General features: G+C 75.5%; 49 protein-coding genes, 1 tRNA gene, 1 pseudogene and 1 riboswitch. Of the genes and pseudogenes, 27 read left to right on the top strand and 24 right to left on the bottom strand.

Features of this window, described 5'->3' with window-relative positions:
* From ACFWDO_RS05380 to ACFWDO_RS05345, 8 genes are all read left to right on the top strand, one after another.
* Positions 1–358, top strand: a 358-nt coding sequence (locus tag ACFWDO_RS05380; RefSeq protein WP_380346831.1) for a hypothetical protein, incomplete at its 5' end; no start/stop codon positions are given.
* Positions 355–801 (top strand): ribosome silencing factor, encoded by a 447-nt coding sequence (gene rsfS, locus ACFWDO_RS05375; RefSeq protein WP_380314877.1) that lies wholly within the window; start codon positions 355–357, stop codon positions 799–801. The genes ACFWDO_RS05380 and rsfS, both read left to right, overlap by 4 nt.
* A complete protein-coding gene (locus ACFWDO_RS05370) occupies positions 798–1,487 on the top strand; it encodes a histidine phosphatase family protein (RefSeq protein ID WP_380314874.1) in 690 nt (229 codons plus the stop codon). The genes rsfS and ACFWDO_RS05370 overlap by 4 nt, the downstream gene beginning before the upstream one ends.
* 90 nt (positions 1,488–1,577) lie before the next feature.
* A tRNA-Ala gene (locus tag ACFWDO_RS05365) sits at positions 1,578–1,650 on the top strand.
* Between the two features lie 164 nt (positions 1,651–1,814).
* Positions 1,815–1,927, top strand: a riboswitch (TPP riboswitch).
* Complete coding sequence (locus tag ACFWDO_RS05360) at positions 1,921–2,574, top strand: ECF transporter S component (protein ID WP_380314872.1); 654 nt, start codon at positions 1,921–1,923, stop codon at positions 2,572–2,574. (Overlaps the previous riboswitch by 7 nt.)
* Positions 2,567–4,081, top strand: a complete 1,515-nt coding sequence (locus ACFWDO_RS05355) for an ABC transporter ATP-binding protein (protein ID WP_380314869.1) — start codon at positions 2,567–2,569, stop codon at positions 4,079–4,081. The genes ACFWDO_RS05360 and ACFWDO_RS05355 overlap by 8 nt, the downstream gene beginning before the upstream one ends.
* Positions 4,078–4,803, top strand: coding sequence for an energy-coupling factor transporter transmembrane component T family protein (locus ACFWDO_RS05350; protein WP_380314866.1), 726 nt, complete (start codon positions 4,078–4,080; stop codon positions 4,801–4,803). The genes ACFWDO_RS05355 and ACFWDO_RS05350 overlap by 4 nt, the downstream gene beginning before the upstream one ends.
* Before the next feature lie 65 nt (positions 4,804–4,868).
* Positions 4,869–5,489, top strand: a complete 621-nt coding sequence (locus ACFWDO_RS05345; RefSeq protein WP_380314863.1) for a class I SAM-dependent methyltransferase — start codon at positions 4,869–4,871, stop codon at positions 5,487–5,489.
* Here the strand turns inward: ACFWDO_RS05345 and ACFWDO_RS05340 are convergent.
* Positions 5,470–8,913, bottom strand: coding sequence for a hypothetical protein (locus ACFWDO_RS05340; RefSeq protein ID WP_380314860.1), 3,444 nt, complete (start codon positions 8,911–8,913; stop codon positions 5,470–5,472). The genes ACFWDO_RS05345 and ACFWDO_RS05340 overlap by 20 nt on opposite strands.
* Complete coding sequence (locus tag ACFWDO_RS05335; protein WP_380314857.1) at positions 8,910–10,283, bottom strand: SWIM zinc finger family protein; 1,374 nt, start codon at positions 10,281–10,283, stop codon at positions 8,910–8,912. Before ACFWDO_RS05335 ends, ACFWDO_RS05340 begins: the two co-directional genes overlap by 4 nt.
* 96 nt (positions 10,284–10,379) lie before the next feature.
* On the opposite strand from ACFWDO_RS05335, the gene ACFWDO_RS05330 reads away from it, so the two are divergent.
* Genes ACFWDO_RS05330 through ACFWDO_RS05315 form a run of 4 tightly spaced genes read left to right on the top strand, consistent with a single transcriptional unit; the run spans position 10,380 to position 15,600 of the window.
* A complete protein-coding gene (locus tag ACFWDO_RS05330; protein ID WP_380314854.1) occupies positions 10,380–11,600 on the top strand; it encodes an MFS transporter in 1,221 nt (406 codons plus the stop codon).
* Positions 11,601–11,648: 48 nt separating this feature from the next.
* Positions 11,649–12,905, top strand: coding sequence for an aspartate aminotransferase family protein (locus ACFWDO_RS05325; protein WP_380314851.1), 1,257 nt, complete (start codon positions 11,649–11,651; stop codon positions 12,903–12,905).
* 50 nt (positions 12,906–12,955) lie between these two features.
* Entirely contained in the window at positions 12,956–14,215 is a 1,260-nt protein-coding gene (gene doeA, locus ACFWDO_RS05320) for an ectoine hydrolase (RefSeq protein ID WP_380314848.1), read from the top strand.
* On the top strand, positions 14,212–15,600 hold the full coding sequence (locus tag ACFWDO_RS05315; protein WP_380314845.1) for an aldehyde dehydrogenase family protein: 1,389 nt from the start codon (positions 14,212–14,214) through the stop codon (positions 15,598–15,600). Before doeA ends, ACFWDO_RS05315 begins: the two co-directional genes overlap by 4 nt.
* On the opposite strand, the gene ACFWDO_RS05310 is transcribed toward ACFWDO_RS05315, so the two are convergent.
* On the bottom strand, positions 15,560–16,573 hold the full coding sequence (locus ACFWDO_RS05310) for a LacI family DNA-binding transcriptional regulator (RefSeq protein ID WP_380314842.1): 1,014 nt from the start codon (positions 16,571–16,573) through the stop codon (positions 15,560–15,562). The genes ACFWDO_RS05315 and ACFWDO_RS05310 overlap by 41 nt on opposite strands.
* Positions 16,574–16,819: 246 nt before the next feature.
* On the opposite strand from ACFWDO_RS05310, the gene ACFWDO_RS05305 reads away from it, so the two are divergent.
* The 5 genes from ACFWDO_RS05305 to ACFWDO_RS05285 all read left to right on the top strand — a co-directional run bounded on the left by ACFWDO_RS05305 (position 16,820) and on the right by ACFWDO_RS05285 (position 25,878).
* Positions 16,820–18,130: an ABC transporter substrate-binding protein gene (locus ACFWDO_RS05305; RefSeq protein WP_380314839.1), complete on the top strand. Its 1,311-nt coding sequence runs from the start codon at positions 16,820–16,822 to the stop codon at positions 18,128–18,130.
* 2 nt (positions 18,131–18,132) lie between these two features.
* A complete protein-coding gene (locus ACFWDO_RS05300) occupies positions 18,133–19,089 on the top strand; it encodes a carbohydrate ABC transporter permease (protein WP_380314836.1) in 957 nt (318 codons plus the stop codon).
* Positions 19,086–19,967 (top strand): carbohydrate ABC transporter permease, encoded by an 882-nt coding sequence (locus ACFWDO_RS05295; protein WP_380314833.1) that lies wholly within the window; start codon positions 19,086–19,088, stop codon positions 19,965–19,967. The genes ACFWDO_RS05300 and ACFWDO_RS05295 overlap by 4 nt, the downstream gene beginning before the upstream one ends.
* Positions 19,964–21,799, top strand: a complete 1,836-nt coding sequence (locus tag ACFWDO_RS05290; RefSeq protein WP_380314830.1) for a glycoside hydrolase family 35 protein — start codon at positions 19,964–19,966, stop codon at positions 21,797–21,799. The genes ACFWDO_RS05295 and ACFWDO_RS05290 overlap by 4 nt, the downstream gene beginning before the upstream one ends.
* Positions 21,800–21,885: 86 nt before the next feature.
* On the top strand, positions 21,886–25,878 hold the full coding sequence (locus ACFWDO_RS05285; RefSeq protein ID WP_380314827.1) for an endo-alpha-N-acetylgalactosaminidase family protein: 3,993 nt from the start codon (positions 21,886–21,888) through the stop codon (positions 25,876–25,878).
* A gap of 48 nt (positions 25,879–25,926) precedes the next feature.
* On the opposite strand, the gene ACFWDO_RS05280 is transcribed toward ACFWDO_RS05285, so the two are convergent.
* The 3 genes from ACFWDO_RS05280 to ACFWDO_RS05270 form a co-directional block, all read right to left on the bottom strand.
* On the bottom strand, positions 25,927–26,256 hold the full coding sequence (locus ACFWDO_RS05280) for a cupin (protein ID WP_380314824.1): 330 nt from the start codon (positions 26,254–26,256) through the stop codon (positions 25,927–25,929).
* 81 nt (positions 26,257–26,337) lie between these two features.
* Positions 26,338–26,886: a hypothetical protein gene (locus tag ACFWDO_RS05275; protein WP_380314821.1), complete on the bottom strand. Its 549-nt coding sequence runs from the start codon at positions 26,884–26,886 to the stop codon at positions 26,338–26,340.
* 74 nt (positions 26,887–26,960) lie between these two features.
* A complete protein-coding gene (locus ACFWDO_RS05270) occupies positions 26,961–27,755 on the bottom strand; it encodes an HAD hydrolase family protein (RefSeq protein ID WP_380346828.1) in 795 nt (264 codons plus the stop codon).
* 113 nt (positions 27,756–27,868) lie between these two features.
* Between ACFWDO_RS05270 and ACFWDO_RS05265 the strand changes: the two genes are divergently transcribed.
* Entirely contained in the window at positions 27,869–28,510 is a 642-nt protein-coding gene (locus ACFWDO_RS05265) for a maleylpyruvate isomerase family mycothiol-dependent enzyme (protein WP_380314815.1), read from the top strand.
* Here the strand turns inward: ACFWDO_RS05265 and ACFWDO_RS05260 are convergent.
* The 3 genes from ACFWDO_RS05260 to ACFWDO_RS05250 form a co-directional block, all read right to left on the bottom strand.
* Positions 28,503–30,122, bottom strand: a complete 1,620-nt coding sequence (locus ACFWDO_RS05260; protein WP_380314812.1) for a UxaA family hydrolase — start codon at positions 30,120–30,122, stop codon at positions 28,503–28,505. The two genes, ACFWDO_RS05265 and ACFWDO_RS05260, sit on opposite strands and share 8 nt — an antisense overlap.
* Complete coding sequence (locus ACFWDO_RS05255; RefSeq protein ID WP_380314809.1) at positions 30,119–31,159, bottom strand: LacI family DNA-binding transcriptional regulator; 1,041 nt, start codon at positions 31,157–31,159, stop codon at positions 30,119–30,121. The genes ACFWDO_RS05260 and ACFWDO_RS05255 overlap by 4 nt, the downstream gene beginning before the upstream one ends.
* A gap of 83 nt (positions 31,160–31,242) precedes the next feature.
* Positions 31,243–31,953 carry a rhamnogalacturonan acetylesterase gene (locus tag ACFWDO_RS05250; RefSeq protein WP_380314806.1) on the bottom strand — a complete coding sequence of 237 codons (711 nt, stop codon included), beginning with the start codon at positions 31,951–31,953 and terminating at the stop codon, positions 31,243–31,245.
* 176 nt (positions 31,954–32,129) lie between these two features.
* On the opposite strand from ACFWDO_RS05250, the gene ACFWDO_RS05245 reads away from it, so the two are divergent.
* Genes ACFWDO_RS05245 through pntB form a run of 3 tightly spaced genes read left to right on the top strand, consistent with a single transcriptional unit; the run spans position 32,130 to position 35,555 of the window.
* On the top strand, positions 32,130–32,564 hold the full coding sequence (locus ACFWDO_RS05245) for a pyridoxamine 5'-phosphate oxidase family protein (RefSeq protein WP_380314803.1): 435 nt from the start codon (positions 32,130–32,132) through the stop codon (positions 32,562–32,564).
* 10 nt (positions 32,565–32,574) lie between these two features.
* Positions 32,575–34,140, top strand: coding sequence for a Re/Si-specific NAD(P)(+) transhydrogenase subunit alpha (locus ACFWDO_RS05240; RefSeq protein WP_380314800.1), 1,566 nt, complete (start codon positions 32,575–32,577; stop codon positions 34,138–34,140).
* Positions 34,137–35,555: a Re/Si-specific NAD(P)(+) transhydrogenase subunit beta gene (pntB, locus tag ACFWDO_RS05235; protein WP_380314797.1), complete on the top strand. Its 1,419-nt coding sequence runs from the start codon at positions 34,137–34,139 to the stop codon at positions 35,553–35,555. The genes ACFWDO_RS05240 and pntB overlap by 4 nt, the downstream gene beginning before the upstream one ends.
* Before the next feature lie 33 nt (positions 35,556–35,588).
* On the opposite strand, the pseudogene mqo reads toward pntB, so the two are convergent.
* The 5 genes and pseudogenes from mqo to eis all read right to left on the bottom strand — a co-directional run.
* A pseudogene (gene mqo, locus ACFWDO_RS05230) lies at positions 35,589–37,151 on the bottom strand (malate dehydrogenase (quinone)); the annotation flags it as partial.
* Positions 37,152–37,256: 105 nt separating this feature from the next.
* Complete coding sequence (locus tag ACFWDO_RS05225; RefSeq protein ID WP_380314794.1) at positions 37,257–37,967, bottom strand: maleylpyruvate isomerase family mycothiol-dependent enzyme; 711 nt, start codon at positions 37,965–37,967, stop codon at positions 37,257–37,259.
* A complete protein-coding gene (locus ACFWDO_RS05220) occupies positions 37,964–38,647 on the bottom strand; it encodes a pyridoxal 5'-phosphate synthase (RefSeq protein ID WP_380314791.1) in 684 nt (227 codons plus the stop codon). The genes ACFWDO_RS05225 and ACFWDO_RS05220 overlap by 4 nt, the downstream gene beginning before the upstream one ends.
* Positions 38,644–39,216 carry a TetR/AcrR family transcriptional regulator gene (locus tag ACFWDO_RS05215; RefSeq protein ID WP_380314788.1) on the bottom strand — a complete coding sequence of 191 codons (573 nt, stop codon included), beginning with the start codon at positions 39,214–39,216 and terminating at the stop codon, positions 38,644–38,646. The genes ACFWDO_RS05220 and ACFWDO_RS05215 overlap by 4 nt, the downstream gene beginning before the upstream one ends.
* A 95-nt stretch (positions 39,217–39,311) precedes the next feature.
* A complete protein-coding gene (gene eis / locus ACFWDO_RS05210) occupies positions 39,312–40,550 on the bottom strand; it encodes an enhanced intracellular survival protein Eis (protein WP_380314784.1) in 1,239 nt (412 codons plus the stop codon).
* A gap of 61 nt (positions 40,551–40,611) precedes the next feature.
* On the opposite strand from eis, the gene ACFWDO_RS05205 reads away from it, so the two are divergent.
* Positions 40,612–42,012, top strand: coding sequence for an MFS transporter (locus ACFWDO_RS05205; protein WP_380314781.1), 1,401 nt, complete (start codon positions 40,612–40,614; stop codon positions 42,010–42,012).
* On the opposite strand, the gene ACFWDO_RS05200 is transcribed toward ACFWDO_RS05205, so the two are convergent.
* Positions 41,996–42,475, bottom strand: a complete 480-nt coding sequence (locus ACFWDO_RS05200; RefSeq protein WP_380314778.1) for a GNAT family N-acetyltransferase — start codon at positions 42,473–42,475, stop codon at positions 41,996–41,998. The two genes, ACFWDO_RS05205 and ACFWDO_RS05200, sit on opposite strands and share 17 nt — an antisense overlap.
* Before the next feature lie 35 nt (positions 42,476–42,510).
* Here ACFWDO_RS05200 and ACFWDO_RS05195 point away from each other — a divergent pair, with 35 nt between their 5' ends.
* Entirely contained in the window at positions 42,511–43,557 is a 1,047-nt protein-coding gene (locus ACFWDO_RS05195) for a DUF2804 domain-containing protein (protein ID WP_380314775.1), read from the top strand.
* 118 nt (positions 43,558–43,675) lie between these two features.
* Here ACFWDO_RS05195 and ACFWDO_RS05190 read toward each other — a convergent pair whose 3' ends face one another.
* Positions 43,676–45,511, bottom strand: a complete 1,836-nt coding sequence (locus ACFWDO_RS05190) for a DUF222 domain-containing protein (protein ID WP_380314772.1) — start codon at positions 45,509–45,511, stop codon at positions 43,676–43,678.
* 73 nt (positions 45,512–45,584) lie between these two features.
* Positions 45,585–46,190, bottom strand: a complete 606-nt coding sequence (locus tag ACFWDO_RS05185; RefSeq protein ID WP_380314769.1) for an HD domain-containing protein — start codon at positions 46,188–46,190, stop codon at positions 45,585–45,587.
* A gap of 94 nt (positions 46,191–46,284) precedes the next feature.
* Here ACFWDO_RS05185 and ACFWDO_RS05180 point away from each other — a divergent pair, with 94 nt between their 5' ends.
* Both ACFWDO_RS05180 and ACFWDO_RS05175 read left to right on the top strand, forming a co-directional pair.
* Positions 46,285–47,280: an NAD-dependent epimerase/dehydratase family protein gene (locus ACFWDO_RS05180; protein WP_380314766.1), complete on the top strand. Its 996-nt coding sequence runs from the start codon at positions 46,285–46,287 to the stop codon at positions 47,278–47,280.
* 206 nt (positions 47,281–47,486) lie between these two features.
* A complete protein-coding gene (locus ACFWDO_RS05175; protein WP_380314763.1) occupies positions 47,487–48,254 on the top strand; it encodes an SDR family NAD(P)-dependent oxidoreductase in 768 nt (255 codons plus the stop codon).
* A gap of 93 nt (positions 48,255–48,347) precedes the next feature.
* Here ACFWDO_RS05175 and ACFWDO_RS05170 read toward each other — a convergent pair whose 3' ends face one another.
* The 3 genes from ACFWDO_RS05170 to ACFWDO_RS05160 are packed head-to-tail and all read right to left on the bottom strand — an operon-like array spanning position 48,348 to position 50,032.
* Positions 48,348–48,848 (bottom strand): SRPBCC family protein, encoded by a 501-nt coding sequence (locus ACFWDO_RS05170; RefSeq protein WP_380314760.1) that lies wholly within the window; start codon positions 48,846–48,848, stop codon positions 48,348–48,350.
* Positions 48,845–49,198, bottom strand: coding sequence for an ArsR/SmtB family transcription factor (locus tag ACFWDO_RS05165; protein ID WP_380314757.1), 354 nt, complete (start codon positions 49,196–49,198; stop codon positions 48,845–48,847). Before ACFWDO_RS05165 ends, ACFWDO_RS05170 begins: the two co-directional genes overlap by 4 nt.
* Positions 49,199–49,228: 30 nt before the next feature.
* The gene (locus ACFWDO_RS05160; RefSeq protein ID WP_380314754.1) at positions 49,229–50,032 is read right to left on the bottom strand and encodes a DUF2599 domain-containing protein; all 804 of its coding nucleotides are present in this window, start codon (positions 50,030–50,032) and stop codon (positions 49,229–49,231) included.
* Between the two features lie 92 nt (positions 50,033–50,124).
* Here ACFWDO_RS05160 and ACFWDO_RS05155 point away from each other — a divergent pair, with 92 nt between their 5' ends.
* Positions 50,125–50,997, top strand: a complete 873-nt coding sequence (locus tag ACFWDO_RS05155) for a siderophore-interacting protein (protein WP_380314752.1) — start codon at positions 50,125–50,127, stop codon at positions 50,995–50,997.
* Positions 50,998–51,020: 23 nt separating this feature from the next.
* Here the strand turns inward: ACFWDO_RS05155 and ACFWDO_RS05150 are convergent, their stop codons facing one another.
* The 3 genes from ACFWDO_RS05150 to ACFWDO_RS05140 form a co-directional block, all read right to left on the bottom strand.
* A complete protein-coding gene (locus ACFWDO_RS05150; protein WP_380314749.1) occupies positions 51,021–52,163 on the bottom strand; it encodes a M24 family metallopeptidase in 1,143 nt (380 codons plus the stop codon).
* A gap of 71 nt (positions 52,164–52,234) precedes the next feature.
* Positions 52,235–53,158, bottom strand: a complete 924-nt coding sequence (locus ACFWDO_RS05145) for an NADP-dependent oxidoreductase (protein WP_380314746.1) — start codon at positions 53,156–53,158, stop codon at positions 52,235–52,237.
* 68 nt (positions 53,159–53,226) lie between these two features.
* Entirely contained in the window at positions 53,227–53,937 is a 711-nt protein-coding gene (locus ACFWDO_RS05140; protein ID WP_380314743.1) for a DUF981 domain-containing protein, read from the bottom strand.
* Between the two features lie 114 nt (positions 53,938–54,051).
* Between ACFWDO_RS05140 and ACFWDO_RS05135 the strand changes: the two genes are divergently transcribed.
* Positions 54,052–54,669 (top strand): TetR/AcrR family transcriptional regulator, encoded by a 618-nt coding sequence (locus ACFWDO_RS05135; protein WP_380314740.1) that lies wholly within the window; start codon positions 54,052–54,054, stop codon positions 54,667–54,669.
* Positions 54,670–54,705: 36 nt separating this feature from the next.
* Here ACFWDO_RS05135 and ACFWDO_RS05130 read toward each other — a convergent pair.
* Positions 54,706–55,558 (bottom strand): GlxA family transcriptional regulator (locus ACFWDO_RS05130; protein WP_380346826.1); only part of this gene is annotated, 853 nt, incomplete at its 5' end.

The raw sequence follows: 55,558 nt of genomic DNA, 5'->3' as shown, positions 1-55,558 counted from the left end.
GCGGCCGGCCGCCGTGCCGCCGTCGCGCCCCACGGCGGGCGCCTCGCCGGCGGCACCGGCCGCGCCCGCGCGGCCCGCCGCGTCCCCGTTCGACGCGCTCGTCGCCTCGGAGCAGCCCGTGCGGGCCCGCTCGGCGGCGCCGCAGGTCGAGGAGGAGGACGACGAGGACTGGGACGAGCCCGAGGCGTCGTACACCTGGCTGCACTACATCGTGCTGGTCGTCGTCGCGTTCGTGCTCGGTCTGCTGGTGTGGAAGCTGCTCCTCGCCGGCTCGGACGACAAGAGCTTCAGCACCGACTCCGCCGCGCCCGCGGTGGTCCACTCCCTTACGACCTCCCCGCCTGGAGCCGCCGCATGACCGCCACCCCCCGCGCCGTCGAGCTGGCGGTCGTCGCCGCCCGGGCCGCCTCGGACCGCAAGGCGCAGGAGATCATCGCGCTCGACGTGAGCGAGCAGCTCGTCCTCACGGACGTGTTCCTCATCGCGTCGGGCACCAACGAGCGCCAGGTCTCGGCGATCGTGGACGCCGTCGAGGAGGCGATGATCACGGCCGGCGCCAAGCCGATCCGGCGCGAGGGCAAGGCCCAGGCGCGCTGGGTGCTGCTCGACTTTGGGGACGTCGTCGTGCACGTGCAGCACGCCGAGGACCGGGTCTACTACGCGCTGGAGCGCCTCTGGAAGGACTGCCCGGCCATCGACCTGCCCGAGGACGCGCGCGGCGGCGACGGCGCAGCCGCGGCGGCCGAGTACGGCGACGCCGCGGGTGACGGGGCCATCCGTCTCGCGGGCGACGAGCGGTGACGGCCGGGACCGTCGTCCTGCTGCGCCACGCCCGCACGGCGTACAACGCGTCCCTGCGGCTGCAGGGGCAGATCGACATCCCGCTCGACGACGTCGGCCGCTGGCAGGCGGGGGAGGGCGGCTCCGCCCTCGCGTCGTCCCACCGCGCGACGCGCATCGTCTCCTCCGACCTGGGTCGCGCCCTCGAGACCGCGACCGCGTACGCGGACGCGCTCGGCGGCGCCCCCGTGCAGACCGACGTGCGGTTGCGCGAGCGTGGCTTCGGCGAGTGGGAGGGCATGACGGGCGAGGAGCTCTCCGCGCGCTGGCCCGAGGAGTACGCCGCCTGGCGCCGCGGCGCCGAGCCGGCGGGAGCGGGAGCGGAGTCCAAGGCGGAGGTCGCCGCGCGGATGGCCGAGGCCGTCGCCGAGCACGCGGAGCAGCTGGACGACGACGCGACCCTGGTCCTCGTCTCCCACGGCGCCGCGATCTCGTTGGGGGTGACGGCGCTGCTCGGCCTCGACCCGACCTCGTGGCGCGGGCTGGCCGGGATGCACAACGTGCACTGGTCGCACCTGCATCGGGCGGGGGCCGGCGCTGTCCCGGCGTGGCGGCTCGTGGCGCACAACGTGGGGGCCGGGTACCCGCTGGACCACTGGCAGGCCGGTCCGGACTGGAATTTGGAACCTGGCCCGAAGTCTGCCTAAGATATCGACGTTCCGAGGGGCGCAAGCCCGGAGGAACACACCGAATCAGACGAAACATGGGTCGCTCGCGGCCATGGATCGCCGGTTCTCGGGGCTGTGGCGCAGCTGGTAGCGCACCTGCATGGCATGCAGGGGGTCAGGGGTTCGAGTCCCCTCAGCTCCACCCCGACGAAAAGGCCCGGAACCACATGGTTCCGGGCCTTCTCGCGTACCCGGGTCCCACGGGGCGGGACGGCCTTGCGTCGACGACGCCGTCGCCTAGGGTCGGTCCTGCGGCCGCATCGAGGGCCGCCGCAGGTGACGTCACACCTGACGCACAACTGAAGACACCCATGACAGGGGAGCGCCGTCGAAGGGGCGCTGAGAGTGCGGGCACGAGCCGCAGACCCTTGGAACCTGCTCCGGTTAGCACCGGCGAAGGGAGTTACCTGGAATGTCCGCGCCCATCATGCGTCCGACCGTCCTCGGGACGGCTCGCGCGAGCCTGCGGTACCGCACCGTCGACCTGGTCACGATGGCGATGCTCGGCGTCGCCGTCGGCGTCGTCTTCTGGGGCTGGACGCAGCTCTACCACCTGCTCTCCGCGGGGCTCGTCGTCGCGTTCCCGCCGGCCACCGGCCTGCTCGGCGGCGGCTGGCTGCTCGGCGGCGTGCTCGGCGGGCTGATCGTCCGCAAGCCTGGCGCCGCGCTGCTCACCGAGGTCGTGGCCGCGAGCGTCGAGGCCCTGCTCGGCGCCGGCTGGGGCTTCTCGGCGATCGTCTCGGGCGTCGTGCAGGGGCTCGGCGTCGAGCTCGTCCTGGCGCTGTTCCTGTACCGCCGGTTCGGCACCGCGGTGGCGGCGCTGTCGGGTGCCGCCGCGGGCGCGTGCGGCGCCGTCTACGAGTGGTTCGCCTACTACCCCGACTGGCAGTGGGGGTTCCGCCTCGCCTACCTCGGCTTCTTCGCGCTGTCCGGCGCGCTCCTCGCGGGGCTCGGCGGCGCGGCGCTGGTGCGCGCCCTCGCCCGCACCGGGGTGCTGGACGCGTTCGCGCCCGGCCGGGACCTGGCCGACGGCGCCGCCGGGGCGGCCCGTGTCGCCCGTGGCTGACGGCGGCGCGCGCGCCCGGCTGGCGGGGCTCACCTGGCGCCCGACGGGGCGGGCGACGCCGGTGCTCGACGGGCTCGATCTCGCCGTCGGCGCCGGGGAACGCATCGGGCTCGTCGGTCCCAGCGGGGCCGGCAAGTCGACCGTGCTGCACGCCCTGGCGGGCGTGCTCGGCGACCCGCTGCCGGGCGACCTGTCCGGCACGGCCCACGTGGACGGCGTCGTCGGCCTCGTGCTCCAGGACCCCGGGGCCGCCGTCGTCGCCGAGCGGATCGGCCGCGACGTCGCGTTCGGGCCCGAGAACGCCGGCCTGCCGCGGGAGGAGATCTGGCGCCGCGCCCGTGGGGCGCTGGACCACGTGGGGCTGCGGTACCCGCTCGACCGGCCGACCTCCGCGCTGTCCGGCGGGGAGCTGCAGCGGCTCGCGCTCGCAGGCGCGCTGGCGTGCGGCCCGGACCTGCTGCTCCTCGACGAGCCGACCGCCATGCTCGACCCGGACGCCGCGGCCGAGGTGCGGTCCGCGGTGCTCGACGCGCTCGCCGGGACGGAGACTTCGCTGGTGGTCGTCGACCACCACGTGGGGCCGTGGCTGGAGCACCTCGACCGGGTGGTGGTGCTCGGCCCGGGCGGCGTCGTCACGCACGACGTCGCGCCGGGCGCCCTGCGCGCACCTGGGGTCGAGCCCGGGGGCGAGCCCGGGGTCGATCAGGGCGCCCCGCTCCGGGCCGCGCTCACCGCCGCCGGCATCTGGCTCCCGGACGCCCCGGCGCCCGACCCGCTGCCCGTGCCCGCGGCGCTGGTCGCGCCGGACGACGCCGGTCCGGAGGTGACCGTCGACGCACTCGGCGTCGACCTCACGACCCGGGGCCTGCGGGGCCGCACCACCACGCGCGCGCTGGACGGCGTCGACGCCCGCCTGCCCGCGGGCCGGTTCACCGCGGTCACCGGCCCGTCCGGGGCGGGGAAGTCCACGCTCGTGGCAGCCCTCGCCGGGCACCTGCGGCCCGCGCGGGGGCGCGTGGCCGGGTCGCCCGGGCGCGGCACCCGGTCGCGCGAGCTCGCCCGCCGCTGCGGGTGGGTGCCGCAGCATCCCGAGCACGGGCTGCTCGCGCTGCGCGTTCGCGACGAGGTGGCGCTCACCGGCAGGCGGCTCGATGTGCCCGTGGACGTCGACGCCGTGCTCGCGCTGCTGCGCCTGGACCATCTCGCCGACGCGCACCCGTTCCGCCTCTCCGGCGGCGAGCAGCGGCGGCTGGCGCTCGCGGCGGCTCTCGCGCACCGGCCACCCCTGGCGCTGCTCGACGAGCCCACCGTGGGCCAGGACCGGCACACGTGGGCCGCCGTGGCCGGGTGGGTCGTCGCGGCCGCCGGGCACGGCGCCACCGTGGCGGCGAGCACCCACGACCGCCACCTCGTCGGGCTCGCCGACCATCGCGTCGCGCTGCCGCCGGGCGGGCCGGACGAGGACGGGCACGGCATGGGCCGCCCGCACCGGGTGGCCGCGGCATGACGGGCGGTGGCGGCACGACCGGCGCGCTCGGCGTGCTGGGGCGGGCGAACCCGCTCGTGCTCGTGACGCTCGGGCTGCTGGGCCTGGTCGCGTCGTTCGGGGTGCGGGACCTCGCGTCGGCGGCCGCCGCGCTGGGCGCCGTCGTCGCCTGCGGGGCGGTCGGCCTGCCGCGGCGCTCCGGGCCGGCGGCGCGCTACCTCGCGGTGGTCGTGGCGGTCGCGTCGGTCACGTGGTCGACGTGGCTGCTGGGCGGCCGCGACCTCGAGGTCGCGGCCGTCGCGGGGATGCGGATCGCGGTCCTCGCGCTGCCGGGCGTCGCGCTCGCGCCCCTGATCGACCCGAGCGGGCTGGCCGACCAGCTGGGCCAGCGCCTGCGGCTGCCCGCGCGGTTCGTCGTCGGGGTCGCGGCCGCGCTCCAGCGGTTCGAGCGCCTCGGCACCGTGTGGGAGCAGGCGTCGCGGGCCCGCCGGTCCCGCGGCGTCGGGCCGGGGCACGGGCCCCTCGACCGCGGGCGGCACGCCGCCTCCGTGACGTTCGCCGTCCTCGCGGCCACACTGCGCGACGCGACGACCATGGCGGTGGCGATGGACGCCCGTGGCTTCGCGGGCGCGGGCTCGCGGACCTGGGCGGAGCCGGCGCCGTGGGCCCGGCACGACACCGCGGTGCTGGCCGTCGGCGTCCTGGTCGCGGCGCTGCCGTTCGCCGTCCTCGCGGCGGGGTAGACGCCCCACCCCTGACAGGTGAGGGATCGCCCGCGGCGCGCACACTGGGCTCAGGAGGTGCGCGCATGGCCGGACCGGAGGCACGCCCGCAGCACGACTTCGACGCCCTGTACGCGGGGGACGTCCCGCCGCCGTGGGAGATCGGCCGCCCGCAGCCCGCGCTGCTCTCCCTGGTGCGGCGGTCGGTGCTCGCGGACCCGGTGCTCGACGCCGGGTGCGGCACCGGCGTGCTGGCGCTCGCCGTCGCGCGGTCCGGGCACCGGGTCGTGGGGGTCGACGGCGCGGCCCACGCGATCTCGCGCGCCCGGGAGCGGGCCGCGGAGGCGATCCTCGAGCCGCCGGGCGAGGTGCGCTTCGAGGTGGCCGACGCCCGCCACCTCGACCGCCTCGACGTGCGCCCGCGCACGGTCCTGGACTCCGGGCTGCTGCACTCCCTCGACGCCGACGGCCGCGCCGCCTACGTGGCCGGGCTGGCCGTGATCTGCCCGCCCGACGCGCTCGTCGCCGTGCTCGCGATGTCGGTGCGGGCCGGGCTCGGCTGGGGCACCACCGCGGGCGACCTGCGCGCCGCGTTCCCGGCGGCGGACTGGACGTCCACCGAGGTCACGGACGCGGAGATCGTCGCGCGGCCGACCGACGACGAGCAGCACCTGCCGGCGCTGCTCCTCACGACGCGGCGCGCGTGAGCCCCTGCGCCCCGACCGCGGCGAGCAGCGCGCGGGCCCTGGCCGGCCCCACCGTGCGGCCGGGCCGCGCGGCGATCGCCTCCAGCCCGGGGAACGTCGCCGCGTCGGCCGGGACCAGGCCCCGGCGGGCCGCCTCCGCGAGGTAGGGCAGCGCCGCACCGGCGACGTCGAGCACGCGGGGGAGCCAGCGGGGCAGCGGGCCGTCGGTGGCGCCCGCCGCGGCGACCGCCTCGGTGAGCACCGGCCACAGGGCGGGCAGCGTGGCGGGGCGGCGCTCCACCACGCGGACCATGCGCGCGGGGCTCGCCGCGGGCTGCGTCACCAGGGCGCGCGCGGCGAGGCGGACGCCCGCCCAGCCGATGCCGCCGCTCTCGATCAGCTCGCGCACGACGTGCTCCCCGGCGATCCCCGCGTCGCCCTCGTGGCACAGCATGGACAGGGCGACGGCGTGCAGGGCCGCGCTGCGCGGCGGGACTCCGCCGGCCGGCGGCCGCAGCGGCCCGCCCGTGCCCTCGGTGCGGTTGCGGTGCTCGTGCGCGCGCAGCACGCCGGCCTCCGCGTCCCAGGCCAGCCATGCCTCGGTGCCGCGCGTGGGGTAGCCGGACGTGTCGGGCTCCTCGCCCTCGGCGCGCGCGACGGCGGCGCACTGGCCCTCGCGCTCCAGGTCGTACGCCCACACCTTGACGACCCGGTAGACGCGGCCGGGGTGGGCGGGGAGCCGCAGGTCGAGGGCGAGCAGCCTCGTGGGGGCGTCCGGGTCCTGCCAGGTCGCGGTGACGCCGACCCCGTCGTCGACGGCGGGCAGCGTCGCGACGCCCGCGGGCCACACGGCGTCGAAGTCGTCGGGGACGCCCACGGGTGCCGGTGCCGCCGGGGCGGGGGCCACCGGCTCCCCCGCGACCGGCGGGAGCGCCGCCACGGTCTCCCGCGCGGCGACCACGGCCCGCGAGGAGCCCGGCCGTGCGGCCAGCCGCCGCAACCCTGGCACGGCGAGGACCGCGGGGTCGGCGACCCCGGTCGCGACGGCGGCGGCCGCGTCCGGCGCGAGGGCGAGCATCGCCTCGGCCAGCTCCGCGGTGCCGGCCAGCAGGCGGGTCCGGGCCTGGGAGGCGGCGAGGAGGTCGTCGAGCACCGGCCAGACCACCGACGCGAGCCCGTCGTCCGCGAGGCGGACCGCCGCGGCGGCGAACGCCGCGAGGGCGCGCGGCGTGGTCTGCAGGTCGAGCAGGGCCGCGTCGGCGACGCCGGGCCGGAGCAGGCCGCGGTCCCACGCCTCGAGCGCCGCGGCGGAGCCGTCCTCGGCCGCCCGCTCGTGGAAGCCCCGCTGGGCGCCGAGCACGGCGACCGCGCCCGCGGGCCCGAACGGCGTCGCGCGGCGCGCGGCCTGCCGCAGGGTGACGCCGAGGGCCGGGTCCTCGCTGTGCACGAGGCCCTCCGCGGCGGCGTCTCCCCACCCCGGGAACACCGCGTACGCGTCGTGGCCCGCGTAGCCGCGGGTGTCGATGCGGCGGGGGAAACCGTGCAGCGAGCGCGGCAGGACGACCGGGGCGGCGCGCCAGCAGTCCCAGCGCTCGTCGCGGACGAGCGCCGGCTCGGCGACCGGGTCGGCCACGTACGCGACGACGACCGGGCCCGCCAGGAGCCGCAGGTCCCGGCCGCGCTGCCCCGCGACGGGCACCTCGAGCGCCCCCAGCCGGTCGAGCACCTCGGGCGTCGCGCGGGCGAGGTCCAGCCGGGTGAGCGCCAGGAACAGGTCGGCCTCGACGGCGGGCGAGCCGGACGACGCGTACTCCTCGAGCCGGTCGGCCAGGTCGGCGGGGTCGACGCTCAGGTCCACGCGGGTGGGTGCCGACAGCAGGTTCGGCACCTCGCCCAGCCGCTCGACGACGCCGTGGTCGCGGGCGTGCAGCACACCGTAGACCGCGCCGCTCGCGTCGAACCCGTGCTCCGGCTGCTCGCCGCGGACCCAGGCGTGCACCGGTCCCAGCCCCGGCTGCCACGACGGCCCCACGCCGCGCAGCGCGGTGCGCGCCTCCTCGGGGTCGCGGCGCGCGACCTGGACGGCGAGGTGGAGGAAGGTCTCGAGGGCGAGGTCGGCGGCGCCCTCCGGCTGCAGGGTGAGCGCGGCGGCCGCGGCGGTGAGCTCCGCGCCGGTCGCCTCCGGCGGCGCGAACCGCGGCGGCGTCCAGACCGGCGGGGTGGGCCGCCAACGCCCGGCGGTCGCGGCAGCCGTCGCGGCAGGTCCGGCGGGCCGCGCGGGCTTCGCCGGGGCGACGCCCCACGCCTCCAGGACGGCGCGCGCGGCCCGCGCCACCGCGGGGTCCCGGCCGGCGGCGAGCTCCGCGACCCGGTCCCCGACGAGCTCGACGACCTCGGGCCCCGCGCCGCTGTCGGACGACGCCCGCCGGGACGCGGCCGCGAGCACGGCGCGCTGCGCCTTCTTGGTGGCGACCGCCAGCGACACCAGCAGGACGTCGGCGAGCGTCGCGGGGTCGGCGCCCTCGACGAGGGCGGGAGCGAACGCCTCGACCAGCGGCGCCTCGCCGGTGGCCAGCACGCCGACCAGCAGGTCCGCGCGTGCCAGGATCTCGGCGGGCGTCGCGGCGAGGCCCGGGGTGCGCGCGGTCGGGGGCGCGGTGAGGACGACGGCCCACGCCTTGCGGTCGCCGGGCCGGGTCGCGGCGTCCAGGGCCCGGAAGGCGAGGTCGACGGCCTCGTCCCGGTCGAGCCAGCCGGCGCCGACGGCCGCCGCGTAGGTCCGCCCGAACGGGCCCGTCGCCGGCAGCCCGACGGTGACCGCGGCCCGGGCGTGCTCCGCGTACCGCGGGGGCACCAGTCCGGCCGGGAGCGGCTCCCCGGTGAACAGCCAGTCCACCGCGTCGCCCGTGAGCTCGGCCGCGGCGAAGGCCGCCCAGTCCTTGAGGTACTCGACGTCGTCCGGCACGTCCAGGCCGAGCCGGTGCACCAGCAGGGTCGCCACGTCGCCGAGCGAGGACATCGAGTGCTCCCACAGCCGGCTCGTCGACGCGTACCCGCGGGCCACGACCTGGGCAGCGAACTCCGGTCCGCGGGAGGCCACCACCCTCGCGACGAGGTCGGCCGGGAGCCGGGACGTGCGGGCGAGGAGCTGGACCGTCCGGGCGGCGTCGACGCCCAGCCGCAGCGCGAACAGGGTGAGGAGGTCGAGGTCGGCGGTGGTGAACGCCGTCCAGCCCCAGGAGCGTTCGTCCAGGGTGCCGAGCCGTTGCCACGGGCCGCGGCGCAGCCCGGCGAGCGCCTCGCGCTGCTGCGCGGGGGAGCCCAGCGGCAGCGTCGGAGCATCCTGGGGGTCGGCGCCGTCCCACCCGAGCTCCCGGAAGATCTCGACCGCGCGGGCGAGGGCGGGGGTGGCCAGGTCGGTGTCCACGCGCGGCACGGAGCTCACGGGTGCGGGGTCCTCTCGTCGTCGGACCGGCCCTGCGCCGGCGGCGCGGCCGCGCCCAGGCGGGCCGCGAGCACATGCTGGCACGGGCCCCTGTCACCGCCGTGCCGCAGGTACCAGGTGCACGTGCAGGTGTCCGGGCCGTGACCGCCGGGCGCGAGGCGGACGCGGTGGTCGCCGCCGCTGCCTCGGACGAGGAAGCCGTCGCCGTCGGGCCGCGCTCCACCGCTCGCCGCGAGGGCGCGGGCGGCCCGCAGGCGCGGGTTGTCGCGCTCGGGGCGGCCCGGGTCGTCGGGCAGCTCGCGGTGGAACCAGGCGGCGTCGTGGGCGTCCCACCCCACCCGCCCCTGGGCCGCGAGCACGGCGAGCGCGGCGCGCACGCGGGCGTCGTCGAGGGCCGCGTCGCGGGCCAGGCGCGCGACGTCGACGACGGGCTCGAACGCGAGGAGGGCGGCGACCAGGTCGGCGTCGCCGGAGGCCTCGGGCGCGGCGAGCCCGTCGAGCAGCGAGCCCTCCCCGGAGTGCCCGCGCCACGGCTCGGCGGTCAGGCCGACGCTGACCCGCGCCCCGGGCAGCGCGACCTCCACCAGCGCCGGGCCCGCGCCGCCGTCGGCCGGGCCGTAGACGGTCACGCCGCGCACGTGCACCAGCAGCCGCTTCAGCGCGGCGAGGCGGTGCAGGCCGCTCACGTGCACCGACCCTGCCGAGCGGCGCGGCGCGAGCCGGGCGCCCGAGGGTGCGGCCGTGAGCCAGCCCGAGCGCGCGGTCGAGGTCGCCGCCGGGAGCGAGGCCACGAACGACCGCGCCGCGGCGCCGTCGAGCCGCAGCACGGGGGCCAGGCCGTGGTGCAGCTCGGCCGCGTTGCCGAGGGCCCGCACCCAGCGCGGCGGCATCTCGACGGGGCGCTCCACCACCTGCACGCCGGGCGTGGCCACGCGCAGGCCGCCGACCCCGACGTCGAGGTGGAGCAGGTCCGCCCGGCCCACGCCGGTCAGGGCGCGCCGGGTGTCGGGCCCGAGGTCCACGTTGGTGGTGCCGGAGCCGATCTCGCCGCCGTCGAGCCCGTCGCCGAGGAGGTCCAGGCGGGCGTAGACGCCGTTGCACGCGGAGAAGACCTCGGCGCGCAGCCGGTCGCCCTGCGCGGTGAGGACCGGGTCGCGCTGCGTGGACGGCGCGGGCTGGACGTACCGGGTCGCGGTCACGTCCGCGAGCGTCACGAGGGACCGGGCGAGCACCTGCGGGTGGGTCGCGAAGCCGTGGAAGAACGACGGGGACGCCTCCGGGCCGCCGGGCGCCAGGCCGGGGGCGAGGGCCAGGGCGAGGCCGCCGTCGTCGAGGGTGGACGCGCCGACGAACGCCCGGGTGCCTGTCATGGCCCCGAGGGTGCCACGAGCCGGTGACGCGACCCGCGACCGACGGCCCGCCGGACGGCCCGCCGCCGCCGGGCGCGCGTGCGATAGGAAGGGTGCGTGCCGTCCCCGCCCCTCTTCCCGTTCCGCAGCGTCGTCCTCGGGGCCTTCCTCCCCACCCTGGTGCTGGAGATCGGGATCGGCGCGCTGCTGCCGGTCGTCGCCGTCACGGCCACGGGCCGCGGCGCGACCCTCACCGTCGCGGGGCTGGTGGCGGCCCTGCTGCCGCTCGGCAAGATCGCGTTCGACCTGCCCGCGGGCGCGCTCGCGCAGCGCCTCGGGGACCGGACGGCGATGCTGCTCGCGGGCGGTGTCGCGGTGCTCGCGTTCACCGCCATCGCCCTGACCACCGCGCTGTGGGGCCTCGCCCTGGGCGTGCTCGCCCTCGGCGCGGCGAACGCCGTGTTCAACCTCGCGCGACAGGCCTACCTCACCGAGATCACCCCGCCGCTGCGGCGCGCGCGCGTGCTGTCGACGCTGGCGGGCGTGCACCGGATCGGGCTGTTCCTGGGGCCGTTCGCGGGCGCCGCGGTGATCGCCGCGACGTCGCTGCAGGGCGCGTTCTGGCTCGGCACCGGTGCGGCGCTGGTGGCGGTGGCCGTGCTCGCGCTGGTGCCGCCGGAGCCCCGGGCCGGCGCCCCGCTGCCGCGCGCGGGCGGCGGGCCGCGGGTCTCCGTCGCGGCCGTGGCCCGCGACCACCGGCAGCTGTTCGCGACGCTCGGCGTCGCCATCCTCCTGGTGAGCGCGGTGCGCGGCGCGCGGCAGACCGTCATCCCGCTGTGGGGCGAGCACCTGGGCCTGGACGCCGAGGTGACCTCGCTGGTCTTCGGCGTCTCGGGTGCCCTCGACATGCTGCTGTTCTACCCGGCGGGCAAGGTGATGGACCGGTTCGGGCGGCTGTGGGTGGCGGTGCCGTCCATGCTCACGATGGCGGCGGGCCTGGCCCTGCTGCCGTTCGCGCACACCGTCGCGGCGGTCACCGTGGTCGCGGCCGTGCTGGGCGTCGGCAACGGGATGGGGTCGGGCATCGTGATGACGCTCGGGGCCGACGTCGCGCCCGCGGCCGTGCGGCCCACGTTCCTGTCGGTGTGGCGGCTCTTCCAGGACACGGGCGACGCGCTGGGCCCGCTGCTCCTGTCGGCGGGGGCCGCGCTCGGCTCGCTCGCGGCGGGGGTGTGGGCCACCGCGGCGCTCGGTGGGGCGTCGGCCGCCGCCCTCGCACGCTGGGTGCCGCGCTACTCGCCGCTGGCGAACCTCGTACGCCGCCGCGGGGCCGACTGACCCGCGCCGCCTGTTGCGCCCCGCGCCGCGAGCAACTAGGTGTGGGAGATGGAGGTCTTCGAGAAGTGGGAATCCGAGATCCGCGGCTACAGCCGGACGTACCCCACGGTGTTCGCCTCGGCGTCGAACGCGCGCCAGGTGGACGAGGCCGGGCGTAGCTACGTCGACTTCTTCGCCGGGGCGGGCGTGCTCAACTTCGGGCACAACAACCCGCGGATGAAGCGGGCCATGATCGCGTTCCTCGAGGCCGACGGGGTGGCGCACAGCCTCGACATGGCCACGACCACCAAACGTGACTTCATCGAGGCGTTCGTGGGCACGGTGCTCGAGCCGCGCGGGATGTCGATGCGCCTGCAGTTCATGGGCCCCACCGGCAGCAACGCGGTGGAGGCCGCCCTCAAGCTCGCGCGGAAGGTGACCGGGCGGCGGGAGGTCGTCGCGTTCACGCACGGGTTCCACGGGATGACGCTGGGGTCGCTGGCGCTGACCGGCAACGAGTTCTTCCGGGCGGCGGCGGGGGTGCCGCTGGAGAACGTCGTGCGGCTCCCGTTCGAGACCGCCCCGGGCGGCGGGCTGCAGTCCCTGGAGGCCTACCGGGCCCAGCTCGCCGACGTCTCCAGCGGCCTCGCCGCACCGGCCGCGTTCGTCGTCGAGACGGTGCAGGCCGAGGGCGGGGTCAACGTGGCGAGCGCCGAGTGGCTCCGGGCCGTGCAGGAGCTCGCCCGCGACGTGGGAGCGCTGCTCGTCATCGACGAGATCCAGGTGGGCTGCGGCCGCACCGGCAGCTACTTCAGCTTCGACGGGATGGGCCTGGACCCGGACATCATCTGCCTGGCCAAGGGCATCGGCGGCTACGGGACGCCGCTGGCGATGAACCTCGTGCAGCCCGAGCACGACGCGCGCTGGCTGCCGGGGGAGCACACCGGCACCTTCCGCGGGCAGGGGCTGTCGTTCGTCGCGGGTCGCGAGGCACTCACCTACTTCGAGGACGACGCCCTCATGACCGAGGTCCGCGCCAAGGGCGAGCGGATGGCAGGCGTGCTGCTGTCCCTCGCGCAGGACGCGCCCGGCCCCGAGGGGCGCGGGTTCGCCGTCCGCGGGCGCGGCATGATCCAGGGCCTCGACCTGGGCGACGGCGCCCTGGCGAAGGCGGTGGTCGCGGAGTGCTTCGACCGCGGCCTGCTGATCGGCGCCTGCGGGAGCGGCGGCCGCGTGCTCAAGCTCATCCCGCCGCTCACCATCCCCGACGACGACCTGAGCGAGGGGCTCGACGTCCTCGCGGGGGCGGTGCGCGACACGCTCTAGCGCCCTCGAGCAATCCCGCCGGGGACGCGTGACAGGCAGAAGGAGGCCGCATGCGGCAGCGCGACGACATGACGTTCCCGTTCGAGGAGTACGAGCGCCGCCTCGGCGACCTGCGCCGCCGCATGGCGGACCGGATGCTCGACGCGGTGGTCATCACCGATCCTGAGAACCTCATGTACCTCACGGACTTCCAGACCACGGGGTACTCGTTCTTCCAGGCGCTGGTCGTGCCGCTCACCGACGAGCCGTTCATGATCACGCGCAGCATGGAGGAGTCCAACGTGCACGCCCGCACGTGGGTGGAGCTCACGCGCCCGTACCCGGACACGGGCGACGCGATCCAGAGCCTGGTGCAGTCGCTGCGCGAGTTCGGCCTCGACACCAAGGACGTGGGGTACGAGCGCAACAGCTACTACTTCCCGGCCTACCACCAGGACTACATCCACAACTCGTTCACCGACGGTCGCCTGCTCGACTGCTTCGGCATCGTGGAGGAGGGCCGGGTGATCAAGTCCGACGCGGAGATCGCGATCATGCGGCGGGCCGCGCGCGCCACCGAGGTCGGGATGGCGGCGGGGATCGAGGCGGTCGTCGCCGGGGTGACCGAGAACGACGTCGCCGCCGAGATCGCGTCGGCGATGTTCCGCTCCGGCGGCGAGTTCCCGGCGGTGATGCCGTACGTCGCGTCGGGGCCGCGCAGCATGATCGGCCACGCGACGTGGGAGGGGCGCACGGTGCGGCCCGGCGAGCACGTGTTCCTCGAGGTGGGCGGCTGCTTCCGCCGCTACCACACGGCGATGATGCGCACGGTGGTGCTCGACGACCTCTCGCGCAGCATGCTCGTGGCGCAGGAGCGGATGAAGCTGGCGCTCGCGGAGGTGGAGGCCGCGATCCGGCCCGGGCTCACGGTGTCCGACGCCGACAACATCGTGCGCGACATCATCTCCGACAACGGCGTCGGGGCCCGGCTGGTGACCCGCTCGGGGTACTCGATCGGCATCGCCTTCCCGCCCAGCTGGGACGAGGGCTACATCGTGAGCCTCAACCAGGGCGACCCGCGCGTGCTGCGCGAGGGGATGACGTTCCACATCATCCCGTGGATGTGGGGCGTCGACGGCGACAAGACCGTCGGCATCTCCGACACGGTGCGCGTGACCGCCGACGGGTGCGAGTCGTTCTTCACGCTCGACCAGGACTTCACGTGCAAGCCCGAGCACGGCGCCGTGCGGGGAGACGAGCGCGGGGACGGGGAGCCCCTCACCCTCGTGCCCGGCCCGACGGCCGACGGCACCGAGGAGGAGACGGCATGACGATGCTCATCGCGACGGACCCGAGCACGGGCGAGGTGGTCCGCGAGGTCCCGGCCGCGGGCCCCGCCCAGGTGGACGCGGCCCTCGCCGCCGCGGAGGAGGCGAGGGCGGCGTGGCGGGAGCGCGGGTTCGACGGCCGGGCCGAGGTGCTGCGCGCCGTCGCGGCCGACCTGCGCGCCCGCTCGGGCGAGCTGGCCCCGCTGATGACGCAGGAGATGGGCAAGCCGGCGACGGAGGCCGTCGGGGAGGTCGAGAAGGCCGCCTGGTGCGCCGAGCACTACGCCGAGCACGCCGCGGCCTACCTCGCGCCCCAGGACATCGCGTCGGACGCCACGCACAGCTACGTGCAGCACCTGCCGCTCGGCACGGTGCTGGGGATCCTGCCCTGGAACGCCCCGTTCTGGCTCGCCCTGCGGTTCGCCGCGCCCGCGCTCATGGCGGGCAACACCGGCGTGCTCAAGCATGACCCGCACGTGCCCGGCTGCGCGGCGGCGGACGGCGAGGTGTTCGCGCGGGCGCTGGCCGTGTCGGGCGCGCCCGACGGCGTCTTCGCGAACCTGCCGCTGGAGACCGCGGACGTCGCGGCCGTGATCCGCGACCCGCGCGTGCAGGCCGTGTCCTTCACCGGGTCGTCGCGCGGCGGCGCGGCCGTCGCGAGCCTGGCCGCGGCCGAGATCAAGCCGGCCGTGCTGGAGCTCGGCGGGTCCGACCCGTGCGTCGTGCTGGCCGACGCCGACCTCGACGCCGCCGCCGACACGATCGCCCTGTCCCGGATCATCAACGCCGGGCAGTCCTGCATCGCCGCCAAGCGGGTGATCGTCGAGGAGCCGGTGCACGACGCCCTCGTGGGGCGCCTGCGCGACCGCCTCGCCGCGCTGCGCGTGGGCGACCCGCGCGACCCGGCCACGCAGGTGGGCCCGATCGCGCGCGAGGACCTGCGCGCCGCCCTGCACCGGCAGGTCACCGAGACGGTGGCGGCGGGCGCCCGGCTGCTGCTCGGCGGCGAGCTGCCCGACGGCCCGGGCTGGTTCTACCCGCCCACCTTGCTCGACGACGTGACCCCGGACATGACCGCGGCCTGCGAGGAGACCTTCGGACCGGTCGCCGCGGTGCTGCGGGCCGAGGACGCGGACGCGGCGCTCGCGGCCGCGAACGCCACCGAGTACGGCCTCGCGGCGAGCGTGTGGAGCACGCCGGAGCGGGGCGAGGAGCTGGCCCGCGAGATCGCCGCCGGGCAGGTCGCGGTGAACGGCATCGTCAAGACCGACCCGCGGCTGCCCAGCGGCGGGGTGAAGCGCTCCGGCTACGGGCGGGAGCTGGGCCCGCACGGGATCCGTGAGTTCGTCAACGTGCAGCAGGTGTGGGTCGGTCCGCGGCGTCCGTGACGGGCGCCGTGGACGCGCGCACGACGAGCTCCGGGTGCACGACCTCGGGCTCGTGCACCGTGTCCGGGTCGGCGAGCAGTGCGAGGAGGTGCTCCACGGCCCGCCCGCCGACGTCGTGGAACGGTTGGCGCACCGTGGTGAGCGGGGGAGAGGCGTAGGCCGCGAGGGCGATGTCGTCCATCCCGACGACCGACACGTCCTGCGGCACCCGGCGCCCCAGCTCGACGAGGGCGCGCACGGCGCCGAAGGCCATCTCGTCGCTGGCGACGAAGAGGGCGGTGACCTCGGGCATCCGCCCGACGAGCTCGCCGTTGCGGTGGCCGGACTCGGGCGACCAGTCGCCGTGCAGCACGGGCGGCACGGTGCGGCCCGCGTCCTCGAGCGCCTGGCGCCAGCCGGCGGTGCGGCCGATCGCGTCGTTCCAGGACTCGGGGCCGGCGATGTGCCAGACGGTCTGGTGCCCGAGGCCGAGCAGGTGCTCGGTGGCGAGGCGGCCGGCCTCGACCTGGTCGACGGCGACGACCTCCGTGGCCGACGAACGCATGCCGTCGAGCACGACGGTGGGCAGGCCGCGGGTGAGGTCGCCGAGCGAGGCGTCCTCGCGCACGGGCACGGCCATGAGGAGCCCGTCGACCCCCTGGTCGAGCAGGCGCGAGACGGCCTCCGCCACCGCCGGGGTGGACAGCGACGGCGTCGTCGCCGTCGAGACGAAGTAGCCCTCCGCGCGGGCGGCGGTCTGGGCGCCGAGGAGGATCGCGGACGTCGAGTAGTGGTCGGTCTCGTGCGTCACGACGCCGAGCGTGCGGCTGCGGCCGGTGACGAGCGCCCGGGCGAGGCGGTTGCGGCGGTAGCCGGTCTCCTCGACGGCCGCCAGCACCTTGGCGCGCGTGGCGGCGTTGACGTGCGGGTGGTCGGACAGGACGCGGGAGACGGTCTGCGCGGAGACGCCGGCGATGCGCGCCACGTCGTTCATCGATGACGCCCGTGCCACGGCTCACCCCGGTCCCTGGTCGTGCGGGCCGTCCCGGCCCGCTGCGGGCTCGATGGTACCGCTCGTCGTGATGACCATAACAAGCGGATCACGGTTCGGGAGGGAAGCGGCCATATACCGTGCGTCTCCGACTGGTTGTTATGGATATCAGAACCGGCTATGGTGCTCGCATTCCTCGTGCGGCAGCGGTGCCGCTCCTCGGTACACAGTGGTCAGAAGGAGTCAGAGATGAAGCGTTCGACGGTGAACGGGTCGGCGCGTGCGACTGGTGCGGCGTGCGTGGCCGCGGTGGCGGCGGTGAGCCTCGCGGCGTGCGCCGGCGGCGACCCGGCGGGCGGCGCCGAAGGCGAGCCCACCACGATCGAGGTCTGGACCTGGGCGCAGGGCTACGACCAGGCCGCCGAGGCGTTCAACGCCGCGCACGACGACGTCCAGGTGAAGTTCACCGAGATCGAGCCGGGCAACAAGGGCGGCTACGACAAGATCCGCAACGCCGTGAAGGCCGGCGACGCGCCCTGCCTGGCGCAGGTCGGCTACGAGACCATGCCGAGCTTCGTCTCCGAGGGCAACCTGCTCGAGGTCACGGACATCGCCTCGAAGGACGCGGACGCCTACACCCCGGCCGGCTGGTCCGGCGTGACCGTCGGCGACCGCGTCTACGGCGCCCCGCAGGACCAGGGTCCGATGGTGCTCTTCTACAACAAGGACGTCTTCGCCGAGCACGGGATCGACGTGCCCACGACGTGGGCCGAGTACCAGGCCGCGGGGGAGAAGCTCAAGAAGGCCGGCGTCGCGCTCACCGGCACGTACGAGGACTTCGACTACACGGGCTTCTCCTGGCAGGCGGGCGCGCCCTGGTACACGGTCGACGGCGGCACGTGGTCCATCACCAACGACTCGCCCGAGAACCAGAAGGTCGCGGACTACTGGCAGGGCCTGATCGACGACGGCCTCGTCGGCGCCGGCATCTGGAGCGACCAGTGGGCCGCCGGGCTCTCCGACGGCAGCATCGCGACGATCGTCGGGGCCGCCTGGTTCAAGGGCATCCTCAAGGACTCGGCCGCGGCCGCCTCCGGCTCCTGGGCCGTGGCCCCGCTGCCCACGTGGGAGAAGGGCGAGGCCACCACCGGCAACGTCGGCGGCAGCGCCACGGCCGTCCTCGCCGGCTGCGAGGAGCCGGAGGCCGCGTGGGAGGTCGCGCACTTCATGTCCACCGACCCCACGGCGGTGGACGCGGTCATCGAGGCCGCCGGCACGCTGCCCGCCTCGGTCGAGGGGCTGAAGTCGGTCCTGCTGACCCAGGGCGACGACTACTTCGGCGGCCAGGTCGTGGACGAGGTGTTCGTCGACGCGGCCGCGAACGTGGCCGAGGGCTGGCAGTGGGGCCCCGGCGTGTCCACGCTCATGGGCACCTTTGCCGCGGACATGAAGAAGGCCTACGCCGGCCAGGGCGACGCTACCGTCGCCGGCGCGCTGGACAGCTCGAAGGCGGCCACGATCGACGAGCTCTCCCAGCAGGGCATCACGGTCGGCGAGTGACCGTGACCGCCACGATCTCCACGGAGCACCGCCCCGGGCGCGCCACCGCGCCCGGGGTGGTGCCCCCGCGGGCGCGCCGCCCGCGCTCCCGCACCTCCCGCGTCGCGCTGCGGTTCGTCGCGCCGTTCGTCGTGCTGTTCCTGGCGGTGTACGTCGCGCCCATCTGCTACGCCGTCTACCAGAGCCTGTTCCGCATCGAGCGGGACGCACTCGGCCTGACGCCGCCCACCGAGGTCTTCGACCCCTGGTTCAACTACGCCGCCGCCCTGAACGACTCCGGCTTCGTCGCGTCGCTCGGCCGCGTGCTCCTGTTCGGCGTCGTGCAGGTGCCGGTGATGCTGGGCTTCGCGCTCGGCCTGGCCCTGCTCATCGACTCCGCCTCCGCGCGGGGCAAGGGGTTCTTCCGGCTGGCGAGCTTCGCGCCGTACGCGGTGCCGACCGTCGTGTCGGCGCTCATGTGGTCGTTCCTCTACTCGCCGACCGGCAGCCCCATCAACCAGCTGCTCGCCCCGACGGGCGTCACCGTGGACTTCCTCGGCACGGAGCTGACCCTGTGGTCCGTGGCCAACGTCGTGACGTGGGGCTGGACCGGCTACAACATGATCATCATCTACGCCGCGCTCCAGGGGATCCCCGGCGAGGTGCTCGAGGCCGCCAAGCTCGACGGCGCCTCCCCGTGGCGCATCGCCTGGCACGTCAAGGTGCCCCTGGTGCGGCCCGCCCTGCTGCTCACCGCCGTGTTCTCGATCATCGGGTCCGCCCAGCTCTACAACGAGCCGTTCGTGCTCTCGTCGAGCACCGGCACCATCGGCCCCAAGTTCACGCCGCTGATGGCCGCCCAGTCGTCGATCACCGCCGCGAACTACCCGTACGCCGCGGCGCAGTCGGTCATCCTCGCCGTGGGCGTGGCCGTGCTGTCCGTCCTCTTCTTCCGCCTCACCTCCCGGAGGTCCTCGTGAGCGCCCCGCGCACGGCCGTGCGGCCCCGACGCGACACCGTGGAGACGACGCTCCGCAGCCGGGTGCTCGTCACCGGGGTGCTGGTGCTGACCAGCGCCTACTTCCTCTTCCCGCTGTGGTGGCTGCTCGTCGCGGCGACCAAGGACGCGGGCTACACGTTCGCGGGCAACCCGCTGTGGTTCAGCCACTTCGACCTGTTCGGCAACATCGCCGACCTGTTCGCCTACAAGGACGGCATCTTCGCGACCTGGATGGGCAACGCCGCGCTCTACTCGATCGTGGGCGCCGGGGTCGGCACCCTCGTCGCGGCGGCCACCGGCTACGCCGTCGCGAAGTTCGACTTCCCCGGGCGCGGCGTCCTGTTCGCCGTCGTGCTGGGCGCCGTGCTGGTGCCGAAGGTGCTCTTCACGCTGCCGCTGTTCCTGATGTTCTCCCAGGTGGGGATCGTCAACACGTACCTCGCGGTGCTGCTGCCCAGCATCGTCAGCCCGTTCGGCGTCTACCTCGCGCGCGTCTTCGCCGCACAGTCGGTGCCGGACGAGGTGGTCGAGGCCGCGCGCCTCGACGGCGCCGCGGAGGGCAAGATCTTCTTCGGGGTGAGCCTGCGCATGATGTCGCCCGCGCTCGTGACGATCTTCCTCTTCCAGTTCGTCGAGATCTGGAACAACTTCCTGCTGCCGTCGCAGGTGCTGATCGACGAGAACCTCAAGCCGGTCACCGTCGGCCTGGTCACGTGGAACGCCCTCGTGCAGTCCGGGCAGATCGAGCGGCACATGGTGATCATCGGCGCGTTCGTGGCCGTCGTGCCGCTGATCGTCGCGTTCCTGTCCCTGCAGCGGTTCTGGCGCTCGGGGCTGGCGAACGGGGCGCTCAAGTGACGGCGACGCTCACCACGGACGGGACCACCCTGCTGCGGCACGGGGTGCCGCACCGCGTGCTCTCGGGCTCGGTCCACTACTTCCGCGTGCACCCCGACCTGTGGCGCGACCGCCTGGTGCGGGTCCGTGCGATGGGGCTCAACACCGTCGACACGTACGTGCCGTGGAACTGGCACGAGGCCGCGCCCGGCCGGTTCGACTTCGCCGGCGACCGCGACGTCGAGCGGTTCCTGCGCCTCGTGGGCGAGCTCGGCATGGACGCCGTGGTGCGGCCCGGCCCGTACATCTGCGCCGAGTGGTCCAACGGCGGCCTGCCCGCCTGGCTCACCGGCACGCCCGGCATCGCGCTGCGCACGGTCGACCCCCGGTTCACGGACGCCGTCGAGCGGTGGTTCGCCGAGCTGCTGCCGCGGGTCGCCGCGCTGCAGGCCGGCCGCGGTGGACCCGTGGTCGCCGTGCAGGTGGAGAACGAGTACGGCAGCTACGGCGACGACCACGCCTACGTCTCCTGGGTGCGCGACGCGCTCGCCCGGCACGGGATCGACGAGCTCGTCTTCACGGCCGACGGCGCCACCCATCTCATGCAGGACGGCGGGTCCCTGCCCGGGGTCCTCGCCGCGGCGACGCTCGGCTCGAAGCCGCGGGAGGCACGCGACCTGCTCGCCGGCCGCCGTGCGGACCCGGAGCCCTTCCTCGTCGCGGAGATGTGGAACGGCTGGTTCGACCACTGGGGCGAGGAGCACCACACGCGCGACCCGCAGGACGCCGCGCGGACCGTGGGGCAGATCCTCGACCTCGGCGGCTCCGTGAGCCTCTACATGGCGCACGGCGGCTCGAACCCGGGCCTCTGGGCCGGCGCGAACCACGACGGCACGGTGCTGCAGCCCACCGTCACCAGCTACGACTCGGACGCGCCCGTGGCCGAGGACGGCACGATCACCCCGAAGTTCCTGGCGATGCGGGAGGTCCTCGAGCCGTTCCGGTCGCCTCACGTGCCCCACGACGGGGGCGGCGACGAGAGCGACGACGCGGCCCTGGAGCCGCCCGCGCGCCTGGCGCCGCGCACGCTCCCGACCCCCGAGATGCGCACGGCGGCGCCGGCCCTCGACGCGCTCGCGGGACCCGGCGACGGCTCGCCCCGTCCGCGCACCTTCGAGCAGCTCGGTCTCGACGCGGGCCTCGTGGCCTACCGCGCCCGGACCCGGCTGCCCGCCGGCGAGTCGAGGGTTTCCGTGCTCGGCCTGCACGACCGGGCCACGGTGCTCGTCGACGGCGCGCCCGTGGGCGTGCTGGAGCGCGCGACCGCCACGGACGGCGTCGTCGTCACCGGCACGGGCGCGGAGGTGACCCTCGAGCTGCTCGTCGAGAACCTCGGGCGCGTCAACTACGGCCCGCGCCTCGGCGAGCCCAAGGGCATCGTCGGCGACGTCCTCGTGGACCGGCGCATCGTGCACGGCTGGGAGTCCCGGCCCGTCCCCCTCGCGACCCTGGCCCCGGACGCCCTGTGGGCCGCCGCCGACGGTCCCGCAGCCGAACCCGTGGCAGGGTCCGGCGCCGGGATCCTCGCCCGCACCGTGCTCGTCGTCGACGAGCCCGCCGACACGTATCTCGCGCTGCCCGGCTGGGCCAAGGGGTTCGTCTGGGTGAACGACGTCCTGGTCGGCCGCTACTGGGAGGTCGGCCCGCAGCGCACCCTCTACGTCCCCGCGCCGCTGCTGCGCCGCGGGGAGAACACGGTGACGGTGCTCGAGCAGCACCGCGCCGGCACGGACCTCGAGCTGCTCTCCGGCCCCGACCTGGGCGCCGCGCAGGAGTACGTCGAGGAGTTCTGACCAGCACGTCCGGAAAGCACGCTCTACCAGCACGGACCGCCCTTGGCGGGTCGAGGACGACCCGCCCGACAGAAGGAGAGATCCGCATGGCACGACGATCCCTACCACCACGCACCGCGCGCGGCGCCGTGGCCCTGGCCGCGGCGCTCGCGACCGGCTGCGCGGGCCTCGTGGCGGCGCCGGCGGCGACCGCGACGACGACCACCGACGCGGCGTCCGCCGTGACACCCGCAGCCACCGCGGCGGACGACGCCGCCACGCTGCGCTCGGCGGCGCTCGACGTCCAGGTCGCCGACGACTTCCCCCGGGTGCTGCGCTACACCGACCGGGCGACCGGCGCGACGATGGCCGGCAGCACCCGCCCGGTGACCGCCGTGACGATCGACGGCACGGCGCACGACGTGACCGTGGAGCGCACCGGCGCGACGGCGGACGCCGCCACCTACCGCCTGACGTTCGCGGACCTCCCGGGTGTCGCGATCGACGCGGCCCTGCGCGTGCACGACAACCAGGTGCGCTTCGAGATCACGAAGATCGTCGACACCGCCGAGCACCGGGTCGGCACGCTCGAGATCCCGGGGCACGACCTGCTCTCGGTCTCGTCCGCCGACACCGACCCGCGGGTCGCCACGGCCGTCATCTCGCCCGACCGCAACGGCAAGGGCGACACCTTCGCCTCGGTCACGCGCGGCACGGCCACGAACCCGGCGCCCGTCGGGTCCGCCTACGCGATCGTCAGCGCCAACGGCCTGGCGGCGTCCGTCGTCACGAACAGCGTGTACGACGAGGCGGCGGGCAAGGCCGCGCAGGAGCGCAACCGCCTGCAGCGCCAGGCGCGTGCCGACGGCGACGACGTCCGCGTCGGCGTCTGGAGCGGCGCGTGGACCTACCGGGCCAAGGGCTCGTCGGTCACGGAGGAGCTGCCGCAGGCCACCGTCGTGCTCACGCCGGACGCCAACGACGACGGCGTCGTCGACTGGCAGGACGGCGCGATCGCCTACCGCGACGCCGCCCCGAAGGCGAAGGGCGCCGAGCAGGTGCCCGACCGGGTCGTCACGCACATCCCGTTCAACTTCGCGTCGCAGGCGACCCACCCGTTCCTGCGCACGCTCGACGACGTCAAGCACATCTCGCTGGCCACGGACGGCCTGGGCCAGATGGCGCTGCTCAAGGGCTACGGGTCGGAGGGGCACGACTCCGCGCACCCCGACTACGGCGGCAACTACAACGAGCGCGCCGGCGGCCTGGAGGACATGCGCCGGCTGCTGCGGTCCGGCGGCGACTGGAACGCCGACTTCGGCGTGCACATCAACGCCACCGAGTCGTACGCGGAGGCCGACGCGTTCGACGAGGACCTCGTCGACGAGAACGCGAAGGGCTGGAACTGGCTCGGCCAGTCGTACTACATCGACCAGCGCCGCGACATCACCAGCGGCGACCTCGCGTCGCGCATCGGCCAGCTCGCCGACGAGACCGGCGGCGACCTCGACATGCTTTACGTCGACGTCTACTACAACTACGGGTGGCAGGCGCGGGGGCTCGCGGACGCCGCGAAGGCGAACGGGTTCCAGCTCGCCACGGAGTGGTCGGACAAGTTCGAGGCCGACTCGCTGTGGAGCCACTGGTCCTCGGACGAGAACTACGGCGGTGCCTCGAACAAGGGCCTGAACTCGCAGATCGTGCGGTTCATCCGCAACGGCGAGAAGGACACCTGGAACCCGCACCCGCTGCTGGGCAACGCCCGCATCGTGGAGTGGGAGGGCTGGACCGGCCAGGTGGACTGGGACGCCTTCACGAAGAACATCTGGTCGAACAACGTGACCACGAAGTTCCTCCAGCACCACGAGATCGAGCGCTGGACCGACGACGAGATCGACTTCGCCGACGGCGTCTCGGCGCGCGGCACCAGCGCGGCGAACCGCGAGATCCGGGTCGGGGACGCCGTCGTCGCGCGCGGCGACACGTACCTGCTGCCGTGGAGCGCGGCGGACGCGCCCGGTGCCACCGGCAAGGTGGCCCAGGGCGACAAGCTGTACCACTACAACCCGGCCGGGGGCTCCACCACGTGGGACCTGCCCGGCACCCTCGCCGGCGCGTCGTCGCTGACCCAGTACCGGCTCACCGACACGGGCCGCGAGAAGGTCGGCGTCGTGCCGGTGCGCGGCGGCGAGGTCACCGTCGACGCCGAGGCCGGGCAGCCGTACGTGCTCTACCCGGACGTGCCGGGCAAGGGCTTCACCACCCCGACCGCGGGCAAGGTCGCGTGGGGCGAGGGCTCGCCCCTCGTGAACCCCGGCTTCGACGCCGCCGGCCTGGCCGCCTACCGCACGTCGGGCACCGTGACCCGCGAGCGGCTGAGCAACGGCCAGCACGTGGCGCAGCTCGGCGCCGGCAAGGCCTCCGTGGCGCAGCGCACCGCCGAGCTGCAGCCCGGCACCTACGCCGCCAGCGCGTGGGTGGAGGTGCAGCCGGGGGCGTCGCGGCCGACGACGCTCGAGGTCACCGGCCCGGGCCGGTCGGTCGACGGCGCGTCGGTGACCGTCCACCGCTCGACCGCGCGCAACGAGGTCGCCGCCGACGACAAGCACAGCCGGTACTACCAGCGCGTGCAGGTCGTGTTCGACGTCAAGGAGGCCACCCGGCCCACGCTGACCGTCCGCGCGGGCGAGGGCGATGCCGTGGTGCGCCTCGACGACCTGCGGGTCGTCGCGACCGACCGGGCGGCGGCGCCGGCCGACCTGCGCGCGGACGGCGCGGACGTCGTCGCGTTCGACGACTTCGAGTCCGTGCCCCAGGGCTGGGGCCCGTTCGTCAAGGGCGACGCCGGCGGCGTCACCGACCCGCGCACCCACCTCGCGTCGAAGCACGCGCCGTACACGCAGGCCGGCTGGAACGGCAAGCTCGTGGACGACGTGATCGGCGACGCCTGGTCGCTCAAGGCGCACGAGGAGAACCAGGGCCTCGTGTACCGGACCACCCCCGCGACGGTCGACCTCCAGCCGGGGCACCGCTACCGCGTGAGCTTCGACTACCAGTCCGGGCGCGGCGGCTACTACCAGTGGGTCACCGGCTACGACTCCGTGGCCTCCGGGAAGCCCGTGTCGGTGGAGACCGGCGCGACGGCGATCGGCGAGCAGCGCAGCACGCAGCGGTTCAGCCAGGAGGTCGTGGGCTCCACCTGCGGCGACACCTGGGTGGGGCTGCGCAAGGCGGTCGGCGGCGGGGACCAGGCCGACCTGATCCTCGACGACTTCCTGGTCGAGGACCTGGGAGTCGCTGACGAGGTCCCGGCGTGCGCGTCGCTCGACGTGGCCCCGGCGAAGGCCTCGCTCGAGCCCGACGTCGCGAACACGGTGACGACCACGCTCAGCGTCTTCGAGCCGGCCGACGTCGCCGACGTCGAGGTCGCCCTCGACGTGCCCGACGGCTGGGAGGTGGAGGCGACGGACGCCACGTCCGCCGGGACGCTGCCGAGCGGCGGCGAGCTCGTCACCACCTGGGAGGTCACGCCGCGCGGCGACGTCACCACCGACGCGTACCCGCTGACCGCCACCGCGACGTACACGACCACGGCCGACCCGGTCGGGCCGCGCACCGTCGAGGCGAGCAGCGACGTGCACGTCGTCGTGCCGCCGGCCGCGGGCGACCACTGGGCCAGCGACCTGCCGTTCGTCTCCGCGTCGAACGGGTGGGGGCCGGTCGAGCGCGACCTGTCCAACGGCGAGCAGGGGTCCGGCGACGGGTCGCCGATCACCCTGCGCGGCACGGTCTACGACAAGGGCCTCGGCGCGCACGCGCCGTCGACGGTCCGGCTGTTCCTCGGCGAGCGCTGCGCGTCGTTCACCGCGACCGTCGGGGTGGACGACGTCCAGGCCACGCGCGGGTCGGTCGCCTTCCAGGTGCTCGGCGACGGCACATCGCTGGCCACCACGCCCGTGCTGCGCGGCGGCGGCGCCACCCGGGCGCTCGACGTCGACGTCACCGGCGTGCGCTACCTCGACCTCGTCGTGACCGACGGCGGGGACGGCAACGGCAACGACCACGCCGACTGGGCGGGCGCGAAGCTCGCCTGCGGCTGAGCCGACACCCGGAGCACTACCCGGAGCCCTGGCCCCGCCGTCGCGGGGTCAGGGCTTCGGGATGCTCGTCACCGTGGTCAGCAGGAACACGGAGTCCGCCAGCGCGCGCACGGCGTGGCGCTCGTGGGTCAGCACGCGCAGCTGCCCGGCGCGCACCTCCTCGTCGCCCTCCAGCGCGGTGACGCGCAGGCGCCCGTGCAGCACGAGGACGGACGCCGCCGGCGGCGAGTTGTGCTCGCCGAGCTCCACGCCCTCCACCAGGGCCAGCACGGTCTGGCGCAGCGGGCCGTCGTGCACGACGATCTCCGCGCTGCGGCCGTTCTCGGCGGCGCGGGCCTTGTCGAGGTGCGTCGTGGTGAGGGCGTCCAGGTCGGCCATCGGTGGCTCCATCCGTCGGGCGGCACGGGCGCGGGCCGCGTCGACGAGACCCGCCGACCTCACCGTACCCGGGGGGCGCGGTCAGCCGCCGCCCGTCCAGAGCACCTCGGCGACCATGTCGCCCGCGCCGTCGCCGCCGGCGAACAGGCTGATCAGACGCTCCTCGGCGGGCCCGGTGAGTCCGACCTGCCACCAGCCGCCGCCGAGCTCCTCCGCCGTGGCGACGACCGCGCCGTCCCGGACCTCGTCCGCCTCGACCTCGCCGACCGTCAGCTCCACGTCGCCCTCGAGCGGGACGTGCACGAGCAGCTGGTCGACGTCGCCCACGGACGGTGGGTGGTCGTCGAACCCGTCGGCGCAGCCCTGGTCGGCACAGAAGGTGAACGGGTAGAGCAGCAGCGCCCGGCCGTCGTACCGCACCTCGAACGGGCGCGGCTGCTCGATGCCCTCGGCGTCCGGGGGCCACAGGCCGTGCGTCGCCGTGGCGGTGGGCGACGGGACGCCTGGCGGCGGGCCGGCCGCACTGCCCGTCCCGTCCGCCCCGCCCTGCGCGCACGCCGCGAGGGCGCCGGTCAGCGCGACGGTGGTCAGCGCGGTGAGGGCCAGGGCGCGCGGTGCGGTGTTCCTCATGCCCTTCCCGTGTCGCGGGGCGGCGCCATCTTGCAGGAGCGGGCCCGCGGGCCGGGGCCGACCACGGGCGGGGATCAGGCGCGGGCGGGGATGAGCCCGAGCCGGGCGAACGCCTCGGCGACGCCGCCGCGGGCCGGGCCCGGCACGACGAGGTCGGCCTCGGCGAGCACGGCCTCCGGCGCGCCCTCGACGGCGACGGCCGTGCCCGCGTACGCGAGCATCTCGACGTCGTTGTACCCGTCGCCGATGCCGACCACCTGCGCGGGCGTGATCCCGAGGTGCTCCACGACGGCCGCCATCCCGACGGCCTTGTGCACGCCGGCCAGGTGGATCTCGCCGGCGTTGTCGCCCGTGTCCGCGTACGAGGACGGCAGGATCCCGACCTCCGGGCCCAGCTCCGCGCGCAGTGCCGCGATGGGCAGGCGGGAGTCGAAGTAGCTGATCTTGGCGTAGCTGACGCCGGCGAGGTCGCCGGGCATCCGCAGCACGTCGAGGATCTCGTGGGGCGCCGCGTCGCCGCGGACGGCGAGGCGGGCGTCGAGCCCCACCGGGCCGTAGACGGCCTCCGGCGCCTCCAGCAGGTAGGCGACGTCGTGCGCGTCGAGCACGTGCCGCACGCGGTCGGCCAGGTCCGCGGGGAAGCGCAGGTCGGCCACCACCTCGCCGTCGAGCCGGACGAACGCGCCGGCCGTGGCGACGACGCCGTCGAAGCCCGCCGCGAGCAGCGACGGGGGCAGCATCGACTCGGGCCTGCCCGTGCACAGCAGCACCCGGTGCCCCGCGCGCCGGGCGGCACGGACGGCCTCCGCGTGGGCCTCCGGCACGGCGCTGTGGTCGGCGTACGTGCCGTCCACGTCCAGGAACGCCACCCGCGCCCCGTCTCTCATCGAACCCGACACGTGGGCAGACCTCCAGCTCTCGGCGTCGTCGTGGGCACCGTCGAGCCTAACCGCGCGTCGGTGCCGCATGGTTGGCTGCCCACGTGACGACGAGCACCCTGCGCGCCCGGACCTGGGCCATGATCCACGCCGAGCGGGAGGCCCTCGCGGGCGAGCTCGCCGGGCTCGACGACGCGGCCTGGGAGACGCCGTCGCTGTGCACCCAGTGGTCCGTGCGGGACGTCGTCGCCCACCTCACGGCGGGCGCGAGCGCCGGCCGGTGGGCGTGGCTGCGGAGCATCGCCGGGGCACGGTTCGACGCCGACCTGCACAACGCGCGCCGCCTCGCGGAGCACCGCGGGTCGACGCCGGCCGAGACGCTCGAGCGCTTCCGCGCGGTCGTGACCAGCACGGTCGCGCCCAGCGGGCACACGGCCGCGTGGCTCGGGGAGGTCGTGGTGCACGGACAGGACGTCCGGACCCCGCTCGGCCTCCCGCGCGTGCCGCCCGTGGCCACGACCACCGAGGTGGCTCGCTTCTTCGTCGCCCGCGACTTCACCGTCTCCGGCCGCGCGGTCGCGCGCGGCCTGCGGCTGGAGGCGACCGACGGGCCGTTCGTGCACGGCGACGGGCCGGTGGTGCGGGGCAGCACGCTGGCGCTCGTCATGGTGCTGGCGGGCCGGCCGGCGTCCTGTGACGAGCTGACCGGCGCGGGGCTGCGCGTGGTGCGCGAACGGATCAGGTGACGGCGCCCAGCTGCCAGGGCACGAACTCGTCGGCGCCGAGGTCCAGCTCCTCGGAGACGGTCTGCTCGCCGGAGGCGACGGCGAGGATCTTCTCGAACAGCTCCTCGCCCACCGCCTCCACGGACAGGCCGGTCTCCACGATCCGCCCGGCGTCGAGGTCCATGTCCTCGGACATGCGGCGGTAGGTGTCGGAGTTGGTGGCCACCTTGATCGACGGCGCCGGCTTGCACCCCAGCACCGATCCGCGGCCGGTGGTGAAGACGACCACGGTGGCGCCGCCCGCCACGATCCCGGTGACGGAGACCGGGTCGTAGCCGGGCGTGTCCATGAAGGTCATGCCGCGCTCGGTGACGGGCTCGGCGTACTCGTGCACCGCGACGAGGTCGGCGGTGCCCGCCTTGGCGACGGCGCCGAGCGACTTCTCGAGGATGGTGGTGAGGCCGCCGGCCTTGTTGCCGGGCGAGGGGTTGTTGTCGAGCGTGCCGCCGCCGGCCGCGGCGTAGCCCTGCCACCAGTCGAGGCGGTCGAGCAGGCGCCGGCCCACCTCCTCGGAGACGGCGCGGCGCAGCAGCAGGTGCTCGGCGCCGAACACCTCGGGCGTCTCGGCGAGGATCGACGTGCCCCCCTGGGCCACGAGCAGGTCGGACGCGTGCCCGAGGGCCGGGTTGGCCGTGATCCCGGAGAAGCCGTCGGAGCCGCCGCAGTTCAGCCCGAGCACCAGCTCCGAGGCCGGCGCCTCCTCGCGCCGCAGCGCGTCGATCTCGGGCAGCATCTCGGTGATGGCCGCGACGCCCGCCCGCACGGTGGCGCGGATGCCGCCGGTGTCCTGGATGGTCAGGGTGCGCACCGGCAGGTCCTCGCGCAGCTCCAGCCCGTCGAGGACGGACGCGGCGGGGAGCATCTCGCAGCCCAGCCCGACCACGAGCAGGCCGGCCATGTTGGCGTGCGACGCGTACCCGCGCAGGGTGCGCAGGGTGACCTGCGCACCCTCCGAGGTCGGCACCAGGCCGCAGCCGGTGTCATGGGTGAGCGCGACGACGCCGTCGACGTGCCCGAAGGCGTCGAGCACCGGCCCGCGGAACTGGTCCGCGATCATCCGCGCCGTCGACGCCGAGCAGTTCACGGACGTGAGGATGCCGACGTAGTTGCGGGTGCCCCAGCGGCCGTCCGAACGCCGGTAGCCCTGGAACGTCCGCCGGCGCTCGGGTGCCGGGAGCGTGGTGCGCGCGGTGCCGAACTCGTACTCGCGGGCGCCGTCGGCGGTGGGGTCGTCGAAGCCGAGGTTGTGCGTGTGCACGTGGTCGCCCGGCGCCACGTCCTTCTTCGCGCGGCCGATGGGCTGCCCGTACTTGCGCACCTCCGTGCCCGCCGGGACCTCCCGGACGGCGAGCTTGTGCCCGCGCGGCAGGGTAGAGCGCGTGGTGGCCTCGCCGCCGCCCGGCAGCCGCACGGTGGTGCCCGCCGGCACCTGCCGGGTCGCCACGGCGACGTCGTCGGCCGGACGCAGCAGGAGCGCGACGTCGGCGAGGTCGACGACGCCCGGCAGCGGCGGCTCGGTGGTGGCCGGTGGCGTCGCGAGCGGCAGCAGCGGGTGGTGCGGGGCGGTGCTCATCGGATCACGACCTCGGGATCTGTGCGGTGGGGAGACGTGGCGGTGGGTGCGGTGGCGCTCAGGGGCGCCGTCGACGCGCGGACGACGAGCTCGACGGGCAGGCGCCGGTGCTCGGGGGAGCCGGGCTCGGGGGAGCTGCCGGCGTCGCGGCCGAGCAGGTCGACCGCCTCGCGGCCGGCGCGGGCCAGCGGGACGGCGACGGTGGTGAGCGCGGGCGTCACGAGGGAGGCGGCGGGGACGTCGTCGAACCCGACCACCGAGACGTCGTGGGGGGTGGCGACGCCGCGCGCGTGCAGGCGGGCGAGGACGCCGAGGGCGACGAGGTCGTTGAAGCACAGCACGGCCGTGGCGCCGGCCGCGAGCGCGAGGTCGGCGGCCTGCACCCCGCCGCCGTGCGTGGGCCGGAAGGGGCCCAGGTCGTGAACGGGGGGAACGCCGCGGGAGGAGACGTCAGCCAGCGCCCGGCGCCGCTCGCCGTCGGACCAGGAGGTGGCGGGGCCGCCCACGTAGGCGATGCGGTCGTGCCCGAGGGCGCGCAGATGGTCGAGCGCCTGGCGCACGCCGCCGGCGAGGTCGAACGACACCGACGGCGCGAACGGCGTCTCGCGGTTGACCAGCGCCACCCGTCCGCCGGCGACGAGCGTGCCGAGGTCGTCCGCCGGCATGCGGGGGGAGCAGAGCACGAGGCCGTCCACGCGGTCGCCGAGTCGGGTGATGACGTCGGGCTCGGCGGAGACGTCCTCGTCGGTGTCGGCGACGAGGACGTCGCGCCCCGTCTCGTGCGCCCGCGCCTGCACGCCCTTGGCGACGGCGGCGAAGAACGGGTTGGCGAGGTCGGGGACGACCAGGCCCAGCGTGCCGGTGCTGCCGGTGGTCAGGGCGCGGGCGGCGGGGTGCGGGCGGTAGCCGAGCGACGCGGCGGCGCGGGCCACCTGCTCGCGGTTGGCGGGCGAGACGTGCGGCGCGTCGCTGAGGGCGCGCGACGCGGTGGCGGGGGAGACGCCCGCCGCGCGCGCGACGTCGCGGAGCGTGACCACACGGACCTCCAGGGGCTGGTGCCGACTCTGGAACCGGTTCCAGTGTGCTTCAGCCTAGCGCACGCCCGACCCCGCGCGGAGGCTCAGGCGGGCTCGTCGTCGAGCCAGCGGAACCAGTCGTCGGGCACGTCCTCGTCGAGGCGCCGCACCTCGCCGCCCGCGAGGACGCCGGCGGTGAGGAGGCCGGTGGCGACGAGCCGGGCGACGGCTCCCGCGCCGGGCGGGTTGAAGTGCGTGTCGTCGCGCCGCCCGTCGGCGGCGTGGAAGAAGTGGTGCAGGGTCCCCTCGGGCCCGAGGTCGTCCCAGAGCGCGAGCGAGTCGCGCTGGACGTCGACCAGCGGCACGTCCTCGCGCGCGGCGACGGCGCGCATCGCGTCGGGGTACTCGCCGTGCGCGGGGACCGCCCGGCCGGCGTCGTCGAACCGGCGTCGCTCGACCGACGTCGCGAGCACGGGCCGTGCGCCCGCGGCGCGCGCGACCTCGACGAACCGCACGAGGTGCTCGGTGTAGGACGTCCACGGCTCGGTGAACCGCTCGGGGTCGGTGACCTTCGCGTCGTTGTGTCCGAACTGGATCACCAGCACGTCGCCGGACCGCAGGTCGCGGGCGACGGCGTCGAGGCGGCCCTGGGCGACGAAGCTGCGGGTGCTGCGCCCGTTGCGCGCGTGGTTCGCGACGGCGACGTCGTCGGCGAGGTAGTAGGGCAGGGCCATGCCCCAGCCGGTCTCGGGCGCGGCGGAGCGGGACTTCGGCCCCGCGGTCGAGTCGCCGGCGAGGTGGACGGTGCGGGACATGCGGGACTCCGGGAGGGCGCGGGCGGGTCGGGGCACGCTCGGCGAGCGTCGGCGCCACCCTAGCGACGACCGCAGACCGGGCGGCGTGCGGGGATCGCGTGCGTCCCCGCACGTCCAGGGCGTAGCGTCGGCGCCGAGCGACCGCACACCCGCCCCGTGTCCCGGAGGAGTCAACGATGCCCCGTCCGCCGTTCCCGGCCCCCGTGCTCGACCTGCTGCGCCGCCCCCAGCCCGCCGTGATCGGCGTCGTGCGCCCGGACGGCAGCCCCGTGACCGCGGCGACGTGGTACCTGCTGGAGGAGGACGGCTCCGGCGGCGGGCAGGTGCTCGTCAACCTCGACGCCACGCGCAAGCGGGTGCAGCACCTGCACGCGAACCCGCACGTGAGCCTCACCGTGCTGGGCGAGGACTGGTACACGCACGTCACCCTGCTCGGGCGGGTGACCGCGTGGCGCGACGACGTCGGGCTCGTGGACACCGACCGCATCTCGCACCACTACGGCGGCAAGTCGTACGCCGTGCGCGACCGCGCCCGCGTGACCGCCGTGGTCGAGGTCGACCGCTGGACGGCCTGGGGCGCCCTGCACAGCGCAGCCGACGCAGCCCGCTGAGGAGGCGGTCATGCGCATCGGTGCCCCTCGGACGGCCGGCGCGGACCCGCGCCTGGTGGCCGTCACCCCCGCCGCCGTCCGCCGCCTCGCGGACCTGGGGCACGACGTCGTCGTGGAGCCCGGGGTCGGCGACGGCGCCCGGCTGCCCGCGCACGACTACGTCGCCGCGGGCGCCCGCGTGGCCGACCGCGCCGACGTGTGGGCGGCCGACGTCGTGGTCACGCTGCACCCGCCCGGGCCTGCGGAGCTCGGCCTGCTGCGCCCGGGCGCGGTCCTGGTGTCCCAGCTCGCGCCCGCGACGAGCCCCGGCCTGCTCGACGAGCTGGCCGCGCGCGGCGTGACGGCGCTCGCCCTCGACGCGGTGCCCCGGATCTCGCGCGCCCAGTCCCTCGACGTGCTCTCGGCGCTGTCGAACGTGGCGGGCTACCGCGCGGTGGTCGAGGCGGCCGAGGAGTTCGGCGGCATGTTCGCGGGTCAGGTGACCGCCGCGGGCAGCACGCCGCCGGCGCGCGTGTTCGTCATCGGCGCCGGCGTGGCCGGGCTCGCCGCGATCGGCACGGCCGTGAGCCTCGGCGCGGAGGCCCATGCCTTCGACGTGCGACCCGAGGCGGCCGAGCAGATCGAGTCCCTGGGCGCCCGCGTCGTGCGGGCGGACGACGCCGTGCAGCAGGTCAGCGCCGACGGGTACGCCAGCGCGCAGAGCGCCGACCAGGAGGCGGCCGCCCTGCGCGCGTACGCGGAGCAGTCCGCGCAGGCCGACGTCGTGGTCACGACCGCCCTCGTGCGCGGCGCCGCCCCCACGACGATCACCCGCGCGATGGTGGACGCGATGCGCCCCGGCTCGGTGGTGGTCGACCTCGCCGCGCCCGGCGGCGGCAACTGCGAGGCCACGGTGCCCGGGCAGCGGGTGGTCACGCCCCGCGGCGTCGTCGTCCTCGGGTACACCGACCTGGCCGCGCGCCTGCCGCAGCACAGCTCGCGGCTGCTGGGCACGGTGGTGGTCAACCTCCTCACCCTGCTCACGCCCGGCAAGGACGGGCGCCTCGCGCTCGACCTCGACGACGCGGTGGTCCGCGGCATGACCGTGACGCACGACGGCGCCGTGACCTGGCCGCCGCCGCCCGTCCAGGTGTCGGCCGCCCCGCCCCCGCCCGAGCCGGAGCCCGCTCCGGCCCCGGCCGTCGACCCCGCGGCCGAGCGCCGACGCCGCGCGATGCGGCGCACGGTGCTGGGCGCGCTCGGCGCCGTCGCGTTCGGCCTCCTGATCGCCGCATCCCCGCCCGACGCCGTCGGGCACCTCACCGTGTTCGCGCTCGCGGTGGTGGTGGGCTTCTACGTGATCTCGAACGTCACGCACGCCCTGCACACGCCGCTCATGGCCCAGACCAACGCGATCAGCGGCATCATCATGGTGGGCGCGCTGCTGCAGATCGGCGACGCGTCGCCCCTGGTCACGGCGCTCGCCGTCGTGGCCGCGGCGCTCGCGGGCGTCAACGTGTTCGGCGGCTTCCTCGTGACCCGGCGCATGCTCGGCATGTTCCGCCGGGACGCCCCCACGGACGGGGGCGCCTCGTGAGCGTGGAGTCGGTGGCGCAGGCCGCCTACGTGGTCGCCGGCCTGCTGTTCGTGCTGTCGCTGGCGGGCCTGTCCGCCCAGGAGACCGCCCGGCGGGGCACCGTGCTCGGCATGGTCGGCATGGGGCTCGCGATCGTCGCGACGATCGCGCTGGCCCTCGACCGCTCGGAGCGGCCGTGGCCGGTGACGGCCGGGCTGATCCTGCTGGTCCTCGTGGTAGGCGCCGCCGTGGGGTCGTGGCGGGCGCGCCGCGTCGAGATGACGCAGATGCCGGAGCTCATCGCGCTGCTGCACTCGTTCGTCGGGCTGTCCGCGGTGCTGGTGGGCTACGGGTCCTTCCTCGCGGCGCCCGCGGCGACGGGCGGCGACACGGTGCACCGCGTCGAGGTGTTCCTCGGCGTGCTCATCGGCGCGGTGACGTTCACGGGGTCCGTGGTGGCGTTCGGCAAGCTGTCGGGCCGGCTGGCGTCCGCGCCGCTCACCCTGCCCGGCCGGCACGCGCTCAACCTGCTGGCACTGGTGGCGTCCGCCGGGCTGCTCGCGTGGTTCCTCGTCGCGGACGACGCCGGGTCCGCGATCGTGCCGCTGCTGCTCATGACGCTCGTCGCGCTGGCGCTCGGCTGGCACCTGGTGGCCGCGATCGGCGGCGGCGACATGCCCGTCGTGGTGTCGATGCTCAACTCGTACTCCGGCTGGGCCGCGGCCGCCGCGGGCTTCACCCTCGGCAACGACCTGCTCATCGTCACCGGGGCGCTCGTCGGCGCGTCCGGCGCGATCCTCAGCTACCTCATGTGCCGCGCCATGAACCGGTCGTTCTGGTCCGTCGTCCTCGGCGGCTTCGGCGCCGGGGCGTCCGGCGGCACGACGGGCGGGGGCGGCACCGCGGAGGTGGGGGAGGTCCACGAGACGTCGCCGGACGAGGTGGCGGCGCTGCTCACCGCCGCGCGGTCGGTCGTCGTCGTGCCCGGCTACGGGATGGCGGTGGCGAAGGCGCAGCACCCCGTCGCGGACCTGGCCGAGCGGCTGCGGGCCCGCGGCGTGACGGTGCGGTTCGGCGTGCACCCGGTGGCCGGGCGCCTGCCCGGCCACATGAACGTGCTGCTGGCCGAGGCGCGCGTGCCGTACGACCTGGTGCTCGAGATGGACGAGGTGAACCGCGACCTGTCGGACACGGACGTCGTGCTCGTCATCGGCGCGAACGACACGGTGAACCCGGCCGCGCAGGACGACCCGTCCTCGCCCATCGCGGGGATGCCGGTGATCGAGGCGTGGCACGCGCGCGACGTCGTCGTCTTCAAGCGCTCGCTCGCCACGGGCTACGCGGGCGTGCAGAACCCGCTGTTCTTCCGCGACAACACCCGGATGCTCTTCGGCGACGCCAGGGAGCAGGTGGACAAGATCGTCCAGGCTCTCTGACGCCGCCGAGGAGGAGGTCGTTCGGGGGGATCGTCAGATCCGCGAGTCCGCCTGCGACTCGTAGACCGCCGCGTCGAGGACGCCGTCGGCGTGCAGCATCGAGGGCGAGTCGGGCACCGGGGTGGCGTCGATCGTGCTGGCGTCGGCGGGGACCCCGTCGAGGCTCGGCATGACCGAGGCGAGCTCGGGGCGCCACTTGGTGAACCGGAACGGGAAGCACCGCTCCAGCAGGTCCACCATCGCGGAGGCCGCCGTCGACGCGCCCGGCGAGGCGCCGAGCAGGCCGGCGATGGAGCCCTCGGCGCCGGTGACGATCTCGGTGCCGAACTGCAGCACGCCCTTGCCGTCGGCGTCGCGCTTGATGACCTGCACGCGCTGGCCGGCGGTGATCTTCTCCCAGTCCTTGGGGTGCGCGGTGGGCATGAACTGCTGCAGCGCCTGGAACTTGGTCTCGGGCGCCGCCACGAGCTGGCCGACGAGGTACTGGGTGAGGTCGAGGTTCTTCAGGCCGGCGCCGAGCATCGACGTGACGTTGTTGGCCCGCAGGGAGGTGATCAGGCCCAGGTACTTGCCCTTCTTGAGGTACTTGGGGCTGAACCCGGCGTAGGGGCCGAACATGAGGTACGTCTTGCCGTCGACCACGCGGGTGTCCAGGTGCGGCACGGACATCGGCGGGGCGCCGACGTCGGCCTTGCCGTAGACCTTGGCCTGGTGCTGCGCGACGAGCTCCGGGTCGGAGGTGCGCAGGAACTCGCCCGAGATGGGGAAGCCGCCGAAGCCCTTGATCTCCGGGATGCCGGCCGACTGGAGCAGGGGGAGCGCGCCGCCGCCCGCGCCGACGAAGACGAACTTCGCCGTGACGGTGCTGGTGCGCCGGCTGGCGTTCCAGGAGCGGTCCTTGACGCGCAGGCGCCAGCGGCCGTCCTTCGTGCGCTTGAGGCTCTTCACCTCGTGCTGCAGCTTGAGCTCGGCGCCGTTCGCGACGAGGCCGTCGACGAGCTGGCGGGTGAGGTTGCCGAAGTCGACGTCGGTGCCCGAGGTCGCGCGGGTGGCGGCGATCGGCTCGTCGGCGTCGCGGTCGGTGGTCAGCAGCGGTGCCCAGCGGCCGATGGCCGCGCGGTCGGTGCTGTACTCGAGGTCGCGGAACAGCGGGTGCACGCGCAGCGTCTCGTAGCGGCGGCGCAGGTAGTCCACGTTCTTCTCGCCGCGCACGAACGTCATGTGCGGGGTGTGGCTGAGGAACGAGTCGTCCTTGATCCGGCCGGTGGCCAGGAGGTGCTGCCACAGCTCGCGCGAGATCTCGAACTGCTCGTTGATCGCCACCGCCTTGGTGATGTCGATCGAGCCGTCCTTGCGCTCGGGCGTGTAGTTGAGCTCGCAGAGCGCGGCGTGCCCCGTGCCCGCGTTGTTCCACGGGTTCGAGGACTCCTGCGCCACGTCGTCCAGGCGCTCGTAGATCCGGATGGACCACGACGGCTCGAGCTGCTGGAGCAGCGTGCCGAGCGTGGCGCTCATGATTCCGCCGCCGATGAGGACGACGTCGACGTCGGCCCCCGTGGGGGCCCCAGCAGTCGTAGCACTCGAAGTCACCGGGCCACCATACGCCGCGCGTGAAAACTGTCACAAAGAATGAGAGCAACCTCACACGGCGCCCTGACCTGCAGTGATGTGCGTCACACCGGGCCGCGACCGGCCTGCAGGTCAGGGCTTCGGGGCCGGCGACGAGGGCCACGGGCCGAGCTCGGGAAGGGGCACGGCCGCGCCGTCGCGGGTGGCCGAGACGGGGCCCGACGGCGTGCGGCCCGCGAGCCAGGCGGCCACGTCCCGCCGGTCGCCGACGAGCTCGAGGCCCGCCCCGCCGTCCGGCAGCCGCACGGCGAGGAACTCGTCCAGGTGGGCGCAGAACGCGTCGTCCCAGGAGGCGTACCCGAGTGCGGTGCCGTGCTCGGTGGCGAGGCCCGCGGTCGCGTCGACGGCGTGGATCCGCGCCTCACGCCACCAGGCGAGCAGGGCGTCCGCGAGCACCCCGTCGCGGTACGCCACGGGCGCGCCCCAGAGGGCGTCGTTCGCGTCCGGCCACGCGGCGGCGAGCCGGGCCCGCGTCGTCTCCAGCGCCGCGAGGTGCTCGGCGGCGGTGCGCCTGGCGCCCGCCTCGATGGCGGCGTCCCGGCCGGCGCGGCCGCCGTCGTAGGGCTCGACCTTCTCGCCGCGCGCGGCGTACTCGGCCTGGCGGGCGAGCGCGGCGCCCACGTTCGCCACGTGCGACAGCACGTGCCCGCGGGTCCAGCCGTCCAGGGGCGACGGCGCCGCCCCCGCGTCGTCCGGCAGCGTGCGCACGACGTCGATCAGCGCGGCGAGCGCGGCGTCGGCGTCGGCCAGCGCGTGGGTGAGGGTGGGGTCAGGGATCGTCACGGCCACAACAGCTCCTTGGTCCAGGTGGGGGCGTTCTCGGTGGTGGTGCCGGTCGTGCGGTAGCGGAGGCGGGACTGGCCCTTGTCGTCGCTCGCCGCCCAGAACTCGACGGTGGCGGGGGCCAGCACCCAGGCGGTCCATGCAGGGGCGACGGCGTCGGGGTGCTCGCGCGCCTCGTCGAGGCGACCGGCGAAGGCGTCCCGGTACTCCTGGGGGGATGCCAGCGGCTCGCTCTGGTGGCCGACGAGGCCCGCCGCGCGCGACCCCTCGGGCCGGGCGCGGAAGTCCGCCGCTCCGGCCTCCGGGCCTGCCGAGCGGGCGCGGCCCGTGACCCGGACCTGGCGGCCCAGGTCGCGCCAGAAGACGGTGAGCGCCGCGTGCGGGTTGGCGGCCAGGTCGCGGCCCTTGGGGCTGGACGCGTGCCCGGCGAACCACCAGCCCGCCTCGGTCACGTCCTTGATCACCAGCGTGCGGGCGTGCACGTGGCCCTCGCCGTCGGCCGTCGAGAGGATCGCCGCGTGCGGGGCGCCGACGCCGGCGGCCAACGCGTCGTCGAACCAGCTTCCGAACAGCTCCTGGGGCGCGGCGGGCGCCGTGGCGAGGTCGTCGAGATCGACGCCGAACGGGGGCAGGCCGGGCGGGAACGTCGGCAGGGCGCGCAGGCGCTCGCGGAAGGTCATGCGGTCTCCTTCGTGCTGGCGGGGGTGAGGATCGCGACGAACCCGCGCACGGCGGCCCGCATCGCGTCCGGGTCGCCGGTCGCGCGGGCCAGCACGTAGCCGCCCTGCACGATCGCGACGGCGGCGTGTGCGCGGTCGCGGGCGTCGTCGTCGGGCAGGCCCGCCTCGCGCAGGGTCGCGGCGACGGCGTCGAGCAGGCGGACGAAGTAGGCGGTGACGACGTCGTGGAGGCCGTCGTCGTCCATGACGGCCTGGTCGCTGGTGAGCCGGCCGATCTTGCAGCCGGCGAGGGCGTCGCGGGGCCGCTCGACGTAGGCGACGACCCGGTCGAGGGCCGGCGTGGCGCCCTCGAGGTCGCGCCGCGCCGCGGCGAGCGCGTTCTCGACCGTCGCGCCGACCGCGGCCGCCGCGAGGTCGTGCTTGGTGGGGAAGTGGTGGTAGAGGCTGCCCTGCCCCACCCCGCTGGCGGCCAGCACCTGGCGCGGGCTGGTGGCCCCCACGCCCTGCGCGGCGAACATCTCCTGCGCGGCGGCCACGAGCCGGGCGCGCGCGTCGGTCGGCGTGCTCATGGCGTCACCATACCTACCTCTAGGTATGGTGACCAGCCCCGCCGCCCGTCGCCCCGCCGCGGCGGGCAGATGGGGGGCGGGCAGCGAGAGTCGGGTCAGAAGTAGTCGCGCACGTGCACCTGGCGGCCGCCCCAGAGGGCGTCCCAGACGGCGTCGTGCGCGTCGGGGCCGCTCAGCCCGCCCGCGAGCCGCACGTTCGCGGCCGACTGCGCTCCGGCCCACGACTGGGCCAGTCCTCCGGACGTGAACGTCGGACGGTCGCCCGGGACGGCGTCGGCGTCGGGCAGCACGCGGACCGCGCCGTCGGCGGCCTCCAGGGTCCACGCGCCCTCGAGGTCGGGCGTGCGGGGGTCGGCCACGGCGAACGGCACGCGGGCCGTCAACGGAGCCACGCGGCCCGCGCCCAGCGCGCCCGGGACGTCGAGCAGGCGCAGCATGTACGGCCGCGGCGCGGACGTGGCCGCGTGGTCGGGCAGCACGAGGCGCGAGGGGTCGAGGCCCGACCACCCGCCGGAGGTGCAGACCCGCACCGACCCGATGACCGCGGAGAACGAGCCGAGCACCCGCCACAGCGCGCGGGCGGCGTCCGGCGTGAGGGCGACGAGGTCGTCGACCTCGATCGCGGTGGTGCGGTCGTAGCCCTGGCCGCGCGACCAGCTCGCGAAGCCGAGCACCTCCTCGGCCTCGCCGCCGCCCCGCACCGCCAGCGTGACGCCGGTGTACTCGGCGTCCGGGCCGGCCAGGTCGTCGGCCTCCATCGCGAACGGCTCCTCCGCCCTCGACAGGGGCCCGTTCTGCGCGGACGCCCACGCCTCGTACACGCGCCGGACGGCGGGCACGTCGTCGGCGGTGGCGCGGCGTGCGCGCACGCCGGCGGCCGGCGGGGGGACCGCGGCGAGCGCCGCCATCGGCACGTCGACCTCCTCGAACGCGCCGATCACCTCGTAGCCCAGCCCGCGGTAGATCCCCGCGGAGGACGGGTAGAGGGTGGAGACGACGTCACCCAGCGCGCGGGCCTCCGCGAGGGCGGCCGTCATCAGCGGGCGCACGAGGCCGGAGCCGCGCTGCTCGGCCGCGACGGTGACCCCGGCGAAGCCGGCCGTCGGGAGCCTGGTCCCGTGGAACCACGACGTGAACGAGCGCACGCCCAGGCCCGCGACGACCTCGCCGTCGTCGGTCGCGACCCACGGCCGGATGTTCGGCAGCGGCCACGAGGCGGGATCCGGGTCCGGGAGCGGGGTCTCCGGCACGCCGAAGGCCTCCGCCCCGAGGCGCCGTGACGCGGGGACGTCGGCGATGGTCGTACGCCGGAACTCTCTGGTGTCGCTGCTCACGGCGGCGACGCTAGCGTGGCGCGACCGGCGCGTCACCGGTATTGCGCCGTACCGTGAACCGGTGAGCCCGTCCTCGGTGCCAGACGCGCCCGTGCCCGACGCGACGCAGGCCCGGCTGCGTGCCCGGGTGCTGGTGGTCGCGATCCTCGCGTCGTTCGTGTCGTTCCTCGACGGCACCGTGGTGAACGTGGCGCTGCCCGCCATCGGGGACGAGCTGGGCGGGGCCGGCGCGGCGCGGCTCAGCCTCCAGCAGTGGGTGGTGGACGGCTACCTGGTCACCCTCGGCTCGTTGATCCTGCTCGCGGGCTCGCTGTCGGACCTCTACGGGCGGCGGCGCGTGCTGGTCGCCGGGCTGGTGGGCTTCGCGGCGGCCTCCGTGCTGTGCGCCCTCGCGCCGACCGGGCCGGTGCTCGTCGGCGCCCGGCTGCTGCAGGGCGTGGCGGGCGCGCTGCTGGTGCCGAGCTCGCTGGCGCTGATCATCTCGACCTTCGACGGCGAGTCGCAGGGCCGCGCCATCGGGCGCTGGACGGCATGGACGGGGACGGCGATGATCGTCGGCCCGTTCGTGGGCGGCGGCCTGGTCGACCTGCTGTCGTGGCGGTGGGTGTTCTGGATCAACCTGCCGGTGGTGGTCGTGACGCTCGTGCTGCTGCGCCCCGTCCCGGAGGTGCACCAGACCACCGGGCGCCGGCTCGACGTGCCGGGCGCGCTGCTCGCCGCCACCGGCCTCGCGGCCGGCGTGTACGGGCTGATCGAGCGGGTCTGGCCCGCCGCCGGTCTCGGCGTCGTGCTGCTCGTGGCGTTCGTCGTCTACGAGCGGCGGGCGCGCGACCCGATGATGCCGCCGCGGCTGTTCGCCGCGCGGAACTTCGCGTGGGGCAACGCCGCCACGTTCGCCGTCTACGGCGCGCTGTCGCTGGGAGGCTTCGTGCTGGGCCTGTTCCTGCAGCAGGTTGCCGGCTACTCGGCCACGGCGGCGGGGGTGGCGCAGCTGCCCTCCACGCTCGCGATGCTGGCGCTGTCCACGCGGTTCGGCACTCTCGCGGCCCGGTACGGGGCGCGGTGGTTCATGACGGTGGGCCCGATGGTCGCGGGCGCCGGGTACCTGCTGCTGCTCGCCATCGACGAGGACGCCGCCTACGTGACGCAGGTGCTGCCGGGGCTGCTGGTGTTCGGCCTGGGCCTGTCGATCACGGTCGCGCCGCTCACCGCCGCGATCCTCGGCGCCGCGCCGCCCGCGGACGCCGGCATCGCCTCGGCCGTCAACAACGCCGTCTCACGCGTCGCCGGGCTGCTGACGGTCGCGTTCGCCGGCGTGATCCTCGGCGAGGTGCTCGACGTCGCGTCGTTCCACCGGGCGCTGGTCGTCACGGCGGGGCTGCTGGTCCTCGGCGGCCTGGTGAGCATGGTGGGCATCCGCGACGTGCGCCGGCCCGCCCCCGATGTCACAGGGGCAGCTTGAACCCCTCGTGCGACTGCGCGTACCCGAGCGACCGGTAGAACCGGTGCGCGTCGGGACGCTGCTTGTCCGACGTGAGCTGGGCGAGCACGCAGCCGCGCTCGCGGCCGCGCTCGTGCGCGTGCTCCATGAGCAGCCGGCCCAGACCCTGGCCGCGCAGCGATGCGTCGACGCGCACCGCCTCGACCAGCAGCCGGGTGGCGCCGTTGCGTGAGATGCCGGGCACGAACGTCAGCTGCATGACGCCGACCACCGCGCCGTCCAGCTCCGCGACGACCAGCTCGTCGTTGGGGCTGGCCTCGATCGCCTCGAACCCGGCGACGTGCGCCGGGCCGTACGAGCCGGTGCGGGCGGCGGCGACGGCGTCGTCGGCGATGAGCTCGACGACCCGCGGCAGGTCGTCGCGGGTGGCGGTACGGAAGGTGACGCGTGTGGTGGGGGAGCCGGCGGCGGGGGAGTCGGGCACGCCCGGACGGTAGCAGGCACCGCTACCCTCGCCGTGTGGCAGAGCACAAGCACGGGACCCAGCAGGCGGGCGAGCGCGAGGTCCGTGCGGACGTGGCGCTCTGTCGGCCCGACGGGCGTCTGAACCCGGAGGCCGTGGGGTGGTCGCGCGGGCCCCTGCACGACACGTCCAGCGTCGGGCGCGGCCTGCGCGGGCGCGGGCGGAACAAGCGGTGGGAGTACTGGGCCGTCGTGACGCCCGATCACGTCGTCGCGCTCACGACGTCGGCGCTCGACTACGCCGCCCTGCACCAGGTGTGGGTGTGGGACCGCGCCTCCGGGGCCGAGGTCGACGCCGTCGCGATCGCGCCGCTGAACCGCTCGGCCACGCTGCCCGGGCGGCTCGGCGATGGCCCCGTCCGGTCGCGCACGCGCGCCGTCGCGATCGCGGTGGACGAGGAGCCCGGCGGCACGCGCCTGCGGGCCCGGACGGCCCGCGTCGACCTCGACGTGACCGTCGCCCGCCCGGCGGGCCGGGAGCTGCTCGGGGTGGTGGTGCCCTGGTCTCAGCGGCGGTTCCAGTACACGGCGAAGGACGTCGGGCGGCCGGCCGCCGGCCGGCTCACCGTGGACGGCCTCGAGCGTGCGTTGCCGGAAGGGTCGTGGGCCGTGCTGGACCACGGGCGGGGGCGGTGGCCGTACCGCGCCGCGTGGCAGTGGGGCGTGGGCCTCGGCCGCGGGGTCGACGCCGCCGGCGCCGAGCACGAGGTGGCGCTGCAGCTCGGCGGCACCTGGACCCGGCCCGGCCCGACCACCGAGAACGGCGTCTTCGTCGACGGACTCCTCCACAAGATCCACGATGAGCTCGACTGGACCTTCGACACGGCCGCGTACACCCAGCCGTGGCGCGTGCGCGGCGAGCGGCTGGACCTCACCTTCGCTCCCGTCCACGACCGCGTGAGCCGCACCCAACTCGGCCTCGTCGCGTCGTCCACCCACCAGTGCTTCGGCACCTGGTCGGGCTGGGTCGTCGCCGACGACGGCACGCGTGTCGACGTCGACCGGCTCGACGGCTGGGCGGAGGACGTCGCGCAGCGCTGGTGAGCCGAACCGCTCGGACCCCTGCTCGGAGCTGCTGCTCGGAGCTGCTGCTCGGACCTGCTGCTCGGGTTGGCCGCCCGGGTCGGACGCTTGGGTCGGACGCTCAGGTCGGACGCTCAGGTCAGAACGGCGGGATGTCCGGCCGCACGTCGTGGGGGTCGTGGAGGTCGTGGGCGTCGTGGTCCGGCGGCTCGATCTCGTGGCCCCGCGGCAGCGTGCGGTGTCGTGTGGTGTCGATGGGCTCGGGCGTGGTGGTGTGGCGGCGTCCGGTGGGGGAGGTCCATTCGAGGGTGCCGCCCCAGTCGGGTGGTTGCTGGTGCGGGCCGGTGCCGGGGGCTGTGTTCACCTGTTTGACCTGCCATGTCGTCTGATGTTTCAGGACGTGGTGTCGGCGGCAGAGTGCGGCGAGGTTGGTGGCGTTGGTGGTGCCGCCGGTGGCCCAGGGGGTGGTGTGGTCGAGGTCGGACTGGGTGGCGGGGTGGGTGCAGCCGGGGAAGCGGCAGGTGGTGTCGCGGTGGCGGATGAGGTTCTTGAGGTCGGCGGGGGTGGTGTAGGTGGTGCGGCCGACGGACAGGACGGTGCCGGTCTCGGGGTGGGTCAGGATCCGCCGCAGGGTGGGGGCGAGGGCGGTGAGGTGTTGGGCGGTGTCGGGGTCGATGGGGATGTGCCCGTTCATCGTGGCCGGAACATCCGTGATGCCGAGCAGCGTCAGGACCGGGACGGTGACGGTGACCTGGGGGCGGATCGAGCGCGCCAGGGTTGCCAGGGTGGCCCGCTCGTGCTCGTGCTCGTGCGCGACCTGTGAGTCCGGGTCGTCGTAGGTGTCCGTCTCGGCGCTGCCCGTCTCAGGGGTGCGCGTGTCAGGGGTGCGCGTCGCGGAGGTGCTGGTCTTGATGGTGCTTGTCTCGAGGGTGCCGTCGTCCAGCAGGAGGGCGGTGAGGGTGTCGGCGCGGGCTTGGGCGAGGGTGCGGCCACTGCCCATGCCGCGTGCGCTGCCCGTGCTGCCTGCGCCGCTTGTGCCACCGGCTCGGCCGGCGTCGCTGCTGGTGGCATTGTTGGTGATGAGGTGGCGGGCGGTGCGGGTGAGGCGGTCGTAGGCGGCGTGCGCGAGGGGTGCGGGGAGGTGGGCGACGAGCCAGGCCATGCCGTCGTGGTCGTCGTCGAGGAAGACGGTGCGGTGTTGGGCGGCCTCGTGGTGGCGGACGTCGAGCGGGGTGGGGTGGGCGGTCTCGCGGGCTCGGCGGGCGCGGCGGGCGACCTGGGTGGGCGTGCAGGTGACCGTGCCCGTGGTGGTGCCGGGGGCGTCGTCGGGCTTGATCACGGCTGTCAGGACGGCGTGCTCGACGTGTGCGGCGGCACTGGGATCGAGGTCGGCGACGTGCTTGGTGATGGCGGTGGCGTGCGCCCAGGACAGGCGGCCCTGGTGCAGGGCGGCCAGGGTCGCGGGGGCCTTGACGGTCAAGGTCACGGCGTGGTCGACCAGCGTGCCGGTGGCGTGCTCGCCCTGGTGCAGGGTGGTGGCGATCTCGGTGGTGACGGCGCGTCTGGCGAGCTCGAGGCGGCGGGCGGAGGGTGCCCGGCGGGCGGTCGGGTCGGCGGGGTCCAGGAGGTCGGACTCCAGGGCCTCGGCCAGACCGGCGGCGCGGGCGAGGAGGACCGCGCGGTGGGCGTGCAGGGTAGCGATCTCGGCGTCGTTCTCGGCGAGCTCGTCGAGCACCCGGTCCAGGTCGGCCAACGAGGGCTGCTTCGAGGAGGCAGGGTGCTGCGGCTCAGTGCCGGGCCCGCCCCTGCCAGATCGTCCTTCTTCCTCGAGCAGCTCGCTGATCGACGGGGTCCACGACCGTGGCATCGCGGCGAGCCGCTCCGCCGCCGCGTTCAGGCTCACCGGCACGTTCGCGCGACCCGCAGGCGTGCCGGCGGAGGTGCCGGTCGCGGAGTCGGGGAGCGTCGTCGTCATGCCCTCAGCCTAGCGACGTTCGAACACCTGTTCTAGACCTTCCCGGCAATCTGTGGACAACCGATCAGGCCGGTCAGCGGACGCGGTCGGCGCCGCCCGCGGCGACGTAGGCCGCCACGACGGACGAGGGCTTGCGCGCGGCCTGGTCCCGGAGGCAGGCGCTGAACAGGTCGCGGAAGTCGAGCCGCGGCCATCGCGCCTCGAGGTCGTCGCGGAACGCCGCGGGCCAGTGTTCGAGGCCGCGGCCGCTGACGTCGGCGCCGGTCGACCGGGCGAGCAGGTACCCCTCCGGGCGCTCGTGGGGCGGCACCTCGTCGTCGTCGAGCATGTGGTCGACGACGGCGCGCGCGGTGCGGTCGCGGCGCTCCGGGGCCCAGCCGGCGCCGGCGGTGACCGCCCAGGCCACGTTGCCGCCGGCCACCTCGAAGGGTGCGGCGTGCGCGTCGAAACCGGGCGTGAGGCCGGTGTCGTGCAGCAGGCCCGCGACGGCGAGCACCTCGTCGTCGACGGGGAGCTCCAGCCGGAGTCCGAGGTCGGCCGCCAGCAGGGTGGAGCGGACGGCGTGGTGGACCAGCGCAGCGGGCGAGGAGCGGACGAGGACCTCGAACGCGGCGCGGACGGGCACGGTGGCAGGCAGGCCGTCCGGTAGCGGGAGGGCGCTCGGTGCCTCGGGGGTCATGCCGCCGGAGGCTAGCGCGGGCGACGGCCGGCACGTCTTCTGCCACGCGCGGAAGGCCCCGGCGCCGGGCGACGGCGTGCGCCAGGGTGGGTCCATGAAGCTCCTGGTGCTGGGTGGGTCCGTGTTCCTCTCGAAGGCGGTCGCGGCGGACGCCGTGGCGCGCGGCCACGAGGTGGTGGCCGCCAACCGCGGTCGCTCGGGCCCGGTCCCGGAGGGCGTGCGGCACGTGCTGCTCGACCGGGCGGAGCCGTTCCCCGCCGTGCTCGCGGACGAGGGCTTCGACGCCGTCGTCGACGTGTCGCGGACGCCGTCGCACGTGCGCCGCGCCGTGGCCGCGCTGCCCGCCGCGCACTGGGTGTTCGTCTCGACCGTGAACGTCTATGCCGACGACTCCGACCCCGGCGGCCCGGGCGTGGGCACGCTGCGCGAGCCCGAGACCCGCGACGTCGACCCGGCATCAAGCCCCGAGGCGTACGGCGCGATGAAGGTGGCCTGCGAGGAGGCGGTCCGCGCGGGCGCGGCGGGGGCCGCCGTCGTGCGTCCCGGCCTGATCGTCGGCCCCGACGACACCAGCGGGCGGTTCGCCTACTGGCCGGCGCGGATGGGGCGCGTGCTCGAGGGCGCCGCCGACGTGCTCGCGCCCGGCGACCCGTCGGACGCCGTGCAGGTGATCGACGTGCGCGACCTCGCGGCGTGGGTCGTCGACCTCGCCGAGCGTCGCACGACGGGAGTGTTCGACGCCGTCGGCCCGGTGACGCCGATCGGCGACCTGCTCGCGGCGGTGGCCCGCGGCGTGGGTGCCGAGCCGCGCTGGGTGTGGGCGGACGGCGCGCGGCTCGAGGCGGCCGACGTGCGCCCGTGGTCGGGGGAGCGGTCGCTCCCGCTCTGGCTGCCGCGGCCGGAGTACGACGGGATGCCGGCGCACGACGCCGCCCCGGCGGTCGCCGCCGGCCTGACCCCGCGGCCGGTGGAGGAGACCGCCCGCGACACGCTCGCGTGGCTGCGTGCCGCACCCGGCGCCGCGGTCACCGGGCTCACCGCCGCGGAGGAGTCCGAGGTTCTGGAGAGGCTACGGCCGGCCGGCTCATGACGGCCCGGCCCAAGATGCTGACGCCACAGGTGTAGTGCGTCACTTTCGGCCTGGAACGGGCCCTGGGTGCCCACGGTCGGGCTTACGGTCGAAGGGTCAGCGCCCCTTCCCTCACGAGGGCGACGGGGCGGTCGTTCGTCCCGTCCGGGCCGTCGTCGTGCACTCCGCGCCCCGCCCGCCGGGGCGTGGTGCGAAGGAGTACGGACATGGCGACAGGCGGTAGCTTCCACGGACGGGTCGCGCTCGTGACGGGCGGCGGGTCCGGCATCGGCGAGGCGGTGAGCAAGGAGCTGGCGGCGCACGGCGCGAAGGTCGTGGTGACCGACATCCGCCTCGACGCGGCGCAGCGTGTCGCCGACGAGATCACGGCCGCCGGGGGCGAGGCTGCGGCGTTCGAGGCGAACACCGCCGTGAAGGAGGACTCGGCCCGTGCGGTCGAGTTCGCGAAGTCGACCTTCGGCGGGCTGAACTACGCGGTGAACAACGCGGGCATCGGGGGCAAGCAGGCCCCGGCCGGCGACACCGACCTCGACGACTGGGACCGCGTGATCGGTATCAACCTCAACGGGGTGCTGTACGGCATGCGTGCGCAGATACCGGCGATGCTCGAGCAGGGCGCCGCGCAGAGCGCCATCGTCAACATGGCGTCCATCCACGGCACGGTGGCCGCCATCGGCAGCGGCGCGTACACCGCGGCCAAGCACGGCGTCGTCGGCGTGACGAAGAACGCCGCCGCCGAGTACGGGCCGCAGGGCCTGCGCATCAACGCCGTCGGCCCGGCGTACATCAAGACGCCGCTGGTCGAGTCGAGCCTCCCGGCCGAGGCGCGCGAGGCGCTCGTCGCCAAGCACCCGCTCGGCCGCCTCGGCGAGCCCGAGGAGGTCGCGCGCGTCGTGCGCTTCCTGTTGTCCGACGACGCGTCGTTCGTCACCGGCGCGTACTGGCTGATCGACGGCGGCTACACCGCCGTCTGACCCGGCACCCGCCCCCCGCCGACCAGGCAGCTGCCACCGGAATGGCGCCGATCCTCGGCCCATACCGGTGGCAGCTGCCTGGTCGGCGTCGGGTCAGTGTGCGGCGAGCCCGGCAGCCAGCTCGTCGACGAGGTCGAACCCCTCCTGCAGGCCGCCCTCCATGCCCGACTCGACGATGGCGTCGCGCACCTCGCGGCTCGGGGCGCGCGTGACCAGCGTGAGCGTGGTGGCGCCGTCGTCCTCGACGAACGAGTAGGTGTTCAGCGTGGCCGCGGCGTCGCCGTCGGGCATGCCCTCGAACACCTCCGTGTGCGCGAGTCGCTCGGCGGGGACGATCTCGGTGAACTCGCCGTGGAACGCGACCTCGAACCCGCCGTCGGCCTGCATGGCGTAGCGGTACGCGCCGCCGACGCGCAGGTCGATCTCGACGCTCGTCACCGTGCCGCGGCGCCCGGCCCACCAGCGGGCCACGAGGTCGGGCTCGGCGAAGACGCGCCAGACGGTGGCGGCCGGCGCGGCGAAGCGGCGCACGACCTGGATGTCGGTGTCGTTCGGCAACGTCAGGACGGCGGTGCCGGTGGTGGTGCTGGTCATGATCGTTCTCCTGGGGTCTCCGGTGTGCCTTCCAGGGTGTCGAGCAGCCCGTCGACGAGCTCGAACCGCTCCTCCCACAGCCGCTCGTACCGGCCGACCCACGCATGGATCTCCTGCAGGGGCCGGCTGTCGACGCGGTAGAGGCGACGACGGCCGTCGTCGCGGACCTCGACCAGCCCGACCTCCCGCAGCACCCTCAGGTGCTTGGAGACCACCGGCTGGGCGACGTGGAGCAGCTCGACGAGCTCGCCGACGCTGCGCTCCTGCTGCGCGAGCGCGTCGAGGATCTCGCGGCGCCGGGGCTCGGCCACCGCGTTGAACGCGTCCGTCGTCGTCGCTGCGCGTGCCACCCTCTCAATGTATGCCTATATCGGAATGTGTCAAGAGGTCGGGTTGCAGCGCGCCGCCATGGTCGCGACGAGGCCGACGTCGGGCCGCCACGGCTCGAGGTTCCAGGTGGCCTTGTCGGGCGCGCCGATCGCGTGGCACTCGAGCTGGTCGTGCATCGTCGACGTGTCGACCTCCGGGTCGTCGGCGACGAGCTCCGCCCACACGAGGTCGACGCCCGCCTGCCCGGCGTCGCGCGCCCAGGCGGTCGCGTCCACGGCCAGGGAGCGCCCGCCCTCCCGGTCGCCCCAGTCGGCCGAGCGCACACCCGCCGTGCCGAGGACGGTGGTCGCGCCCGCCGCGTCCTCAGCGTCCTCGGCCACCTCGGCGTCGGACGCGGCGGTGGCGCGCACCTCGAGGTGCGTGTCGTCGACCGCGACCAACCGCGCGCCCCGCGGTGCCGAGAGCCCGCCGACCGCGGTCCCGCCGTCGCGGACGACGACGCTGCCGTCCGGGCGGGACGCGAGCGTGCCGCCCGAGGTGAGGGCGATCCGCGGCGGGCCGGCGTCGTCGTCGCCGAGCGCCGCCGCCGCGAACGTCACCGCCGCCGTGCTCGCGTCGTCGTCGCGCTCGACCGTGACGCGCGGGTCGTCGTCCGACGCTCCTGGCACGGTGACCTCCAGGGTCACGTCGCCGGCCGCGACCTCGACGCGCACCTCGTGTGCGGGTGTCGGCGTCCGGCTCGCCGTGGCGGAGGTGGCAGTCGCGTCGGCGGGCGCCGGCGCCGCCGGCGTGCAGGCGGCGAGCGGCAGCAGCAGGGCGAGCGTGAGGGCGGCGCGCGACGGGCGGGGGTGCACCCGCACAGTCTCCGTCACGTCCGCGGGGCGGGCAGACCCGGTCGAGCAGACGGGCCTGGTCAAATAGGTGAGGGTCGCCTAACCTTACCTCCGTGAGCACCCGCACCCTGTCGAAGCCGGTCGACCCGCACGTCCTGGTGGCCGAGGTCGTGACGACCAAGCGCATCGGCCCGCACCTGCAGCGCGTCACGCTCGGCATCGAGGACATCGAGCACCTGACGCTCGTCGGCCACGACCAGTGGTTCCGGCTGTTCCTGCCGCGCCCGGGCCAGGACTCGCTGACGCTCCCCACGCGCACCTCCAACCTCGGCTGGTACGCGCAGTACCTCGCGACGCCGCGCTCGCGCCGGCCCCTGGTGCGCAACTACACGATCCGGGCGGCGCGCCCCGAGCTGCGCGAGATCGACGTCGACTTCGTCCTGCACGGCCACGACGGCCACGACGGCCACGACGCACACGTCGGCGACGAGCCGCTCGGGCCGGGCGCCGGGTTCGCCCTGTCCGCGCAGTCCGGCGACCGCGTCGGCCTCCTCGACCAGGGGGCCTACCACCGGCCCGCCGCGGAGTGCGCGTGGCGGCTCCTCGTCGCCGACGAGAGCGGACTGCCCGCCGTCGCCGGCATCTGCGAGTCCCTGCCCGACGACGCCCGCGGCGTCGCCGTCGTCGAGGTGCCCACCGCCGACGACCGTCAGGACTTCCGCGTGCCGGGCGGGGTCGACCTACGTTGGGTGGAGCGTGATCGCGCCGCCGCCGACGACCCGGCGCTCGGCGAGGTCCCCGGCCGCGCCGCGCTCGCCTTCGTCCGTGGGGAGCAGCTCCCCGCCGGCGACGGGTACGCGCTGGTCGCGGGGGAGCAGGCGCTCGCCGCGGGCGTGCGCCGCCACCTGGTGAACGAGCGGCGCTGGCCCAAGGGTCAGGTCGACTTCGTCGGGTACTGGCGGCACGGCAAGGCGTCGCCCAGCTGACCCGCCCGGCCGACGGATGCCGGTCATTCCACGACGACGACCTCGTGCGGCGAGGTGTTGAGCCGCACACCGGCGTCGGGCGCGTCGGCCAGGCCGGTCACGCCCGCGGGGAAGGCGACGACGATGTCCTCGATCCGCACCCCGAACTCGCCGGGCAGGTAGATCCCCGGCTCCACGGAGAAGCACATCCCCGCCTCGATCGGGGTCTCCTCGCCCTCCACCATGTACGGCGGCTCGTGCGTCGTCAGGCCGATGCCGTGGCCGGTGCGGTGCACGAAGTACTCGCCGAACCCGGCGTCCGCGATGACGCCGCGCGACGCGCGGTCCACGTCCTGGCAGGCGGCGCCCGGCCGGACGGCGTCGACCCCGGCCTGCTGGGCGGCGCGCACGACGTCGTGCACCTCCTGCTCGCGGGCGGTGAGCGGCCCGACGTGCACGGTGCGCGTGGTGTCCGAGCCGTACCCGTCCGCCAGCCCGCCGAAGTCCATGACGACCATGTCGCCCTCGCGGATCACCCGGTCGCCGGCCTCGTGGTGCGGGTCGGCGCCGTTCTCCCCGGCGCACACGAGCGTGAAGTCCACCTGCTCGTGGCCGTGGGCGCGCAGCAGCGCGTCGAGGTCGTCGGACACCTCGCGCTCGGCGCGCCCCGCGAACCGGCGGCGCACGATCTCGTCGAAGACGGCGTCCGCGCCCGCGCCCGCCGCGGCCAGGCGGGCGACCTCCTCGGGCGACTTCGCGGCGCGCAGCATCGGCAGGGAGCTCGTGACGGCCGCGTACGACGACGCGGGCAGCGCGCGCTGCAGGCCGAGCACGTGCAGCGCCCACGCAGCGTCGCTGATCGCGTACCGGCCGTCCGGGCGCAGGAGCCGGCCGGCGACGGCGTGCTCGTCCTCGCCGTCGGACCACGCCACGGCCTCGATGCCGCCGACCGCGCCGACCTCGAGGTCGTGCGCCTCGAGCTTCGGCACGACGGCGACGGCGTCGGACCCGTCGGCGGGGATGGCCAGCAGCGTGAGCCGCTCGGTGTCCGCGGACGGCGTGTAGCCGAGGAAGTAGCGCAGGTCGGGGCCCGGGGTGACGAGCACCCCGGCGAGGCCGGCGGCGGCGGCCTGCGCGGCGGCCCGGCGGCGGCGGTCGGCGTACACGGCGGGGGAGAAGGGCGTCATGTGCCCAGCGTGCCGCCCGGCGCCCCGCCCCGCACGCGGCTCGCCGGCCCGCCCGGGCCCGCGACCACCCGTCAGACGCGCACGACGATCTTCCCGCGGCCGTGCCGCGACTCGCTGGCGCGGTGCGCGTCGGCGGTGTCGGCGAGGTCGAAGACCTGGCCCACCTCCACCGAGACCTTGCCGGCGTCGATCAGGGCGCCGAGCGCCTCGAGGTCGGTGCTGGACGGGCGCACCCACACGTAGTGCCCGCCGTGCTCGGTGCGGGCCGCGGCGTCCACGATCGAGGTGATCGTGCCGCCGTCGGCCAGCACCTGTGCGCTCGTGGCGACGGCGTCGCCGCCGGCGTAGTCGAGGGCGACGTCGACGCCGCCCGGGGCGAGGGTGCGCACGCGCTCTGCCAGGCCGTCCCCGTAGGTCACGGGCTCGACGCCGAGGCCGCGCAGGAAGTCGTGGTTGGCCTCGCTCGCCGTGCCGATCACGCGGGCGCCGAGGCTGCGCGCGATCTGCACCGCGAAGGAACCGACGCCGCCGGCCGCGGCATGCACCAGGACGGTCTGGCCCTCGCGGACGCCGGAGCGCAGCACGGACTGGTAGGCGGTGAGGCCGGCGAGCGGGACCGCGGCGGCCTCCTCGAAGCTCAGCGACGCGGGCTTGCGCGCCAGGGTGCGCACGGGAGCGGCCACGAGCTCGGCGAACGTCCCGGCGTGCACCCAGTCCTTGCGGACGTAGCCGTAGACCTCGTCGCCCACCTCGTACTCCGGGGTGTCGAGGCCGACCTGCTCCACCACGCCCGCGACGTCCCAGCCCGGGATCACCGGGAACTGGGTGTCCATCAGGCCCTCGAGATGGCCCTGGCGCACCACCCAGTCCACGGGGTTGACGGACGCGGCCCGCACGCGCACGAGCACGGCGTCCGCGCCGGGGTGGGGGTCGGGCTGCTCGGTGAGCTCGAGGACGTCGGCGCCGCCGAAGCGGGAGTAGGTGATGGCTCGCATGGTGCGCACAACACGGGCCGGGCCGCGGGGCTTCCCGCGGGCCCGGCCCGTCCGGTGTGACGTCGGCGTCAGCCCATCGTGTTGACGATGAGCCCGATGTGGGTGAAGAAGTTCATCGCGCCGAACAGCAGGAACGCGAGGCCGGCGAGGCCCCAGGCCCAGCCGACGACGACGCGCAGGCCGCGGCCGGCGCCGTCGCGCAGCGCGAGGGGGAAGAGGATCGCGCCGAGGCCGACCAGGGCGATGAGGCCGGACATGAAGATCGCCTCGACCAGCGGGTAGGCAGCGAAGGCGCCCGAGATCGGCTCCTGCGGCGGGGCGGCGAAGAGCTGGTAGGTGACGCCGGCGATCGCGATGGCGACGAGGCCCAGGCCCATGCCGAGCACGAAGACCGAGACCGGACGGGCGACGGCGCGCAGGTGGTCGGTGGCGTCCTCGCGGGCCAGGGCCTCCTTGCCGCGCGTCCAGAGGTAGAACGCGGCGGCGAGCAGGAGCACGCCGAACGCGAGGCTCGTCTCGCCGAAGATGATGTTGTCGAACGGGAAGCCGCCTGCCGCCAGGGGCCACGTGAGCGTCATGTGCAGCCCGGTGGCCGTGAGGATCAGGCCCAGCACGCCGAAGGCGAGCGCCCACCCCTCGGCCACGACCTTCTTCGGCGAGCGCAGCAGCTCGCGCCCGAGCCACACGAGCAGCAGCAGCCCGGCGCCCACGGCGACGGACATCACGGTGTTGTAGGTGGGCATCTGCGCCCAGTCGATCACGAGGCCTTCCGTGGCCATGTCGGTTCATCTCCTCGGTTCGTGCCGCCGGCGGCGGGTCTGTCGATCGCGAGAACCATACGTGCGTATGAATAATTCCTGCGCCGCGGCGGCAGCCCGCCTACGATGGGCGACGTGACGGAGAGCGACCGGCCGCGCCGGCGGCGCATGGTCCAGGACCGCGGCGCCGACAAGCAGCGGCGGATGGTCGAGGCGGCCGCGGTGCTCCTCATCGACGAGGGGTTCGGCGCCGTCACGCACCGCCGGGTCGCCGAGGCGGCGGGCCTGCCGCAGGGCTCGGCGTCCTACTACTTCCCGAGCAGCGCCGCCCTCGTCGCCGCGGCCGTCGAGGCGGCGGAGGAGCTGCGCGGCGCGTCCGCGCAGGCCGCGGCGGAGGCGCTGCCGCACCGCCGGCGCTCCGCGGCCACGACGGCGCGGCTGCTCGTCGAGGTCCTGTACGCCCCGCACGTCGACGACACGGTCGTGGCCCGGCGGCTCGACCCGATGATGACGGCGATGCGCGACCCCGCCCTGCAGCCGATCATGCGGCGCTCGCGGCCCCGGCTGCTCGCCGCCGCCCGCACCGTGCTGGCGGCCTCCGGCTTCGAGGCGGCGTGCGCCGACCCGCGCGACGTCGACCTCGTGGCGCACGTCGTCGACGCGGCGCTGCTCACGGCCGCCTCCGCCGGCACGGACGGGGTGCTGGACCGCGCGACCGCCACCGTCGCGCGGCTGCTCGAGCGCTGGCGCTGACTCCGGACCCGTTCGGGCCGGTCGCGGGCGCCGGCGTCAGCCCGCGAGGCGGAACCGGGCGCGGTACTGCGCGGGCGTGGTGTCGAGGCGGCGCCGGAACGCCCGGGTCAGGGTGTCGGTCGTGCCGAACCCGCAGGTGGCGGCGACGCGCTCCAGGGTGTCGTCGGTGGTCTCGAGGCGCTGGCGGGCCGCCTCGACGCGGACGGACTCGACGTAGGCCGCGGGCGTGGTGCCCAGCTCGGTCTTGAACAGCCGGGTCAGCTGCCGCTCGCTGACGTGCGCCTGCTCGGCGAGCTCGGCGACCGTGAGCGGCGCGGCGACGTTCTGCAGGACGTGGTGGCGCAGGTCGTCCACGCGGCGGGTGGTCGCGCGCGGGTCGGTCGCGACGGAGAACTGGCTCTGCCCGCCGGGCCGCTTGAGATACATCACGAGCTGGCGGGCCACGCGCATCGCGACCTCCTGGCCGTGGTCGTCGGCCACCAGCGCCAGGGTGAGGTCCAGGCACGCCGTGAGCCCGGCCCCGGTCCACACGTCGCCGTCGCGCACGAAGATCGGGTCGACGTCGACCCGGACGCCCGGGTGCTCGGCCGCGAGCTGCTGCGCGGTGGACCAGTGCGTGGTGACGCGGCGGCCCTCCAGCAGACCCGCCTCGGCGAGCACGTGCGCACCGACGCACACCGACGTCACGCGGCGCGCGCCGTCGGCCAGCGCCCGCACACGCGGCACCAGCGCGGGGTCGACGACGGCCCGCACGTGCCGGGCGCCGGCCACCGGGGCCGCGCCCCGCCCGACGAGGGTGTGGACCCCCCCCCCCGCGAGGTGGGGGAAGGTGGGGGGGGGCAGCACGCGGACGCCCCCCGCCGGGCGCACGGGGGGGGAGGGGTCGGCG

The sequence above is a fragment of the Isoptericola sp. NPDC060185 genome, assembly GCF_042728595.1.
In the GTDB taxonomy this organism is placed as follows: Bacteria; Actinomycetota; Actinomycetes; order Actinomycetales; family Cellulomonadaceae; genus Isoptericola.
Note: the sequence above shows the minus strand (reverse complement) of the source record. Positions and strands in the feature narration are given on the sequence as shown.

Coding starts and splice junctions, on each gene's coding strand:
- ACFWDO_RS05220 (WP_380314791.1), bottom strand. CDS start 38,647: ATGACCTTCCGCGAGCGCCTGCGCGCCCTGCCGACGTTCCCGCCCGGC.
- ACFWDO_RS05275 (WP_380314821.1), bottom strand. CDS start 26,886: ATGAGGAACACCGCACCGCGCGCCCTGGCCCTCACCGCGCTGACCACC.
- ACFWDO_RS05360 (WP_380314872.1), top strand. CDS start 1,921: ATGTCCGCGCCCATCATGCGTCCGACCGTCCTCGGGACGGCTCGCGCG.
- ACFWDO_RS05215 (WP_380314788.1), bottom strand. CDS start 39,216: ATGAGCACGCCGACCGACGCGCGCGCCCGGCTCGTGGCCGCCGCGCAG.
- ACFWDO_RS05335 (WP_380314857.1), bottom strand. CDS start 10,283: ATGACAGGCACCCGGGCGTTCGTCGGCGCGTCCACCCTCGACGACGGC.
- ACFWDO_RS05190 (WP_380314772.1), bottom strand. CDS start 45,511: ATGACGACGACGCTCCCCGACTCCGCGACCGGCACCTCCGCCGGCACG.
- ACFWDO_RS05310 (WP_380314842.1), bottom strand. CDS start 16,573: ATGAACGACGTGGCGCGCATCGCCGGCGTCTCCGCGCAGACCGTCTCC.
- ACFWDO_RS05170 (WP_380314760.1), bottom strand. CDS start 48,848: ATGACCAGCACCACCACCGGCACCGCCGTCCTGACGTTGCCGAACGAC.
- ACFWDO_RS05145 (WP_380314746.1), bottom strand. CDS start 53,158: ATGCGAGCCATCACCTACTCCCGCTTCGGCGGCGCCGACGTCCTCGAG.
- ACFWDO_RS05350 (WP_380314866.1), top strand. CDS start 4,078: ATGACGGGCGGTGGCGGCACGACCGGCGCGCTCGGCGTGCTGGGGCGG.
- ACFWDO_RS05140 (WP_380314743.1), bottom strand. CDS start 53,937: ATGGCCACGGAAGGCCTCGTGATCGACTGGGCGCAGATGCCCACCTAC.
- ACFWDO_RS05250 (WP_380314806.1), bottom strand. CDS start 31,953: ATGTCCCGCACCGTCCACCTCGCCGGCGACTCGACCGCGGGGCCGAAG.
- ACFWDO_RS05260 (WP_380314812.1), bottom strand. CDS start 30,122: ATGAGCACCGCCCCGCACCACCCGCTGCTGCCGCTCGCGACGCCACCG.
- ACFWDO_RS05240 (WP_380314800.1), top strand. CDS start 32,575: ATGCGCATCGGTGCCCCTCGGACGGCCGGCGCGGACCCGCGCCTGGTG.
- ACFWDO_RS05325 (WP_380314851.1), top strand. CDS start 11,649: ATGGAGGTCTTCGAGAAGTGGGAATCCGAGATCCGCGGCTACAGCCGG.
- ACFWDO_RS05185 (WP_380314769.1), bottom strand. CDS start 46,190: ATGACCCCCGAGGCACCGAGCGCCCTCCCGCTACCGGACGGCCTGCCT.
- ACFWDO_RS05175 (WP_380314763.1), top strand. CDS start 47,487: ATGGCGACAGGCGGTAGCTTCCACGGACGGGTCGCGCTCGTGACGGGC.
- rsfS (WP_380314877.1), top strand. CDS start 355: ATGACCGCCACCCCCCGCGCCGTCGAGCTGGCGGTCGTCGCCGCCCGG.
- ACFWDO_RS05305 (WP_380314839.1), top strand. CDS start 16,820: ATGAAGCGTTCGACGGTGAACGGGTCGGCGCGTGCGACTGGTGCGGCG.
- ACFWDO_RS05345 (WP_380314863.1), top strand. CDS start 4,869: ATGGCCGGACCGGAGGCACGCCCGCAGCACGACTTCGACGCCCTGTAC.
- doeA (WP_380314848.1), top strand. CDS start 12,956: ATGCGGCAGCGCGACGACATGACGTTCCCGTTCGAGGAGTACGAGCGC.
- ACFWDO_RS05180 (WP_380314766.1), top strand. CDS start 46,285: ATGAAGCTCCTGGTGCTGGGTGGGTCCGTGTTCCTCTCGAAGGCGGTC.
- ACFWDO_RS05280 (WP_380314824.1), bottom strand. CDS start 26,256: ATGGCCGACCTGGACGCCCTCACCACGACGCACCTCGACAAGGCCCGC.
- ACFWDO_RS05285 (WP_380314827.1), top strand. CDS start 21,886: ATGGCACGACGATCCCTACCACCACGCACCGCGCGCGGCGCCGTGGCC.
- ACFWDO_RS05150 (WP_380314749.1), bottom strand. CDS start 52,163: ATGACGCCCTTCTCCCCCGCCGTGTACGCCGACCGCCGCCGCCGGGCC.
- ACFWDO_RS05245 (WP_380314803.1), top strand. CDS start 32,130: ATGCCCCGTCCGCCGTTCCCGGCCCCCGTGCTCGACCTGCTGCGCCGC.
- ACFWDO_RS05315 (WP_380314845.1), top strand. CDS start 14,212: ATGACGATGCTCATCGCGACGGACCCGAGCACGGGCGAGGTGGTCCGC.